The sequence below is a fragment of the Rhizobiales bacterium NRL2 genome, assembly GCA_001664005.1.
Lineage (GTDB): Bacteria > Pseudomonadota > Alphaproteobacteria > Minwuiales > Minwuiaceae > Minwuia.
Genome location: CP016093.1, coordinates 227,261 through 284,026 on the forward strand (window position 1 = coordinate 227,261; position 56,766 = coordinate 284,026).

Below are 56,766 nucleotides of genomic sequence, written 5' to 3' on the forward strand. Positions count from 1 at the left end.
TCAAGGAGGCCTACAAGGCCTATGTCGAGGCCGGCTGGGGCGGTCTGACCGCCGATCCGGAATTCGGCGGCCAGGGCCTGCCCCACGTGCTGGGCTTCGCGGTCTCCGAGATGGCGTCCTCGGCCAACATGGCCTTCTCGATGTATCCCGGCCTGACCCACGGCGCCTACGAGGCGCTGCGCCACTGGGGCTCGGACGAGCAGAAGCAGACCTATCTGCCGAAGCTGGTCTCCGGCCAGTGGACCGGCACCATGAACCTGACCGAGCCGCACTGCGGCACCGATCTCGGCATGATGCGCACGAAAGCCGAGCCGCAGGACGACGGCAGCTTCGCGATCACCGGCCAGAAGATCTTCATCTCCGCCGGCGAGCACGACATGTCGGAGAACATCATCCATCTGGTGCTGGCGAAGATTCCCGGCGGCCCGGAGGGCATCAAGGGCGTCAGCCTGTTCCTGGTGCCCAAGTTCATCCCCGACGCGAACGGCGATCCGGGAACGCGCAACGGCGTCGTCTGCGGCTCCATCGAGGAGAAGATGGGCATCCACGGCAACGCCACCTGCGTGCTGAACTATGACGGCGCGACCGGCTGGCTGATCGGGGAGCCGCACAAGGGCATGCGGGCCATGTTCACGATGATGAACGCGGCCCGCCTCGGCGTCGGCATCCAGGGCCTCAGCCAGGCCTCCGTCGCCTACCAGAACGCCGTGACCTATGCGATCGACCGCATCCAGGGCCGCTCGCTGACCGGCGCGAAGGCCAAGGACAAGCCCGCCGATCCGATCATCGTCCACCCCGACATCCGCCGCATGCTGATGAAGCAGAAGGCCTTCGTCGAAGGCGCCCGGGCGCTGGCGCTGTGGACCGGCCTGATGATCGACTTCGCCGAGAAGCACCCGGACCCGGAGGAGAAGGCGAAGGCCGACGACTTCGCCGCCTTCATCACGCCCGTCGTCAAGGCCTACCTCACCGACATGGGCTTCGAATGCGCCGTCGACGCCATGCAGGTCTATGGCGGTCACGGCTACATCCAGGAATGGGGCATGGAGCAGTTCGTGCGCGACGCCCGCATCGCCCAGATCTACGAGGGCGCCAACGGCATCCAGGCGCTCGACCTGGTCGGCCGCAAGCTGCCCGAGGGCATGGGCCGGCTGATGCGCCGCTTCTTCCATCCCGTCGACGCCTTCATCCAGGACAACGCCAGCGACGCCGCCCTGCAGCACTACGTCATGCCGCTGGCCAGGGCCTTCGCCCGGCTGCAGTCGGCGACCGCCGATCTGGGCCCGAAGATGATGGCCAACGCGGACGAGGCCGGCGCGGCGTCTTCGGACTATCTGCGCTGCGTCGCGCTGGTGGCCATCGGCTTCATGTGGGCACAGATCGCGAAGAAGGCGCAGGAGAAGCTGAACGCCGGCGAGGGCGACGCGGACTTCTACAAGTCCAAGCTGGCGACGGCGCGGTTCTTCATGGACCGCATGCTGCCCGACGTCCACGCCCACGCCGCCAAGGCGGGCGCCGGCGCGGCGACGCTGATGGCGCTGGACGAGGAAGCCTTCGCCGCCTTCTGAGGCTCACAGGACGCAGAGCACCCCGGCTCTCCCGCATCAAGGGGCGGGAAATCCGCCATCGGATGCCTGTGTCGTTCTGTCCCCGAACCTTCGTCCCGCATGCGGAACGCCCGCGACCGGCGGTTGACTCCCGGTTCGGCTCATTCACTCTGGCGTAGGGCGGGAATACCGCTGCGCCAGAGAGACCCCGATCGCCTGGCCCAGCCCGACGAGAGGGAAATCCACATGCTTCGACATCTGTTCGGCGCCGGCCTGATGGCCTGCGTCAGCGCCGCCGCCTTGCCGGCTGCGGCGCAATCGGTCTTCGATACGCTGCGCGAGGCCGAGCCGGTTTCCGGCAAGCCCGTCTACGTCATCCCGCATGGCGGGCGGGAGATTCTGGCGCTCGACCCCAACGGGCCGTCGCTGCCGGACCTGCAGCTCAGCGGTTTTTCCAGCTTCAACCTGAACTGGGTCGGCGCGCAGCATTCCAGCATCAAGCCCAGGGTCGAGCTGTCCGAGATCAACAACTGCGGTCCCGCCGGACCCTGCTTCGAGATCCATTCGGTGGCCGAGTCCGAGACCGGGCGGGCCGGCGACTGGATCCTGCGGGTGTTCCGCCCCGCGGACGGCGAACCGCTCCGCGGCGGCGCGGAGGCCCTGGAGCCGGGCACGCCGATCTGGACCCGCGGCCCCGCTCAGGGGCAGGGCGTCAACATCGACAGGGTCCATCCCCGCCTGGTGCTGGCCCCGCATCCGACGCGGACCGACGCCTGGACCATCCGCGAACTCGGCTGGATCGAAAACGACAGCATCTACGCCCTGGACCCCTCGGTGCTGGTCAACAGCGACGATCCCGACGCGACCCCCAGACCGATCTTCAACGCCGACAAGGCCGCGCAGAACAGCTACCGGGAGGATTTCTACCTGCTGGACATCGACAACGCGGGCGGCATGGCGGTCTGGACGCTGAAGGTCTATTCCGCCTGCCGGGTCTACACGGGCACCCAGTGCTACTGGATGGAAAACACCTCGGGCAACTGGTGCTACGTGCCGTCGACCATCTTCAAGGCGGAGACGCCGAAGCGCTGCTTCGAGCTGAATTCCTGCGGCGAGGGCGGCGGCCAGTCCGGCGGCGGCTGCTACAAGTGGTCGGACAGCTCGGACGGCGCGCGCATCCCCTATACGGAGAACTGACGGCGCGGAGGGCGCGTTTCAGCCGAGGCGCGCCCTCAGCTCCGCCAGCACGGCCTCGAACATCGCCGGCGTCAGGCGGCCGGTGTTCACGTTGTAGCGCGAGCAGTGATAGCTGTCGGCGAGCAGCAGGCCGCCGGGCAGGTCGTGGACCGCGCCGTGGGCGAAGGGATGGGCCGCGAGCTTCAGCCCGAAGGTCCTGAGCACCGCGTCGTGGGCGATGCGGCCCAGCGCCAGCAGCGCGCGGAGCTCTCCCATCGCCTCGATCTCGGCCTCCAGGAAGGGCCGGCAGGTACGGGTCTCCTCGGGCGTCGGCTTGTTCTGCGGCGGCACGCAGCGCACGGCGTTGGTGATGCGGCAGCCCGCCGGCCGCAGGCCGTCATCGGGCCGCGCGCCATAGTCGCCGCTGGCGAAACCGGCCCCGATCAGGGAGGGGTAGAGCAGATCCCCGGCATAGTCGCCGGTGAAGGGCCGGCCGGTGCGGTTGGCCCCCTTCAGCCCCGGCGCCAGGCCGACGATCAGCAGCCGCGCGTCCAGCGGCCCGAAGGCGGGTACGGGATCGTTGTGGAAACCGGGATGGGCGCGGCGGTTGTCGTCGCGGAACCCCGCCAGACGGGGGCAGCGCCGGCAGTCCGCGGGCGGTTCATGCGCCTCGGGCGCCGCCATCAGCGGACGAGCGGGTCGTCGAATTCGTCATCGCTGTCGTCATAGTCCGGTTCGGCGGCGTTCCCGTGACGCTGGCTGAAGTTCTCGCGGCGGTTGCTCACGGGGCGGCCGCCCTCGCGGGCGATCAGGGGCTGCAGATCGACCAGGTCGACGAACTGGTCGGCCTGGCGGCGCAGCTCGTCGGCGATCATCGGCGGCTGCGTCTTGATGGTGGAGACCACCGTGCAGCGCAGGCCCTTGCGCTGCACCGCCTCCATGACCGAACGGAAGTCGCCGTCGCCGGAGAACAGGATGGCGTGGTCGATGAATTCGGCCATCTCCAGCATGTCGACGGCCAGCTCGATATCCATGTTGCCCTTGACCTTGCGCCGGCCGTCCTGGCCGACGAACTCCTTGGCGGGCTTGGTCACCATGGTGAAGCCGTTATAGTCGAGCCAGTCCACCAGCGGCCGCAGCGGCGAATACTCCTGATCCTCCATCAGCGCGGTGTAGTAGAAGGCCCGGACCAGGGTGCCCTGGCGGGCGAACTGGGCGCGCAGCTTGCGGTAGTCGATGTCGAAGCCCAGCGTCCGCGCGGCGGCGTAGAGGTTCGCCCCATCGATGAAGATGGCGACCTTTTCCGTGGGGTATATGCCCAGATCGACCTCTGCCATTTCAAAAATCCCTTCAATGATCTATGCACTGGCCCGGCGGCCCGATCACGACATCGCGGTGCCGCGTACGAACACGCCGGGGACGATGTTCAAAGTTAGTGCTGACATAGGCTGGCGGGGGCGGGAATGCCAGTGATTTCCACCGCCGCGGAGCCGGCGTTTTTCCGCGAAAGGAGAGCCGTTTGATCATCATCGGCCTGGGGGCGAATCTGCCTCATCCGGAACACGGAGCGCCTGCGCGCACGCTGGAGGCCGCGCTGGACGAACTGGCGCTGAGGGGCGTCGGCCACAGCGCCCGCTCACGCTGGTTCGCCAGCCCGCCCTGGCCGGCGTCGCTCAGCGGCCAGCCCTGGTACGTCAACGGCGCGGCGGCGCTGGAGACCGCGCTCGGTCCGGATGAACTGCTGCGCACGCTGCACGAGGTCGAATGGGCCTTCGGGCGGGTGCGGACCGAACGCTGGGCGCCGCGGCGCATCGATCTGGACCTGATCGCCTTTCACGGCGTCAGCGCCCGGGCCTGCGGCGAGCACGGCGTCGCCGCCCTGCCCCACCCGCGCATGAGCGAGCGCGCCTTCGTGCTTCTGCCGCTCAAGGACATCGCGCCGGACTGGCGTCATCCGGTCAGCGGACGCCATATTGACGAGATGATCGCGGCCGCCGACCGCTGCGGCGTCGAGCCGCTGGAGGAGCGGGTCGAGAAACACCTTGCGAGCGGGGCCGCGGGCAGCTAAATATCCGCCCTTCTCGGGAATTCTGAATGATCCAACGGAGGCCCCATGGCCCGCGTTACCGTCGAAGACTGCATCGACAAGGTCGACAACCGCTTTGACCTCGTACTGCTTGCCGCCCAGCGCGCCCGCAGCATCTCCAATGGTGCGGAGATCAAGGTCGAACGCGACAACGACAAGAACCCTGTCGTCTCGCTGCGCGAGATCGCCGACGACAAGCTGTCGCCGGACGACCTCATGGAACAGCTCATCAGCAGCTACCAGCGCCGCATCGAGCGCGACGAGCCCGAGGAGGACGACCTCGCCCAGCGCATGCGGCGCGAACTCGCCGCCCTGGCCGCGGGCGAATCCACCGAGGGTTGAGCTGACGCCCGCCCCGGGTCATCCGGCGGCGCTGCGCCGGCCGCCGATTCAAGGGTAGACTCGCCGTCATGATGCGGCAGATGGAACTGGTGGAGACGGTCCGGGGCTATGACTCCGAGGCCGACGAGGACCTTATCAACAAGGCCTATGTCTTCGCCATGCGCGCCCACGGGGCCCAGAAGCGCGCTTCGGGTGACCCCTATATCAGCCATCCGCTCGAAGTCGCGGGCATCCTGACCCGCTACCGCGTCGACAGCCAGTCGATCGTCACCGCCCTGCTGCACGACACGCTGGAGGACACCCTCGCCACCCGCGAGGAGATCACCGGCCTGTTCGGCGATGAGGTGGCGCGGCTGGTCGACGGCGTCACCAAGCTGTCCAAGGTCGAGCTGGTTTCCGACGAGACCCAGCAGGCGGAGAACTTCCGCAAGCTGCTGCTGGCCATGTCCGACGACATCCGGGTGCTGATGGTGAAGCTGGCCGACCGGCTGCACAACATGCGCACCATCGGCTATCTGAAGCCGGACAAGCGCCGCCGCATCGCCCAGGAAACGATGGAGATCTACGCCCCGCTGGCCGAGCGGGTGGGGCTGAACGAGATCAAGGACGAGCTGCAGGACCTGTCCTTCCAGGTGCTGGAGCCGGACGCCTACGACACGGTGATGGGCCGGCTGCAGAAGCTGCGCGCCCACGCCGGCGACCTGATCCAGCGCATGAAGACCGAGCTGGCGCAGAAGCTGTTCGCCGCCGGTCTGAGCGCCGAAGTCACCGGCCGCGAGAAGCGGCCCTTCTCCATCTGGCGCAAGCTGGAGCAGAAGAAGATCAGCTTCGAGCAGCTGGCCGACGTCTTCGGCTTCCGCGTCATCGTCACTGACCCGGCGGACTGCTACCGGGCGCTGGGCGCCATCCACCGGGCCTATCCGATGGTGCCCGGGGAGTTTGACGACTACATCTCCACGCCCAAGCGCAACAATTACCAATCCATCCACACGGTGGTGATCGGCCCGGAGCGCATGCGCACGGAAATCCAGATCCGCTCCCGGGAGATGCACGAGCGCGCCGAGTACGGCCTCGCCGCGCACTGGCGCTACAAGACCGGCGGCAAGGGCCACGACCTGCAGACCCAGAAGGAGGAGCGCTGGCTCAAGGAGCTGCTGGAGATTCTCAACGACGCCGCCAGCTTCCGGGAGTTCCTGGAGCACACCAAGCTGAACATGTACGCCGACCAGGTGTTCTGCTTCACGCCCAAGGGCCGGCTGATCCAGCTGCCCCAGGGCGCGACACCGATCGACTTCGCCTATGCGGTGCACACCGATCTCGGCAATACCTGCGTCGGCGCCAAGGTGAACGGCCAGATCAAGGCGCTGCACACCATCCTGCGCAATGGTGACCAGGTGGAGATCCTGACCTCCAGCGAACAGACCCCGCCGGCCTCGTGGGAAAGCGTCGCCGTCACCGGCAAGGCCCGGGCCGCGATCCGGCGCACGCTGCGCCAGAAGACCCGCGCCGAACATTTCAGCGTCGGCAAGCGGCTGCTGCGCACGACCTTCGCCGGCGCCGGCCGCCGGTTCCGCGAGAAGGATCTCGGCAAGGCCCTGCTGACCCTCGGTTTCGCCTCGATCGACGATCTCTACACGGCGATCGGGGAGGGCGTGGTCGCACCCCGCGACGTGCTGGCCGAGATTTATCCGGCCGAGAAGAAGCGCCGCCGGCGCACGAAGCGCAAGGCGGATGCCGCACGCGAGGGCGCCCTTCCGATCCGCGGGCTGCAGCCGGGGGTCGCGGTGCACTTCTCGGACTGCTGCCACCCGTTGCCAGGGGACCGCATCGTCGGCATCGCCCATCAGGGCCGCGGCATCCACATCCACGTCATCGACTGCGGCAGCCTGGAGCTGGTGCAGGACATGCCCGAGCGTTGGCTGGACACCTCCTGGACCGGCGATACGGAAGACGAGCAGCTCTATGTCGGGCGGATCGAGGCGGAGATGGTCAACCGGCCGGGCATGCTGAGCCGCACCACCGCAGTGATCGCCCAGCACGACGGCAACATCGTCTTCCTGCGCATGACCAAGAGCCAGTCGGACTTCGCCGTGCTGACCCTCGATATCGAGGTCCGCGACGTCCGCCATCTCAACGACATCATCGCCGCGCTGCGCCACGAGCCCGGCATCGACCGGGTGGAGCGCCCGCGCTCCTGACCACGGCCGGCTTTCGATTCCACCGCCGAGTCCTGGACGGACCGGAGGTCCGGTCCGGGAACCATGCCTGAGCAGGTCCGGCCGCGCCTTGTCCGGCGGAAAGGCTCAGGCGTGGGTCCCGCGCCGCCGCTGACGCGGCGCGCAGGACGCGGGGCGCACAGGCCCAACCAACAGCGACGGGCCGGTTTCAATGCTGCCCCGTCCCGGCCCGCTGACGCGGGCTACCCTCCCCCTTCAGGAAGGGGGAGGGACGGGGTGGGGGATGCCTCTACATGAATTTCTGGTGTCGTGCCCGCCGCCCCTGGCGCGCGGGCATCGGGCCGCGGAAAGATGCCGGAGTGGACCTTCGCCCGATCCCCGAGTGGCTCATGCGGCCCATCGGGGATGACGGCATGATTGGAGCCGCCCGCCCCGCCGGCCCTTCGCCATCCCGCGCAGCGCGGTTTCCTAGGTGTTCATCGAATCGAAGAAGTCCTGGTTGGTCTTGCTGTCCTTCAGCTTGCCGAGCAGGAACTCCATGGCGTCGGTGACGCCCATGGGCTGCAGGATGCGGCGCAGCACCCACATCTTCGTCAGCGTGCTCTTGTCGACCAGCAGTTCCTCCTTGCGGGTGCCGGAGCGCGTGATGTCGATCGCCGGGAAGGTGCGCTTGTCGGCCAGCTTGCGGTCCAGGATGATCTCGGAGTTGCCGGTGCCCTTGAACTCCTCGAAGATCACCTCGTCCATGCGGCTGCCCGTGTCGATCAGCGCGGTCGAGATGATGGTGAGCGAGCCGCCTTCCTCGATATTGCGCGCGGCGCCGAAGAAGCGCTTCGGGCGCTGCAGGGCGTTGGCGTCCACGCCGCCGGTCAGCACCTTGCCCGACGACGGCACCACGGTGTTGTAGGCGCGCGCCAGGCGGGTGATGGAGTCCAGCAGGATGACCACGTCGCGCTTGTGCTCGACCAGGCGCTTGGCCTTCTCGATCACCATTTCCGCGACCTGGACGTGGCGGGCCGCCGGCTCGTCGAAGGTCGACGAGATCACCTCGCCCTGCACGGAGCGGGACATGTCGGTGACTTCCTCGGGCCGTTCGTCGATCAGCAGCACGATCAGGTAGACGTCGGGGTGATTGCTCTCGATGGCGTGCGCCATGTTCTGCATCAGCACGGTCTTGCCGGTGCGCGGCGGCGCGACGATCAGCGCACGCTGGCCCTTGCCGATCGGCGTGACCAGCTCGATCACCCGGTTGGAGAGATCCTTCTTCGTCGGGTCGGCGAATTCCAGATGCAGCCGCTCGTCGGGGTAGAGGGGCGTCAGGTTGTCGAAGGCCACCTTGTGGCGGACCGCTTCCGGGTCCTCGAAGTTGATCTTGGCGACCTTGAGCAGCGCGAAGTAGCGCTCGCCGTCCTTGGGCGAACGGATCTCGCCTTCGACCGTGTCGCCGGTCCTGAGCGAGAAGCGGCGGATCTGGTTGGGACTGACATAGATGTCGTCGGAGCCGGGCAGGTAGTTCGATTCCGCCGAGCGCAGGAACCCGAAACCGTCGGAGAGGGTTTCGAGCACGCCGACGCCGGTGATCTCCTCGCCGTCCTCGGCAAGCTGCTTCAGGATCGCGAACTGCATGTCCTGCTTGCGCATGGTGGACGCGTTCTCGATCTCCAGCTCCTCGGCCATTTCGAGGAGTTCGGTGGGCGATTTCGCCTTCAGTTCGCGTAGGTTCATGGGTACCGGTCGCAGGAATATGTGATTGAACAGGTGTCCGGACGGACGGACCGCTGAGGTTCCAGATCGTGTCGGCAGTTTCCGGATCAAGCGCCGGCCAGGGAATTGGCCGGTTCTGGAGTGAAGTCGCTTCAGCGGCTGTCCGTTGTTAATACACGGATCGGGCCGGGCCGCAAGATCGAATTCGCGGCGCGGATCAGTTTTTCAGCCAGATCGCCGCGCTGACATGGCTCTCCAGAAAGGCGGCGTGGGCCGCGAGTTCGGCCTCGGTCGGCGCATGCGGCCTGGGCGCGCGGTAGCGCCGCGCCGGGCCCGCCGCGCCTTCGCCCTGGTCCTCGCCGAAGGTCAGGCCCGCCTGCTTGACTCCCACCAGGTGGTAGTAGACGTCCGCCAGCAGCCGGGAATCGATCAGCGCGCCGTGCAGCGTGCGGTCGGTGTTGTCGACCTCGAAACGCCGGCACAGCGCGTCGAGGCTGTTCGCCGCGCCCGGAAAGCGCTTGCGGGCGATGGCCAGGGTGTCGACCACCCGGTCCATCGGCAGGGGCTCGCGGCCGATGTTGGTGAGCTCCCAGTTCAGGAACTTCATGTCGAAGGCGGCGTTATGGGCGACGATCGGGGCGCCGTCGACGAAGGCCAGGAATTCCTCGGCGATCGCGCCGAACGTCGGCTTGTCCGCCAGATCGGCGTCGGAGATGCCATGCACGCGATAGGCGTCGTCGGTCATGGCGCGTTCGGGATTGATATATTGCTGCCAGGTCCGCCCGGTCCAGACGCGGTCGACCAGTTCCAGACAGCCGATCTCGACGATGCGGTGGCCGTCATTCGGGTCCAGGCCCGTGGTTTCCGTGTCCAGGATGATTTCACGCATGACGGTACTCTAAATCTGGCAGGCGGCAGGGCCCAAGCCTACTACATCCACCCGTCCGATGCCATCATTGCGATTGCGCTTCGCGGCGCAGTTCGGCCACCAGCGCCTTCACCCGGGCCGCCGTTTCATCATGGGTGACGGCCGTGTCGATGACATGGTGGGCGCGTTCGCGCTTCTCGTGGTCGGGGGTCTGCCGGGCCAGGATCGCCTCGAACTTCGACTCGGTCATGTTCGGCCGCGCCAGCACGCGCTCGCGCTGCTGCTCCGGCCCGGCGCTGACCACGACCACCGCGTCCATGCGCGCCTCGCCGCCGGTCTCGAACAGCAGAGGCACGTCGACCACGACGATGTCGTGGCCCGCCGCCTCGCATTCGGCGAAGAAGCGCTGGCGGTGCTGGCCGACCAGCGGATGCACGATCTTTTCCAGGTCGCGGATCGCCTCGTCGTCGGCGACGACGCGGTGGCTCAGCTTCTCGCGGTCGACCGCGCCGTCGACCACGACGCCGGGAAAGCGTTCGGCGACGGGCGCCACCGCCGCGCCGCCGGGGCTGTAGAGCTCGTGCACCGCGGCGTCCGCATCCCACACCGGCACGCCCTCGTCGCGGAACATGCCGGCGACGGTGGACTTGCCCATGCCGATGGAGCCGGTGAGACCGACCACGTAGACCATTCAGAGTACCTCCAGCAGATGTCGGCGCAGCGCCGTGTCGACCTCGGGGCGCACGCCGTAGAACGCTTCGAAGGCCGGCGCCGCCTGGTGCAGCAGCATGCCCAGCCCGTCCACCGTCTTCAGCCCGCGCGCCCGTGCGGCAGCCAGCAGCGGCGTCTCAAGCGGGACGTAGACGATGTCATGGACCACGGCGGTTTCGGGCAAGGGCGACAGATCGATCTCCAGCGCCGCCTGTCCAGTCATACCCAGCGATGTGGTGTTGACCAGAAGGGCCGTATCCCTCAGAACCGCTTCCGAAACCGGGTAGGGCTTTACGGTGACAGCGGTATTGCCTGCATCATGCGCCAGTTTCCAAGCGCTTTCAGGAGTCCTGTTGACCAGACGTATGTCGGATACGCCCGCCTGAAGCAGCGCATGTAGGGCCGCCCGTGCGGCGCCGCCGGCGCCGATCACCGTCACGGGTCCTACCGCCGGATCGACACCGTGCTGGCGCAGATTGGCCATGAAGCCGGGCGCATCGGTATTGCGGCCGAGGATGCGGCCGTCGCGGAAGACCAGCGTGTTGACCGCGCCGATGGCGCGGGCCGCCGCGTCCAGTTCGTCGGCGATCTCGAAGGCGCGGCGCTTGTGGGGCACGGTGACGTTGACGCCGGACAGTCCGGCGGCCGCGAGCCCGCGGATCGCCGTCTCGAATGCGCCGGCGACGACGGGAAAGGGCGCATAGACGCCGTCGACACCGTGCCGGCGCAGCCAGAAGCCGTGCAGCCTGGGCGACAGGCTGTGCTCGACCGGCCAGCCGGTGACGCCGGCCACTTTCGCAGCGCCGGTGGGCGCGCCCTCACTCATCCGCGTTCTCCCTCAGCCAACCCAGCAGTGGAAGCAGGGGCAGACCCAGAATATCGTGCCAGCCGCCGTCGATACGCTCGAACAGGCGGATGCCGGGACCCTCGACCTGATAGCCGCCGACGGTCGCCCAGGCGCTTTCCGGCGCCGCCTCCAGATAGCTTTCGATCGCCCTCTCCGGCAAGGCCCCCATGGTCAGCGCCGGCGCGCTCGCCGTCTCGAAGACGACCGCCCCGTCGCGCGCCAGGGCCATGGCCGTTCTCAGCACATGGGTGCGGCCGGCCAGACGGCGGAGGTGGTCGGCAGCGGTGGCGCGGTTGCCCGGCTTGGAGAAGATCTCGCCGTCGAGATCGAGCACCTGGTCGGCGCCGATCACCAGCGCGTCCGGATGGCGTGCCGAAACCTCCAGCGCCTTGGCGCGGGCCAGTGCGGCGGCCAGCGCGGCCGCGTCGCCGGTCCATCCCGCCTTGATCCGGTCCTCGTCGACCCGCGGCGGATCGACCTCGAAAACGAGGCCGGCCTGTTCCAGCATGGCGCGCCGCGTCGCACTGCCCGAACCCAGCACCAGACGCAGGGTCATGAGGCGCGTTCGCCTTCGCGGCGCTGGTAGAGCGTCAATATGGCCGCCGCCGTCTCCTCGATCGACTTGCGCGTCACGTCGATGACCGGCCAGCCATGACGGGCGAAGACGCGCCGTGCGGCCAACAGTTCCTCCTTGACCCGCTCCTGATCGGCGTAGTCGCTGGAGGCCGTGTCCTTCAGGGAAAGCAGGCGGTTGCGGCGGATCTGGCTGAGCCGCTCCGGCGCCGTGGTCAGCCCGACCACCAGGGGCCGGCGCAGGTTTTCCAGTTCGGGCGGCAGGGCGACGCCCGGCACGAAGGGCACGTTGGCGACCTTCAGGCCGCGATTGGCCAGGTACATCGACGTCGGCGTCTTCGACGAGCGTGAGACGCCGACGAGTACGACATCGGCACGGTCCAGATCCGCCGCCTGCTGCCCGTCATCGTGGGAGAGCGTGTAGTGCATCGCCTCGATGCGGTCGAAATACTCCTGGTTCATCTCGTGCTGGCTGCCCGGCCGGCCGGTCGTCGCCTCGCCCAGGAACTCGTGCAGGCCCATCATCACGGTGTCGAGGGCCGAGATGTGGCGCACGCCGAGACGCCGGCAGCCTTCCTCCAGCGCCGCCCGGGCCTCCGCGTCGACCAGGGTATAGAGCACCAGGCCGGGTTCCTGCCCGATCCCCGCCAGCACGTTGGCGATCTGCGCCCGGTTGCGGATCATCGGCCAGAGATGCTTGACCGGCTGGGCGTTCTCGAACTGCACCACCGCCGCATTGACGATCGTGGTGAGGGTCTCGCCGGTCGCGTCGGAGACGAGGTGCAGATGGAAACGGGTCATGCAGGCAGGCCGGAGTCGATAAGTCGGGTCGATCTGTGGATATCACGGATGACAGCGTCATGCTGGCACGGCTGTCCCGCCAAGGTCCAGTGCCATACAGCATCGCGCCGTCCACCGGCCGCAGCCGCCCACCGACAACCCGGAGGGAGGACAACCGGCGCCGAGCCGGACCCGCAGGGGACGGCCGGCGCGGACGAGGCTGCTGTCACCGTGCCTGCGATTCAGTCCACCGCTGTGAAGAGCGGGGATGAACCGGAGCGACGACGGCGGCGCCTGTGCATGAACGGGGGACGGATTCGCTCCCCGATATCCACATGGACAACAACATCATCTTCAAGATTCTATATATAATATAAGAAAAGAGAGAGACCGGACCGGGGAGGAGTCCCAGCCATGTCGGCCAAGCCCGAACCGCCATCGACCGAGAGCCTGCCCAAACCTCCGTCGGGCCCGAGCGTCTGGACGGGACGCGAGATGCGCGACCGGACCGACTGGATCGGCCATATGGATACGGAGGCGCTATCCCGCCTGGAAGGGAAGGTGGACGCGTTTCTGTCAAGCGGGCGGCCGCTGGCGCAGATGACCGCCTCTGACATGACCGATCCGGCGCTGGAGCGGCTGGCCGGCGGCTGGCGGCAGGAGCTGCTGGAGGGCCGGGGCTTCCTGCTGGTCCGCGGGATGCCGGTCGGGGAATGGGCCCACGAGAAGACGGCCGCGGCGTATTTCGGGCTGGGGCTGCTGATGGGCGCGCCGCGCAGCCAGAACGCCGCCGGCCACCTGCTGGGCCATGTGCGCGACCTGGGCCTGTCGACGGACGATCCGCGGGTGCGCATCTATCAGACGACCGAGCGCCAGACCTTCCATACCGACAGCTGCGATGTCGTCGGGCTGTTGTGTCTCAAGACAGCCAGGACCGGTGGCGAGTCGGCGATCGTCAGCTCCATGGCGATCTACCGGGCCATGTACGAGAGCCGGCCCGACCTGCTGGCGCAGCTCTTCCACGGCTTTCCGACGGACCGCCGGGGCGAGATCCCGCCGGGCAAGGGTCCGTATTTCGAGATCCCGGTGTTCAATTTTTACCGGGGTCATCTCTCTGCGATCTATGCTCGCCGCTACATCACCTCGGCGCAGAAGTTCGACCATGCACGACGCCTGAGGCCGCTGGAAATCGAGGCCCTGGACGAATTCGACCGGCTCGCCAACGATCCGGAGATGAACCTGAAGATGGAGTTCCGCCCGGGGGACATGCAGTTCCTGCACAATCACACCATCCTGCACGACCGCCTGGCCTACGAAGACTGGCCGGAAGCGGCGCGCAAGCGCCATCTGCTGCGCCTCTGGCTGGCCGTGCCCGGCGCGCGGCCCTTGCCTCCGGTCTATGCGGAACGCTATGGCAGCGTGACGTTGGGCGACCGCGGCGGCATTGTCGTCGAGGGCGCCAGCCCCACCGTGCCGCTCCATCCATAGAACACAGGACAACGACGTCCCCCATGACTGACAAACGCTTGCTGCGGGCGCTCGCCGGCGAACCGGTGGACCGGCCGCCCTTCTGGTTCATGCGCCAGGCGGGCCGCTACCTGCCCGAATACCGCGCCACGCGCGAACAGGCCGGGGACTTCCTGGAGCTCTGCTACAACCCGGAGCTGGCCGAGGAAGTGACGCTGCAGCCGATCCGGCGGTTCGGGATGGACGCGGCGATCCTGTTCGCCGACATCCTGCTGCTGCCCCAGGCGCTGGGCCGGGAGGTGGCGTTCAGGGCCGGTGAGGGACCGGTGCTGGAGCCGCTGACCCGCAACGAGGATATCCCGGAGATGAATGCCGGCCGGCTGCACGATCATCTGGGCCCAGTCTACGAGACCGTGGGGCGGTTGTCGAATTCACTACCCGACGACGTTGCGCTGATCGGCTTCGCCGGTGCGCCCTGGACGGTGGCGACCTACATGGTCGAGGGCGGCTCGTCGAAGGACTACGCGGCGACGAAGGGCTGGGCCTTTGCCGATCGGGAGGGGTTCGGGCGGCTGATCGACGTGCTGACCCAGGCCACCGGCGCCTATCTGAAGCAGCAGATCCGCGCCGGCGCGGAAGTGGTGCAGATCTTCGACACCTGGGCCGGCGCCCTGCCCGCCGCCTGGCTGGAGCCGCTGGTTTTCGCGCCGCTCCGCCGCATCGCCGCCGACATCCACGAGAGCTTTCCCGACGTGCCGGTGATCGGCTTTCCGCGCGGTATCGGTGCGGCGGCCGAACGTGCGGCCGAAATCGAGGGACTTGCCGGTCTTTCGGTCGACTGGGCGACCGATCCCCGCTGGGCGGCGGAACGGCTGCAGCCGCACCTGACCGTGCAGGGTAATCTGGATCCCCGGCTGGTGGTTGTGGGCGGCGAGCCCATGCGGGCGGCGGCGCGCGACATTCTCCGGGCGCTTGCAAAAGGGCCGTTCATCTTCAACCTCGGCCACGGTATCGTGCCGGAGACCCCGCCCGAGCATGTCGGCGAACTCTCCGATCTGGTCCGCAACTGGAAGGCCGAATGAATGGAAGACTACTACATCTGGTTCAAGGCGCTGCACCTGCTCGCGGTAATCGCCTGGATGGCCGGCATGCTCTACCTGCCCCGGCTCTACGTCTATCACGCCGACGCCGAGCCTGGCTCCGACAAGTCCGAGACCTTCAAGGTGATGGAGCGGCGCCTGCTGCGCGGCATCATGAACCCGGCGATGATCGCCACCTGGATCTTCGGCCTGCTGATGCTCTATGTCGGCTTCACCAACGAGTTCCTGACCATGGCCGACGGCTGGCTGCACGTGAAGCTGCTGCTGGTCATCGTGATGAGTGGTCTGCACGGCATGTTCTCGGCCTGGCGCAAGGATTTCGCGGTCGACCGCAACACCCGCTCGGCCAACTTCTACCGGATCATGAACGAGATCCCGACCGTCGCCCTGATCGTCGTCGTCATCATGGCGATCGTGAAACCGTTCTGAGCGGGTGGATCGTTCCGGCAATCCACCAATCGACGCTCACTTGACATGTCACCCCCGCCTATGTGCGGGGGTCCGGAGCGGCTTCGCCGCAAGTCTATGGTCCTGACCGGATGCCCGCACGGGGGCGGGCATGACACCGAAGCGCCCTACCCCGCCCCGCGCGGTCCAGCATGGCCCGGAGCAGGACATTGCCGCCGGCGTGGATCCATTCCGGCTTCGCGTCCTCGATCTCGTTGTGGCTGATGCCGTCGATGCAGGGGATGAAGATCATCGCGGTCGGCGCCACGCGGCTGATGTTGCAGGCGTCGTGGCCGGCGCCCGAGACGATGGCGCGCAAGGAGTAGCCCAGCGCTTCCGCGCCTTTGCTCACCGCCTCGACGCAGGCCGGATCGAAGGGCAGGGGCGCCAGGTCCATGATCTGCTTGATCTTCGCCTCGACGCGGCTGCGTTCGGCGATTTCCGCCACGCCGGCCCGCATTTCCCGGTCCATGGCCGCCAGTTCGTCCGGATCCGGATGGCGGAAGTCGATGGTCATGAAGACCCGGCCGGGGATGACGTTGCGGCTGTTGGGATGGACGTTCAGCATGCCGACGGTGGCGCAGCCGGTGGGCGCGTGATCCAGGCCGATGCGGTTGACCAGGTCGACGATCCGGGCGGCGCCCAGCAGGGCGTCGCGGCGCACCGGCATGGGCGTCGGGCCGGCATGGCTTTCCTGACCCTTGATCTCCAGCTCGTACCATTTCTGGCCCTGTGCGCCGGTGACGACGCCGATGGTGACGTCCTCGGCCTCCAGGATCGGGCCCTGCTCGATATGGGTTTCGAAGAAGGCGTGGATCTCGCGCCCGCCGCAGGGCTCCTCGCCGGCATAGCCGATGCGCTCCAGTTCCTCGCCGATGGTCCGCCCGTCCTGGTCGGCGCAGGCCAGGCCGTAGTCCAGGTCAAAGACGCCGGCGAAGACGCCGGAGGCGATCATCGACGGCGCGAAGCGGCTGCCTTCCTCGTTGGTCCAGACCGCGACCTCCACCGGGCGCTCGGTCTCGATCTCCAGGTCGTTGAGCGTGCGCACCACCTCGAGCCCGGCGAGGACGCCGTAGACCCCGTCGAAGCGGCCGCCCGTCGGCTGGGTGTCGAGATGGCTGCCGGTCATCACCGGGGCCAGGCTGTCGTCCCGGCCGGGACGGCGGGCGAAGATGTTGCCCATGCGGTCGACGCGGATCGAACAGCCGGCCTCCTCGCACCAGCGCACGAACAGGTCGCGCCCCTCCCGGTCGAGATCGGTCAGCGCCAGGCGGCAGTTGCCGCCCTTCTCGGTGGCGCCGATCTTCGCCATCTCCATCAGGCTGTCCCACAGCCGGTCGCCGTCGATGCCGAGATTGTGTCCTTCGACCATGGTTTCGCGCCTCCCTGTCGCCGCCGGCCTGCGTCACGATGCCAACGCGCGGGCCCGGTCCCCGACGTTATCTAATGAAGGGCGTATTCCGGAAGGGAAACCATGGCGATACTGAAGATCGCGAAGATGGGCCATCCCGTGTTGCGGCAGGTCGCCGAGCCGGTGGAGGACCCCACGGCGCCGGGGATCCTGCGTCTGGTGGGCGACATGATGGCCACGCTGGAGGACATCGCCGGCGCCGGGCTGGCCGCGCCGCAGGTGCATGTCTCGAAGCGTGTGGTCATGTTCCACGTGCCGCCGGGCCGTGGCGATCCGGAAACCGTGCCCTTCACCGTGCTGGTCAATCCCCGGATCGAGGTGCTGACGGACGAGACCGAGGCGGGCTGGGAAGGCTGCCTTTCGGTGCCCGGCCTGCGCGGTCTGGTGTCCAGGCCAGCATACATCCGCTATTCGGGCTACGGCGTCGACGGACAGAGGATCGAGCGCGAGGCGAAGGGCTTCCACGCCCGCGTCGTCCAGCACGAATGCGACCACCTGGACGGGGTTCTCTATCCCCAGCGCATGGACGACCTGAGCCGGCTGATCTTCGAGAGCGAATTCCGCCACCACCTGGAGGAAGCGACGACATGAGCGAGACCACGGAACAGGATCCGCAGGCCGGGATCGAGGCCATGCGCGACAGGCTGCTGGAGGCCGCCCTGCCGCACGCCGCCTTCGACGGCTGGACCGAGCAGACCCTGCGCCGCGCCGCAGACGACACGGAGATGACGCCGCTGGATGTCTACCGCGCCTTTCCCGAAGGGTCGGAAGGCCTGCTGGACCATTTCATGGCGCGCGCCGACGAGCAGATGGTGCGCGACGTCCTGGAACTCGATCTCGACCAGATGCGCATCCGCGACAAGATCACGGCCGCCGTGCGGCTCCGGCTGGAGCGGGCGGCGCCGCACAGGGAGGCCGTGCGCCGCGGCCTCTCCCATCTGGGGCTGCCGCACCGCGGTCCGCGGGCGATGCGCGCGCTCTACCGGACCGTCGACCTGATGTGGCGCGCGATCGGCGACACCTCGACCGATTTCAACTTCTATTCCAAGCGCGCCCTGCTGGCCGGTGTCTACGGCTCGACGCTGCTCTACTGGCTGAACGACAGCTCCGCCGGGCACGAGCGGACCTGGGCCTTTCTCGACCGCCGCATCGGCGACGTGATGAAGTTCGAGAAGGCCAAGGCGCGGCTGAAGAACGCCGGGGTCCGCCTGCCCAGTCCGGCGCGCATCGGCCGCCGCATCGCCGAACGCCGCAACAGCCCCTTCCGGGTTTAGGGAGAAGTTCTGTTCCTGACTTTGTCGCCCTTGGACTCGATCCAGGGGCCCAGCCGACCGATGGACTGGGTCCTGGGGTCAAGCCCCAGGACGCCACATTGTTCGCTGACCTGCCTCAGATCCCGCCGATCAGCGTCTTCAGATCCTTTTCCGGCCGTGCGCCGTAGTGGCCGATGACTTCCGCCGCGGCGATGGCGCCGAGCCGGCCGCAGTCGGCCAGGTCGCGCCCCGCGGTGTAGCCGAACAGGAAGCCGGCGGCGAACAGGTCGCCCGCGCCGGTGGTGTCGACCAGCATGTCGGGCTTGCTGGCGCTGACGGTCAGAGGCTCGCCGTCCGCGACGATGACGCAGCCCTTCTCGGAGCGCGTCAGCACGGCCAGATGGGTTTCCTTCTGCACCTGCGCCAGGGCCTCGTCGAAGCTGCCGGTCTCGTAGAGCGACATGATCTCCGCTTCGTTGGCGAACAGGATGTCGACCGGGCCCTTCACCAGCTCCCGGAATTCGGCCCTGTGGCGGTCGACGCAGAAGCTGTCGGAGAGCGTCAGCGCCACCTTGCGGCCGGCGGCCTTGGCGGCGTCCATGGCCTTGCGGAAGGCGGCCTTGGCCGGCTCCGGATCCCACAGATAGCCCTCCAGATAGGTCACCTGGGCGCGGGCGATCATCGCGGGATCGATGTCGTCGGGGCCGAGCTCGGCGCTGGCGCCGAGAAAGGTGTTCATGGTGCGCTGGGCGTCCGGTGTCACCAGGATCAGGCAGCGCGCTGTGGCCGCGCCCGGCTTCGGCGCCGGCGGTTCGAAGGCCACGCCCGAAGCCCGGATGTCGTGAGTGAAGACCTCGCCCAGCTGGTCGTCCTGGACCCGGCCGATGAAGGCGGCCCTGCCGCCCAGGGCGGCGACGCCGACGACGGTATTGGCCGCCGAGCCGCCCGACATCTCGACGCCGGGGCCCATGTCGCCATAGAGCTTCTTCGCCTGGGATTCGTCGATCAGCTGCATGCCGCCCTTGGGCAGGCCGTGCAGGTCCAGGAACCGGTCGTCCGACTCCGACAGCACGTCCACGATCGCATTGCCCAGCGCCACGACGTCCAGATCGGTTCCGTTCATTTCAATCTCCTCTGCGCCTCGATACCGGGCCCCGGTTTACACGCTCGGGGCCGTGGCGCAAAATCCGCCCCGTCATGAACGAACTCATCCGGCTGTCTGCCAGCGAAGCCGTCGCCCGCCTGAAGGCCGGCGACGTCACCCCCTTGGACCTGATCGACGCGGCCGCCGGACAGATCGCCGCGGCCGATGGCGCCGTCAACGCGCTGCCGACCCGTTGCCTCGACCGCGCGCGGGACCACGCGAAGCGCCTGAAGCACCCCGACGATCCGCCGCCGGGCTATCTCTGGGGCCTGCCGGTGGCGATCAAGGACCTGACCGAGGTGGCCGGCGTCCGCACCACCTTCGGCTCGCCCATCTTCGCCGATCACGTGCCGGCACGCTCCGACGCCATGGTCGAGCGTATCGAGGCGCGCGGCGGCGTGGTCGTGGCCAAGGCCAACACGCCCGAATTCGGCGCCGGGGCCCAGACCTTCAACGAGGTCTTCGGCGTCACCCGCAATCCCTGGAACACGGCGATGACGCCGGGCGGCTCCTCGGGCGGGTCCGCGGTGGCGCTGGCGACGGGACAGGTCTGGCTGGCCCAGGGCAGCGACATGGGCGGCAGCCTGCGCATCCCCGCGGCCTTCACCGGCGTCGTCGGCCTGCGTCCCAGCCCGGGACGGGTGCCGCACGGGCCGTCGGCGCTGCCCTTCGCGCCGAACTCGGTGGAGGGGCCCATGGGCCGGACCGTGGGCGACGTGGCGCTGTTCCTCGACACCATGGCCGGACACATGGCGGTCGACCCGATCTCCCTCCCCGCGCCGGCGACATCCTTCGCCGCCGCCACGGCCAACGCGCGGCCGCCGAAGCGCATCGCCTTCTCCATGGACATGGGCATCTCGCCGATCCACCGGGACGTCCGCGCCGCGGTCGAGCCCGCGCTGGCGCATTTCCGGGCCATGGGCACGGAGATCGTGGAATCGGCCGTGGACTTCTCCTGCGCCGAGCCGGTCTTCCAGGTGATCCGCGCGGCCCAGTTCGCCGCCACCCACGGCGACAAGCTGAAGACTCACCGCGACCAGCTGAAGCCGGAGATGGTCTGGAACATCGAGAAGGGCCTGGCGCTCACCGCCGACGAGATCGGGCGGGCGGAGCGGCAGCGGGCGGACCTGTTCCAGCGCTTCCAGGCCCAGTTCGCCGATATCGACCTGTTCGTGACGCCGACGGTCAACACGCCGCCCTTCGACGCCGATACGCGCTATCTGGAAGAACTGGAAGGCGTGGCCTTCGATAGCTACATAAGCTGGCTGATCATGACCTTCGCCCTGACGCTGACCACCTGCCCGGCCATTTCCGTGCCCTGCGGCTTCACCCCCGGCGGCCTGCCCGTCGGGCTGCAGCTGGTCGGGCCGCAACGGGGCGAGGCGTCGCTGCTCTCGGGCGCGGCGATGTTCGAGCAGGCCACCGGTCTGGCCGGCGCGACGCCGGTCATGCCGCGGGAGGCGGCGGCTTGATCGGCGCCGTCGTCAACGGGGCGGCCAGGGGATTCCAGCAACTCGCCGCCGATCCGAAGCTGCGCAAGGTGCTGTGGAAGGCGCTGGGGCTGAGCCTGATCGCGGTGGCAGTCACCGCCGCCGCGGCCTGGTTCGCGATCGACTACATCCTGGTCTACTATGTCGGCTCCATCTCCTCCTGGGCGCTGAGCCTGATCGAGGGCACCGCCGTGCTCGGCCTGCTGGCGGTGATGTGGATCCTGTTCCCCGCCATCGTCACCGGCATCTGCGGCGTCTTCCTGGACGACGTCGTCACCGCGGTGGAGGCCCGGCACTACCCCGGCGACCCGCCCGGGCAGGAGCCGCCGCTCTGGCCGTCGATCTGGCGCGCGGCGAAGTTCACCGCGCTGGTGCTGTCCATCAACATCCTGATCATGCCGTTCTACCTGATCGGCCTGCTGATCCCGCCCATCCTGATCGTCATCTTCCTTGTCAACGGCTGGCTGCTGGGGCGGGAGTATTTCGAACTCGCCGCCTTCCACCATCTGAACGACGACGAGGTGGTGGCGGTGCGGCGCCGAAACAGCACGCCGGTGTTGCTCGGCGGCATCGCCATCGCGGTCGGATTCACCGTGCCCTTCCTGAATCTCATCGTTCCGGTGGTCGGCGCGGCGATGATGGTGCATATTTTCAAGGACCTCGGCAGACGGGGCAGACTTCGCGCGCCATCGGGGGGCGGCCGCGATTGACGGGAACCGTGACGCATCATGTTCAGGAAGAGGGACACGGCCGAGCCCGCGCCGCCGGTCGGGAACGTTTCCGGCCTGCCCGACCGGCCGGGTCAGCAGCAGACGATTCCGAAGGCGCCGCCGACAGGGCGGCGCGGCCGGGACGCCGAGGATAGGGAGAGACGCGCCATGGCGGCAGAAGCCAAGACGCTGGTGATCGGCAAGGAAATCCACGTGAAGGGGGAGATCGGCGACTGCGAACGGTTGCTGATCAACGGCACGGCCGAGGCCACGCTGACCAACTGCCGCAGTTTCGAGATCTCGGAGACCGGCGTCCTGAAGGGCGAGGCCGAAGTGCAGCGCGCCGAGATCATGGGCCGTTTCGAGGGCACGCTGAGGGTGCGTGGGCGGCTGACGGTCCGCGCGGGCGGCCGCGCCCAGGGCAATATCGCCTATGCCGAGCTGGAGATCGAGCCCGGCGGACGCATCGACGGCGAGATCGAGATCATCGAGCCGGAACTGGTGACCTCGGCGGCGGCGGAATAGCCGCTTGCCCCTGCTTCGATCCGTCCTGACGGCCGCCGTCGCCGCGGCCCTGCTTTCGGCCTGCGCGGAACTGGGTCTGCGCGAGAGCGCGCCCGCCGCGCCCGAAGCCAGGAAGGCCCCGATCACCCGCTCCGACGATCTGCGCGCCGCGCTGGATGCGCGCAAGCGCCGTCAGGCGGCCCTGCCGGCGGTGGTGACGGCCAGCCCCGATACCGGCGGTGACGATCTGCCCGACGTGACGCCGGCGGCGCTGCTGGGCGCGGAAGCCGGCCAGGTGCGCGGCTGGCTCGGCCGGCCCGCCCTGGACTGGCGGGAGGGCGAGCACGCCATGTGGCAGTACGTGACCGACGACTGCGTCATCCATCTGTTCGTCAACGGCCGCAACCTGATCGAGGACGTCTCGCTCGGCCGCCGCGACGGCCAGGGCGCCGAAGGCTGCGAACACGCCATCGCCGAACGGCTGATGACGGCGAAACGGCAGGGCTAGGCACGGCGTCCGCCCGTTCCGGGATAGCCGGAGTAGGGCGGACGAAGCGCTGTAGGGCCCCAGTATTCCAAGGGCTTCGGACAGTCGGTAGGGCGGGGGAATGGCGAAGTCAGCCCGCCGGGAGAGGCGATGAGGGGCCGCCCGCGCGCGGATTGTCGCTGGGCAGCAGGCAGAGACCGACCAGGACGAAAAGTCCGATCAGGGGAATGAGGACGAGATCGGCCATCTTCTTGCGTCCGGTGGCGTCGAGGCTGCGCCGCGCGACCGCCCTGTAGAAATAGTGAACCAGACAGCCGGCGATCAGGCTGCCGACGAGCATGGTGGCGAGAGCCGGCTCGAGCTCCAGGCCGCGCGCGACATGCCGTGCGCCGCGCTCGACCAGGATGGCGGCGAACCACGCCGGGAGGGCGCGGCGGATGAAATCCCCGCGGCTCATGCGCGCGTCGGTGTCTTCGGTCGCGATCGCGATCAGGGGTATGGCGACGATCAGGGCGAACAGGATCAGGTATGTGACGCCGGACAAATCCATCAACCGCTCCGCTTCGCGCTCGCGGGAGCTATTGGAGCAGAACTTCAACCGGCCGTCGAGACTGGGGGTCAATCGACCGGGTTCGGTCACTGGCCGAGCAGGTCCCGGCTCTCCCCCGGATCAAGTGTCCGGGGTCCGGCCGGGATGACACCAATGGAAGGGCCTCTCCCCCGGTGTCATCCCGGACCAGGCGCGAAGCGCCGGCGATCCGGGACCCCTGGAAACATTACCCGCTCCGCGTCCCGGACGGACCGCAGGTCCGATCCGGGAGCCACGCCTGAAGTTTTCCGGCAGCGTGGTGCGAGGCGGTGATGCTCCGGCATGGGTCCCGCGCCGCCGCCGATGCGGCGCGCAGGACTCGTGGGGGTCCGCGGTCCTTCGAGCGCGAATTCCCTCCCTCTTCGGGGAAGGGGGAGGGTCAGGAAGGGGGATGGCCGGACAATGGCGTGCTTGAGGACGGCGGGATGGCAGTCAGCAGGCGCGCGGGCCGGCCAGACCATCCCCCGCGCGCCATGTGGGGGCGCTGTTAAAGAATGAACTTCGACAGGTCGGCGTCCTCGGCCAGTTCGCTGACCTTGTCCTTCACATAGGCGGCGTCGATGTGGACGGTCTCGCCGGCGCGGTCGGAGGCGGTGAAGCTGACCTCCTCCAGCAGCTTCTCCATGATGGTGTGCAGCCGCCGGGCGCCGATGTTCTCGACCGAGTCGTTAACCTGCACGGCCAGGTCGGCCAGGGTCTCGATGGCGTCGTCGGTGAACTCCAGCGTGACCTCCTCGGTCGCCATCAGCGCCGTGTACTGGCGGATCAGGCTCGCTTCCGTCTCGGTCAGGATGCGCTGGAAGTCGTTCTTCGTCAGCGGCTTGAGCTCGACGCGGATGGGCAGGCGGCCCTGCAGTTCGGGCAGCAGGTCCGACGGCTTGGCGATGTGGAAAGCGCCCGAGGCGATGAACAGGATGTGGTCGGTCTTCACCGCGCCGTGCTTGGTGGAGACGGTGGTGCCCTCGATCAGCGGCAGCAGGTCGCGCTGCACGCCCTCGCGGCTGACGTCGGCGCCCTGGCGGTCGGAGCGGGCGGTGATCTTGTCGATCTCGTCGAGGAAGACGATGCCGTTGTTCTCGACCGACGAGATGGCCTCGGCCGTCAGCGTTTCCTCGTCGAGCAGCTTGTCGGATTCCTCGGCGATCAGGATCTCGTGGGATTCGTCGACCGTCATGCGCCGCGGCTTGGTGCGTCCGCCCATCATCTTGCCGAACATGTCGTTGAGATTGAGCATGCCCATCTGCGCGCCGGGCTGGCCGGGAATGTCGAAGGTCGGCAGGTTCATGCCGCCCTGTTCCTGGACCTGCAGCTCGATCTCCTTGTCGTCGAGCTCGCCGTTTCGCAGTTTCTGGCGGAACTTCTCGCGCGTGTCGCGGCTGGCGCTCTCGCCGACCAGGGCGTCGAGCACCCGTTCCTCGGCGGCGAGCTCTGCCCGGGCCTTGACCTCGCGGCGGCGGCGCTCGCGCACCATGACCAGCGCCATCTCGACCAGATCGCGGATCATCTGCTCCACGTCGCGGCCGACATAGCCGACCTCGGTGAACTTGGTGGCCTCGACCTTGATGAAGGGGGCCTCGGCCAGTTTCGCCAGACGGCGCGAGATCTCGGTCTTGCCGACGCCGGTGGGGCCGATCATCAGGATGTTCTTGGGCAGGACCTCCTCGCGCAGATCCTCGGGCAGCTGCTGGCGCCGCCAGCGGTTGCGCAGCGCCACCGCGACGGCCCGCTTGGCCTCGTTCTGGCCGATGATGAAGCGGTCCAGCTCGTGCACGATCTCGCGCGGGGAAAAGTTGGCCATGTCGTCCTGTACTCTCGTTTGGGTCAGGAGCGCCGGGGCGGTTCAGCCCTCCACCGTCTCCACGACGACGCTCTCGTTGGTGTAGACGCAGATGTCGGCGGCGACCTTCATGGCCCGGCGGGCGATCGCCTCGGCGTCCATGTCGTCGCGGTCGATCAGCGCCCGCGCCGCCGCCAGCGCGTAGTTGCCGCCCGAGCCGATGCCGATCAGGCCGTCCTCGGGCTCGAGGACGTCGCCGGTGCCGGTCAGCACCAGCGAGACATCGGCGTTGACCACGGCCATCATCGCCTCAAGCCGGCGCAGATAGCGGTCGGTGCGCCAGTCCTTGGCCAGCTCCACCGCGGCGCGCAGCAGCTGGCCGGGGTGCTGCTCCAGGCGCGATTCCAGCCGCTCGAACAGGGTGAAGGCGTCGGCGGTGGCGCCCGCGAAGCCGCCGACGATGTCGCCCTTGCCCAGGCGGCGCACCTTGCGCGCATTGGACTTGATCACGGTGTCGCCGAGCGTGACCTGACCGTCGCCGGCCACCACCACCTTGCCGCCCTTGCGGACCGAAAGGATCGTGGTGCCGTGCCAGAGATTGGAATTGCCGTCGTTCATGGGGTCTCCGCATAGCGCAGGGGCGCGGCCGGGTCGAGCGGTGGATGTATGTCTGCGGCCCCGCGCTTCAAGGCGTCGGCCTCCGCGTCCGCGGCCCGGTCACCCGGCGAGGCTCTCGATGATGCGGAACTTCTGCACCTTGCCCATGGGGTTGCGGGGCAGCTCGGCGGCGATCTCCACCCGACGCGGCGCCTTGTAGTGGGCCAGATTGGCGCGGCAGTGGGCGATGACGTCCTCGGCCGTCAGCGTCGCCGCGCCGCGCGGCACCACCATCGCCGTGACTATCTCGCCCCAGCGCTCGTCGGGTAGGCCGACCACGGCCGCCTCGAGGATGTCGGGATGTTCCACCAGGATGCGCTCGACCTCGGCGGTGTAGATGTTCTCGCCGCCGGAGATGATCATGTCCTTCTTGCGGTCGACGATGCAGAGCCGGCCGTCCGGCTGCCAGATGCCGATATCGCCGGACATGACATAGCCGTTCTTCCAGGCCTCGGCGGTTTCCTCGGGGCGGCCGAGATAGCCGGAGAAGTGGGTCACCGACTTCACGCCGACCTCGCCGGGCTCGCCGACGGGGGCGGGCGTGCCGTCTTCGCGGAAGACCTGGACTTCGTTGCCGGCGGTGGGCCAGCCGACCGAATGGGCCAGCAGGGTCTCCTTGTCCTTGACCTCGAAGGTGCACCAGCCGCCCTCGGTCCAGCCATAGGCCTCGGCGATGCGGGCCTTGGCGAACATCTCCATCGCCTGGGTGGTCATCGACAGCGGGCCCGGGGCGCCCGACGAGATCATGAAGCGGAAGGCGCCGACCTCCGGCTTGCCGCGGGCCTTCCATTCCTCGGCGATCATGGTGGTCATGGACGGCACCAGGAAGGCGAAGGTGCAGGTCTCGGTCAGCTCGTCCAGCGCCAGCGCCGGGTCGAAGTGCTGCATGATGCGAACCCGCGCGCCGATCATCAGCGCCCCCATGGCGAGGCCGGCATAGGACAGGTGGAAGATCGGCCCCGGCACCAGCATGACCTGGTCGGCGGTCAGCCCGTATTCCCAGCCCCAGCGCATCTGCGCCGTCAGATAGTGGTCGTTCGAATAGAGCGCGCCCTTCGGGAAGCCGGTGGTGCCGGAGGTGTAGCCGACGACGCAGTCCTTCGGCCCGAATTCGTGCTCGCCCAGCACCGGCCGGTCGACGCTGGCCGGCGTCTCTATCGTGTCGGCGTCGATCACCTTCGCGCCGGTCCGCGCGCCCGCCTTCTTCGCCGCCTCCAGCCATTCGCCGGCGGCGAGGATGGTCCGGGCGCCCGAATCGGTGATCTGGAAATCGACTTCCGGCTCGGCCAGGCGCGAATTGACCGGCACCGCGGCGTAACCCAGCCACATGCAGGCGAGATAGCCCAGCACATGGTCGGCGGCGTTGGGCAGATAGAGGGCCACCATCGTGCCCTGCGGGCCGGGCTCGGCGTCGCGGATGGCCTCGGCCAGGGCGACGATGCGCGGCAGGATCTGGCCATAGGTATAGGTCGGTCCGCCCTGCAGGACCTCGATGGCGGTCTTGTCCGGCTGGCTGATCGAACGGACGGCAATGGTCTCGGCGACCGTCAGGCGCATGGCGTTCCTCCCCTGAAACCGTGCACTTGCTTTCAACATGATGCCCCGATGCCTATCCTTGTGGCCATGAGTGATTTTGAGGCCCGTACCCTTCCCGCCGCGCGTCACCCCCGCCTCGTGCGGGGGTCTGGTGCGGCTGCGCCGCGAGTCCATGAATCGACCGGATGCCCGCACGGGGGCGGGCATGACCCCGTGTTTCAGAACATTTCCGCAGGCGCAGCGTGATGGCAGAGCGCAGCGATTCAGCGGAGGACGTCGAGCAGCAGGACGGTTTCGCCGTGCTGCAGGGGCGGCTGAAGTCCCTGCCCGAGAGTCCCGGCGTCTACCGCATGCTCAATGACAAGGGCGACGTGCTCTATGTCGGCAAGGCGCGCAACCTGAAGGCGCGGGTGACCAGCTACACGCGGGCGCGGGGCCTCTCCATCCGCATCGCCCGGATGGTGCAGATGACCGCCGAGCTGGAGATCATCACCACCCACACGGAAGTCGATGCGCTGCTGCTCGAAGCCAACCTCATCAAGCGGCTGAAGCCGCGCTTCAACATCATCCTGCGCGACGACAAGTCCTTCCCCTATATCGAGGTCAATCTGGACCACGACTATCCGATGCTGGTTAAGCACCGGGGCGCGCGGGAGAAGGACCGGGACTATTACGGCCCCTTCGCCAGCGCCACGGCGGTCAATCACACGCTGACGGCGCTGCAGCGCGCCTTTCCGTTAAGGTCCTGTTCCGACGGGGATTTCGCCACCCGCACCCGGCCCTGTCTGCAGTACCAGATCAAGCGCTGCCTGGCGCCCTGCGTCGGCTATGTCAGCCAGGAGGACTATGCCGAGCTGGTGGGCGAGGCGCGCGACTTCCTGTCGGGCCGCAGCCAGGCGGTGCGCGACGAGCTGGGCCGCAAGATGCAGCAGTCGGCGGATGCGCTGGAGTTCGAGGACGCCGCCATGTACCGCAACCGGCTCTGGGCGCTGGCGCAGATCCAGCAGAAACAGGGCGTCAACGTGGAGGGGCTGGAGGAGGCCGACGTCATGGCGGCGGCGGCGGCGGGCGGCCAGACCTGCGTGCAGGTGTTCTTCTATCGGGCCGGGCAGAACTACGGCAACCGCGCCTACTACCCCAGCCATGCCAAGGATGACGACACCGCCGACGTGCTCGCCGCCTTTGTCGGGCAGTTCTACGATTCCCGGCCCGCGCCGCGGCAGGTGCTGCTGAGCCACGAGGTGGAGAACCAGGAGCTCATCGCCGAGGCGCTGGGCGTCCGCGCGGGGCGCAGGGTGCAGCTGCTGACGCCGAAGCGCGGCGGCAAGAAGGAGCTGGTCGACCAGGCCGTCCGCAATGCCGAGGAGGCGCTGGGCCGCAAGCAGGCGGAGACCCAGGCGCAGACGAAACTGCTGAAAGGCGTCGCCGAGGCCTTCGGGCTGGATGCGCCGCCGGCGCGCATCGAGGTCTATGACAACAGCCACATCATGGGCACCAACGCAGTCGGCGGCATGATCGTTGCGGGGCCGGAAGGCTTCAGGAAAGCCGCCTATCGCAAGTTCAACATCAAGTCGACGGAGCTGACGCCCGGCGACGATTTCGCGATGATGCGGGAGGTGCTGACCCGGCGGCTGCAGCGCCTGAAGAAGGAGCATGCGAGCCGCGACGGCGACTGGCCGGACCTGCTGATCATCGACGGCGGCAAGGGCCAGCTCGGCGTTGCCGAGGCGGTGCTGGAGGAGCTGGAACTGCAGGACGCCGTCGCCGTGGTCTCGATCGCCAAGGGCGTCGACCGCAATGCCGGCCGCGAGGAGTTCCACGTCCCCGGCAAGGCGCCGTTCCGCCTGCCCGAACGCGATCCGGTGCTCTACTACCTGCAGCGCCTGCGCGACGAGGCGCACCGCTTCGCCATCGGCACGCACCGGGCGCGGCGCTCGAAGCAGATCGGCCAGTCGCCGCTGGACGAGATCGGGGGCATCGGCCCGAAGCGGAAGAAGGCGCTGCTGCTGAAGTTCGGCTCCGCGAAGGGCGTGGCCCGCGCCGGCCTTGCCGACCTGGAGCGCGTCGACGGCATCTCCGGCGCCATGGCGAAACAGATCTACGATCATTTCAACGGTTAGAGGTCGGCCCGCCGGGGATGGCATGGCCGGCCGGCGGGCCTGCTGAATCATGCTGCTGAGGTCCCGGTTCGCGCCTCGCATTGCTCGGCTTGACCGGGATGACACCAAGAGGGGAGCCGGCCCGCGCCCCTGCTGAATCGCCCTCGTTCCGAGTCCTGTGCGCCGCGTACGCGGCGACACGGGACCCACACCGGAGCCTTTCCGGCTACAAGGCGTTGCGCGGACCTGCTCAGGCATGGGCCCCGGATCGGATCTGCGGTCCGTCCAGGACCCGGGATTGGCCAGGACGCATGCGTCCGCCACTCTTCCCCCCCGGACCCCCGGCGCGCTAGGCTGCGGGCCGCATCTGGAGCCAGGGGAGGGCGCGTCATGCAGAGCTGGAAGATCGGCAAGGTCAAGGTCACCAAGATCGTGGAGATGGAGGTGCCCGGCGGCACGCGCTTCATCCTGCCCGACGCCACGAAGGAAGCCTGCCAGCCCATCGAGTGGATGAAGCCGCACTTCATGACCGAGGAGGGGCGGCTGATCATGTCGATCCACGCCCTGGTCATCGAGACGCCGGACCGCCGCATCGTCGTCGACACCTGCCTCGGCAACGACAAGAAGCGCGAAATCCCGGCCTGGTCGGACCTTTCGCTGCCCTTCCTGGAGGACATGGAGAAGGCGGGCTATCCGGCCGATTCCATCGACACGGTGATGTGCACGCACCTGCATGTGGATCATGTCGGCTGGAACACCCGGCTGGTCGACGGCAAGTGGGTGCCGACCTTCACCGGCGCGCGCTATCTGATGGCGACGCCCGAGTTCGACTACTGGCGGGCCAAGGACGACGATCCGGCGAGCCAGCAGATCTTCGCCGATTCCGTGCAGCCGGTCTTCGATGCGGGTCTGGTCGATTTCGTCGACACGACCCATCGGATCTGCCCCGAGGTGACGCTGATGCCCACCCACGGCCACACGCCGGGCCATGTCTCGGTGCTGATCGAATCGGAAGGGGAGAAGGCGATGATCACCGGCGACTTCGTCCATCATCCCTGCCAGATGGCGCGGGTCGACTGGTGCAGCACCGCCGACTACGACCAGAAGGCCGCCCAGGCGACGCGGGAGCGCGTCTTCGCCGAGTTCGCGGAGACGCCGACGCTGATCATCGGCACCCATTTCGCCGGCGCCACCGCGGGTTACCTCAGGAAGGACGGCGACGCCTACCGGCTGGACGTCTAGAACGGTCCAAAGTTGGATTGAGCCATCATATGTTGTTGCCCTTGGACTTGATCCGAGGGCCTGTGCACCCATCCGCGCCACGACACAGGTCCTCGGGTCAAGCCCGAGGACTCCGGCATTGGGCAGGTTCAGCGTCCTGCGCGGCGCGTCAGCGCCGGCGCGGGACCCATGCCTGAGCTGGTCCGGGGGAAGCGGCGTTTCCATGATTCAGAAGGCGCGCGGGCCGGCCATGCCACCTGCGCTCGGGCGGCGACCCGGGGGTCCCCGGCGCGCCGACCGGCAATGCACGCGGGCCGGCCCAACCAACCCCCGCGCGCCATGTGGAACCGCTGTCTACGGCAGCAGCACCGTCTGGCCCGTCGTCCTGCGGCCCTCGAGATCCCGGTGCGCCTGGGGCGCGTCGGCGAGCGCGTAGCGCTGGTTGATCTCGATCTTCACCTTGCCCGAGGAGACCATCTCCATCACCCGGCCGGCGGAAAGCTCCAGGTCGGCGCGGGTGGCGGTGTAGGTCATCAGCGTCGGGCGGGTCATGTAGAGCGAGCCCTTCGCCGCCAGCGTGGCCGGGGCGAAGTTCTCGATCGGGCCCGAGGCGTTGCCGAAGGTGACGTAGAGGCCGCGCGGCTGCAGGCAGTTGAGCGAGCCCTCGCAGGTCGCGGCGCCGACCGAGTCGTAGACCACCGGCACGCCCTTGCCGCCGGTCAGCTCCATCAGCTTCTCGCGGAAGTCCTCGGCGTTGTAGTCGATCACCTCGTCATAGCCGTGTTCGAGGGCGAGCTTCACTTTCTCGGGCCCGCCGGCGGTGCCGATGGCGCGCACGCCCAGCGCCTTCAGCCACTGCCCGGCGATCTGGCCGACGCCGCCGGCCGCGGCGTGGAACAGCACCGTCTCGCCCGCCTTGCACTCGTAGGTGCGGTGGACCAGGTACTCGACGGTCATGCCCTTCAGCATCATCGCGGCCGCGGTTTCGTCGTCGATGCCGTCGGGCACCTTCACCAGCTTGGAGGCGTCCATCACCCGCGCCTCCGAGTAGGAACCCGGCGGCGGGGCGGCATAGGCCACGCGGTCGCCGACGGCGATATGGTTCACGCCATCGCCCAGGGCCTCGACCACCGCCGCGCCCTCCATGCCGACGCCATAGGGCGCCGACTGCGGGTAGAGGCCCGTGCGGTGGTAGACGTCGATGTAGTTCAGCCCGATGGCCGTGTGGCGCACCCGCGCCTCGCCGGGACCGGGATCGGCCAGCTCGACATCCTCGAACAGCATCTTCTCCGGGCTGCCCGGCTCGTGCACGCGTATCGCCTTGACCATGTGGATCTCTCCTGCAACCCGTCACCGCCCGGCTCGTCCGGGCGGGTCCATGGGGGGAGGTGTGGAATGGATGGCCCGGACAAGCCGGGCCATGACGTCGGACTACGCCAGCGCCGAGCGGAACAGCTCCAGCGTGCGCTGGTTGGCGAGCTGCGCCGCCTTCTCGTCGTAATGCTCGCCGCCGACGCGGGCGAAGGCGTGGTCGTTGCCCTCGTAGTCGTAGAGGGTGACGTGCTCGTGGCTGTCGAGGCCCTCGTGCATCTTCGCCTGCGCCTCCTTGTCGACGAAGCCGTCCTCGGTGGCGACGTGCAGGATCAGCGGCCGGGTGATGTTCTTCGCCTCGCCCAGCATCTTGTCGATGTTCACGCCGTAATAGCCGGAGCCGGCGTCCGCGTCGGTGCGGGTCATGGACAGATAGGTCAGCAGCCCGCCCAGGCAGAAGCCGACCGTGCCGACCTTGCCGGTGCAGCCGTCGACGCCGCGCAGGTGGTCGATGGTGGCCTGGACGTCCTCCATGCCCTTGTCGGCGTCGAATTTCTGGAACAGTTCGAAGGCCTTGGCCCATTCCTGCTCGGTCTTGTCGGTGATCTGGATGCCCGGCTCGATGCGCCAGAACAGGTCGGGGCTGAGCGCCACGAAGCCTTCCGAGGCGAGCCAGTCGGTGATGCCGCGCATGACCTGGTTGACGCCGAAGATCTCCTGGATGACGACGACGCCCGGGCCGCTGCCCGAGGCCGGCTTCACCAGATAGCCGCCGAAGCTGCCGCCGTCCTTCGCCTTGATGCGGATGTCCTCGCCCATGTTGTCCTCCCTTGTGCCGCGCGCCGTTTCACGTGAAACGCGTGTCTTTGAAACCCGGCAGGGATGGTAGGGAGGGGAGACTATCCCGGCAAGGGCGGCGGACCGCCCGGAGGGGCGTCAGAGCAGCACGCCCTCGTGGCGCAGCAGCCAGACCTTGTCCTCGACCCCGCCGGCGGCCGAGAAGCCGCCCAGGCTGCCATTGGCCGCGACGATGCGGTGGCAGGGGATGATCACGGGGATCGGGTTCTGGCCGCAGGCCGTGCCGACCGCCCGGGCCGGGGCGCCGATCTCGCCGGCGACGTCGCCATAGGTACGGGTCGCGCCCTTCGGGATCGCCTGCATGGCGGCCCAGACCGAGCGCTGGAAGTTCGAGCCGGCGGGGCGGAGGGGGAGGTCGAATTCATCCAGTTCGCCGGCGAAATAGGCCGCGAGCTGATCCGCGGCGCGGTCGTGCAGGCCGCAGTCTTCCGGCGCATCCGGCCAGCCGCTCTTCGACCAGCGCAGCGCGGTGATGGCCGCGCCATCGCTCTCGATCCGGATGGTCCCCAGGGGACTGTCATGCAGGGTCACGGGCATGCAACGAAGATAGGGCGGGCGCGGGTTGCCGTCATCCCGGTTGTTGCGGTGAAAGCGGCGGTCCCGGCTCGGGCCTTGCGCTGCTCGGGTTGGCCGGGATGACACCGATGGGGAGGGCGACCCCCTCCCGGCCCGCTGGCGCGGCCCACCCTCCCCCTTGGCCAAGGGGGAGGGGCGGGGTGGGGGATCGGAGATGCCATGTGGGTGCGTCAGCCGCCACGCAGCTCCCGCGCCAGGGCCTCCGGGTCGGTGATCGGCAGGCCGCAGACCATCCCGCGGCAGACATAGGCCGCCGGTTTGCCGTCGACCGGGCCCTTGCCGTGGGCCGGGTGGTTGTCGGGCAGGGCGCCGGCGCCGGGGTCGACGATCTGCAACAGCCGGTCCGGTCCGGCATGGCGACCGGCGGCGGCCACCAGCGCGTCGGTGGCCGGATCGTCGCGCCCGCCGGCGATCACGATGTCGAGGGCGGCCATGTCGAAGGCCATGGCGTTCATCGCCGTGGTGACGGGGAAGAAGTTCTTCGTCATCTGGGTGGCGAAAGCCCCGGCCAGCGTGTCCAGCCGCTCCCGCCAGGCCGCGTCGCCGGTCAGCCGCCACAGCCGGCTGAGCACGCCGATCATCACGCCATTGCCGTTGGGCGCGGCGTTGTCGCCGAGATCGAGAGTGCGCACGATCAGGGCCTCGGCGTCGTCGGCGGTGAAGTAGTAAGCCCCGGACCGCTCGTCCAGGAAGTGTTCGTCCAGCACCTGCACCCAGCGGGTGGCGTGCTCGATGTAGTGGCTGGCGCCGGTCGCCTCGTGCAGGGCCAGCGCCGCGTGGGCCATGCAGGCGTGGTCGTCGCGCATGCCGGTATGGCGCGCGCGGCCTTCCCGCCAGGCGTGGAACAGCCGCCCGCTTTCGGCCTGCATGTCCTTGACCACGGCGGCGAAGGCGCGCTGGGCGGCCTCGATCCAGGCTCGCTCGCCGAAGGTCAGCCCGGCCTCGACCAGGGCGGCGATCATCATGCCGTTCCAGTCCGCCAGCACCTTGTCGTCCCAGGCGGGGCGGACCCGCTCGGCCCGCTTCGCCAGCAGTTTCGTGCGCGCCGCGGCCAGCCGCGCCTCGGTTTCCGCGTCCAGCAGATCGGGTTTCAGACGCCGGTTGGGGATGTTCTTCCCCTCGAAATTGCCGTCCGGCGTGATGTCGTAGAAGTCCTTGAACAGCGCGGCTTCCGGGCCGAGGACGGCGTCGATCTCGGACTCGTCCCAGACATAGAACTTGCCCTCGACGCCCTCCGAATCCGCGTCCAGCGAGGCGGCGAAGGCGCCATTGGCGGCAATCATCTCGCGCAGCACCCATTCCGCGGTCTCGCGCACCCGCTGTTCCAGCAGCGGCAGACCCTCCTTGCGCCAGACCTGGCTCATCAGGGTGATCAGCGCCGAATTGTCGTAGAGCATCTTCTCGAAATGCGGCACCAGCCACTCGGCGTCGACGGAATAGCGGGCGAAGCCGCCGCCCAGATGATCGTAGATGCCGCCCTGAGCCATCCGCGCGAGGGTGTTGAGCACGGCGTGGCGGGCGTTGATGTCGCCGGTGCGCAGATGCATGCGCCAGAGCAGCTCGAAGGCCGGCACCTGCGGGAACTTGGGCGCGCCGCCGATGCCGCCATGCTGGGAATCGACCTCCTGCAGCAGGCGCTGGCCCACCTGGTCGAGCACGTTCGGCGCGATCTGCGGCCGGTCGGGACGGATCTCCAGCATCGCGTTCTCGCGCAGGCCCGTGGTCAGGGCCTCGGTGTTCTTCGCGATCGTGTCCTTGTCCTCGTCGTAGACCTCGCGGATGCGCTGCAGCACGTCGGGGAAGCCCGGCCGGCCCCAGCGGCTTTCCGGCGGGAAATAGGTGCCGCCCCAGAAGGGCTTGCCGTCGGGCGTGAGGAACATGGTCAGCGGCCAGCCGCCCTGCTCGCCCAGCATGTGCAGGGCGGTCATGTAGATGGTGTCGATGTCGGGGCGTTCCTCGCGGTCGACCTTGATGTTGACGAACAGCTCGTTCATCAGCCCGGCGATCGCCTCCGATTCGAAGCTTTCATGGGCCATCACGTGGCACCAGTGGCAGGCGGCGTAGCCGACCGAGAGCAGGATCGGCTTGTCTTCCGCGGCCGCAGCCTCCAGGACTTCGGCCGACCACATCTGCCAGTGGACCGGATTGTCCCTGTGCTGCAGCAGGTATGGACTGGTGCTCTGGTCGAGATTGTTGCGCTTCAGATCGAGCGTCATGACGGCGGCGGCTCCCACGTTCTATGATGCGTCTTGCTTCGGGGCGTTCCCCCAGAGAATAGGTGCCAGCACATGAAAATCACCATCGACATCGACTGCACGCCCGAGGAAGCGCGGATCTTCTTCGGTCTGCCGGACGTCCAGCCCATGCAGCAGCGCCTGATGGCCGACCTCGAGGAGCGGCTGCGCCAGAACATCCAGGACCTGGAGCCCGAGGCGCTGTTCGCCAAGTGGCTGCCCATGGGCATGCAGGGCGTGGAGCAGATGCAGAAGGCGATGTGGGCGGCCATGTCGGGCAACGGCAAGAAGGACTGACCGGGCTGTCCGGCGCCGACACGATCTACGCTCTGTCCAGCGCGCCCGGTCCCGCCGGAGTCGCGGTGATCCGCCTGTCCGGCGCGGCCTGCGACACGGTCTGCCGGGGGCTGGCCGGGGATATGCCGGAACCGCGGCGGGCCGCGCTCCGCACCCTCCGGGATGGGCAAGGCGCGGCGATCGACCGCGGGCTGGTGCTGCGTTTTCCCGGACCGGGCAGCTTCACCGGGGAGGACGTGCTGGAGCTGCACGTCCATGGCGGCCGCGCCATTGTCGAGGATCTGCTAGGTGCGCTGGGCGGTTTCGAAGGGCTGCGCATGGCCGAGCCCGGCGAATTCACCCGCCGCGCCTTCGTCAACGGCCGCATGGATCTCACCGAGGCGGAGGGCGTCGCCGATCTGATCGCCGCCGAGACCACGGCGCAGCGACGCGCCGCGCTGGACCAGGCGGGCGGGGCGCTTTCCGGCCTCTATGACGGCTGGCGCGGGCGGCTGATCCGCCATCTCGCCCATCTGGAGGCCTGGCTGGACTTCCCCGACGAGGAACTGCCCGGCGGCGTCATGGCCGGCGTGCTGGACGACGTGGCCGCTCTCGCGGGCGAGATCGCGGCGCATCTGGCCGATGCGCGGCGCGGCGAGCGGCTGCGCCGCGGGCTGCAGGTCGCCATCGTCGGCCCGCCCAATGCCGGCAAGTCGACCCTGCTGAACACCCTGGCCGAACGCGATGTCGCCATTGTCTCGGAGACGCCGGGGACGACCCGCGACGTGCTGGAAGTCCATCTCGATCTGGGCGGCTGGCCGGTGACCCTGATCGACACGGCGGGGCTTCGGGAGACGGAGGACGCCATCGAAAGGGAGGGCGTGCGCCGCGCCGCCCAACGCATGGCCGCCGCCGACGTGGTGCTGGCGCTGCACCCGGCGGACGGGGCGGCGGGATTCTCCATGCCGTCGCATGAAACCACGGCGGCGCTGATCGAGGCGGTGAGCAAGGCCGACCGGCTGGGCCCCGGCGCGGCGGCCGGCGGGCGGCTCCGGCTGTCCGCGGCGACCGGCGAGGGCCTGCCCGAACTGCTGGAACGGCTGACGGCGCTGGCGGCGGAGCTGATGGCGTCCGGCGGCGGGGCGATGCCGACCCGGGCGCGGCACCGGGCGGGGCTGGCGGACTGCCGTTCGGCGCTGGAGCGGGCGGCCGAAGGCGGCCCCGAACGGCCGCCGGAACTGATCGCCGAGGACCTCCGCCTCGCCATGCGGGCGCTGGGCCGCATCACCGGCGCCGTCGACGTCGAGGACCTGCTCGACGTCATCTTCCGGGATTTCTGTATCGGGAAGTGATGCCGGTTGGCGCGCGGGGGATGGCTGGGCCGGCCCGCGCGCCTTCTGCACCGGCCGGTGGGTCTGCCGTTTCACGTGAAACGAGCCGTCCGCCATGCGACCGCTTGAGGGCGCGGCCCGATGCGCGTATCTAGCGGCCCATGGGCACGGCCAGCGACATCGCGGACATCACCTGGGACGTCATCGTCATCGGCGGCGGCCATGCCGGCTGCGAGGCCGCGGCGGCGGCGGCGCGCACGGGCGCGGCGACCCTGCTGCTGACCCACCGCGCCGACACCATCGGCGAGATGTCCTGCAACCCGGCGATCGGCGGCGTCGGCAAGGGCCATCTGGTCAGGGAGATCGACGCCCTGGACGGCCTGATGGGGCGGGTCGCGGATGCGGCCGGCATCCAGTTCCGTCTGCTCAACCGTTCGAAGGGTCCGGCGGTGCGCGGTCCGCGGGCCCAGAGCGACCGCGCCCTCTACAAGGCGGCGATGCAGCGCGCCCTGGCCGAACAGGCGAATCTCGCTATCCACGAAGCCGGGGCAGAGGACCTGATCCTGGAGGACCGGGGCGGGGCCGCGCCGGGCGTGGCGGGCGTGGTCACCGACCGCGGCGTGCGGCTCCGGGCGGGCCGGGTGATACTCACCACGGGCACCTTCCTGCGCGGTCTGATCCATCTGGGCGAGAAGAACTGGCCCGCCGGGCGGGCGGGGGAGGCGCCGGCCGTCGGTCTCGCCGCCACACTCGACAGGCTGGGCTTCCGTCTCGGCCGGCTGAAGACGGGCACGCCGCCCAGGCTCGACCGGCACAGCATCGACTACGCCGCGCTGGAGGCACAGCCGGGCGACGAGCCGCCCGTGCCCTTCTCCTGGATGACCGCGCGGATCGCAACGCCGCAGCTGCCCTGCCACATCACCGAGACGACGCCGGAAGCCCACGCGATCATCCGCGCCAATCTCGCGCGCTCGCCGATGTATTCGGGCCGGATCGAGTCCACCGGGCCGCGCTACTGCCCCTCGATCGAGGACAAGGTGGTCCGCTTCGCCGACCGGGACCGCCACCAGATCTTCCTGGAGCCCGAGGGCCTGGAAAGCGATCTGGTCTACCCGAACGGCATCTCGACCTCCCTGCCGGAGGACGTGCAGCGCGCCATGATCGCGGTCCTACCGGGACTGGCGAAGGCGCGCATTGTCCGTCCCGGCTACGCCATCGAATATGATTTCGTCGACCCGCGGGAGCTGCATCCGAGCCTCGAGGCCCGACGCGTGGTCGGACTCTATCTCGCCGGTCAGATCAACGGTACGACCGGCTATGAGGAGGCGGCCGGACAGGGCCTGCTGGCCGGTCTCAACGCCGCCCGCGACGCCGCCGGCCAGGCGCCGGTGATTCTCGGCCGCGCGGACGCCTATATCGGGGTGATGATCGACGATCTGGTGACCCGCGGCGCCATCGAGCCCTATCGCATGTTCACCTCGCGCGCCGAATATCGCCTGACGCTGCGCGCCGACAACGCCGACCAGCGCCTGACCGAGATCGGCATCGGGGCCGGCGTTGTCGGCGCCGAACGCGCAGCCATGTTCCGTGCGCGGATGGCGGAGCTGGACAATGCCCGCGCGATGATGGCGGAGCGCAGCCTGACCCCGCCCGAAGCGCAGCGCCACGGCCTCTCGGTCAACGCCGACGGCCAGCGGCGCAGCGCCATGGACCTGTTGCGCTATCCGTCGATCGCATTCGCCGACCTCGCGCGCATCTGGCCGGAGCTGGCCGAAGTCGCGCCTGGCATCGTCGAGCAGCTCGAGATCGACGCCGTCTACGCCGGCTATCTCGACCGGCAGCAGGCGGATATCCGGGCGTTCCGCAAGGACGAGGCCGTGGCCCTCCCGGCGGATCTCGACTATGGCGCCATCGCCGGACTGTCCAACGAGATGAAGGAAAAGCTGTCTGCGGCCCGGCCTTCGACCATCGGTCAGGCGGGCCGGATCCCGGGCGTGACCCCGGCGGCCCTGTCGCTGGTGCTGGCCCAGCTGCGCAAGGGCGCGCGCGCCGCGGCGGGCTGAGGGGCCGATGGACGCAGTTGGCTTCGCGGCCCGCACCGGTGTTTCACGTGAAACGGTCGAGCGTCTGGAGATCTACGCCGCGCAGCTGCGGCGCTGGAACCGGGCGATCAATCTCGTCGCCCCGAAAACCCTGGACGCCCTCTGGTCGCGCCACTTCCTGGACTCGTGGCAGCTTCTCGATATCGCCGGCGGGATAGGCGATGCAGGCGGGCGCTGGTACGACCTGGGCAGCGGGGGTGGATTTCCGGGCCTCGTGCTGGTCGCGTGCGGCCTCGAGGGCGTGACGCTGATCGAATCGGACCGCCGCAAGACGGCCTTCCTTCGGGAGACGGCGCGGGCGATGGGCGTCGATGCGGCGATCCACGCCGAGCGGATCGAGGATCTCGACCTGCCGCCGGCGGACACGATCACGGCCCGCGCGCTGGCGCCGCTGCCGAAACTGCTCGATCTGTCGGCGCATCTGCGCGGGCCACATACACGCTGTCTGTTCCTCAAGGGCCAAGATGTAGAGAGTGAGTTGACTGCGGCCACGAAATATTGGAAATTCACTCTCTCCAGGCACCGAAGCCTCAGCGACAAGCGCGGGACGGTGCTGGTCATGGAGGAGCTGACGCGCCGTGACGATCCAGCATGACATCAAGGCCCAGGCCTCCCGCCGCCCGCGCACGCTGGCGGTGGTGAACCAGAAGGGCGGGGTCGGCAAGACGACAACCGCCATCAATCTCGGCACCGCCCTCGCGGCGGTCGGCCGTTCGGTGCTGATCGTCGATCTCGACGCCCAGGGCAACGCCTCGACCGGGCTCGGCATCGACCGCGACCGCCGCCGTACCAGCAGCTATCACGTGCTCGTCGACGCGGCCTCTGCCAGGGACGCAATCATACCGTCGGACGTACCGCGCCTGGACATCATGCCGGCGTCGGTAGAGCTGAGTGGCTCGGAGCTGGAGCTGATCGAACTGCCGGAGCCGCAGCTCCGCCTGCGGCATGCGCTCGCCGCCCTACCGGCCAAATACGACTATGTGCTGATCGACTGCCCGCCCTCGCTCAATCTGGTGACGGTCAACGCCATGGCCGCGGCCGAGGCGGTGCTGGTGCCGCTGCAGTGCGAGTTCTTCGCCCTGGAGGGTCTGAGCCAGCTCATGTCGACGATCGACCGCGTGAAGCGTACCCTGAACCCGGAACTGGAGATCCAGGGAATCGTGCTCACCATGTTCGACCGCCGCAACAATCTCTCCGAGCAGGTCGCCGAGGATGTCCGCCGCCACATGGGGGCGAAGGTCTACGATGCGGTGATTCCGCGCAATGTCCGCATCTCGGAGGCGCCGTCCTATGGCCGCCCGGCCCTGCTCTACGATTACCGCTGCGCCGGCAGCCAGGCCTATATCCGCCTCGCCGGCGAGCTCATCCGGCGCGAACGCGCCCGCACCGCCGCGGCCTGAGGCGCGCATGTCGGACCAGAACGAGCCGCCGCGCCGGCCCGGCAACAGAGGCCTCGGGCGCGGCCTGTCCGCCTTGCTGGGCGAGGCCTCGCAGGCCGATGACGAGACCCTGCAGCGCGCCCGCAACATCCGCACCATGCCCGTCGAGCGTCTGCGGCCGGGGCGCTATCAGCCGCGTCAGAGCTTCGACGACAAGGAGATGCGCTCGCTGGTGGAATCGATCCGCCGCCAGGGCATCCTGCAGCCGATCCTGGTGCGCCGCGACCATGACGAGCCGGAGCTGTTCGAAATCGTCGCCGGCGAACGGCGCTGGCGGGCCGCCCAGGCGGCGCAGCTGCACGAGATCCCGGTGGTGGTCCGCGACCTGTCCGACGAGGACGCGCTGCGCATCGCCCTGGTCGAGAACATCCAGCGTCAGGATCTCAATCCGCTGGAGGAGGCCGAGGGCTACCGCCGCCTGATGCAGGAGTTCGGCCACGGCCAGACCGAGATCGCCGAGGCCGTGGGCAAGAGCCGCAGCCATGTCGCCAATGCCATCCGGCTGCTGGGCCTGCCGGATCAGATCAAGGCATACTTGCGCGAGGGCAAGCTGACTGCCGGTGCGGCGCGGGCCGTACTGACCGCCGAAGACCCGGTAGGTCTGGCGCAGGAGATCGTCGAACGCGGCCTCAATGTCCGCGAGGCGGAGGCCATCCGCCGCAAGGTCACGAAAGCGGCGGAGGATGCGCCGCCGCGCGTGCAGAAGGACGCCGACACGGCGGCTCTGGAGCAGAGCCTGCGCGAGGCCCTTGGCCTGGCGGTGGATGTGCGCCACAAGGGCCAGAAGGGCGGGGAAGTGCGGATTTCCTACCGGTCCCTGGAGCAGCTCGACGAGATCTGCCGGCGCCTGACGCGCCATTGATCCCAGGATCCTGCCGGCCTCGGGCCCATTCAGGGTCACACCGTCTGAACGAGCCTGATCCGCCGGCCCTTCCGGCCTTCCGGTAGGGCGGGGAAAGCGCATTTGTCAAGATCGACCGGACCGTTCCGGCGGACCTACCGCGAAGCGGGACGGTGCAGCGCGGCCGTGCCGAGGCGCAGCAGCAGGTTGCGGCAGACGATGCGGTCGTCGGCATCGCCGCCGCGCATGTCGATATCGGCCTCGATGCAGAGACGGCGGGCGAGGGCGCGTTTGCGCGACGGCCAGAGGCCGAGCTGACGGCGGAAGGCGGCCTGGCGGTCCTTCGGCCCGAGGCGGAGCGCGCCCACCGCCTGGTCGGTGGACTTGCCCTGCTCCATCTGGGCGTCGGCCTCGTCGAACTTCTCAATATGCCGCGCCAGCGAGAGCGTCACCAGCATCGCCGGCGTCTTCTCGGCCAGGCTCTTGTCCAGCAGGGCCAGCGCATCCGCCGTGCGGCCTTCGAAGGCGGCGAAGGCGATGGCGTCGAAACCGACCGCCGACTGGTCGCCCAGCACGGCGGCGACGTCCGGCTCGGTGACGGGGCTGTCGTCGCCCAGCTTGTAGGTGACCAGCGTCTCCAGCATCCCACGATTGGCCTGGCGGTCGGGGCCGAGCCGCCGCGCGATCATGGCCCGCGCCGCCGGATCGACGCGCAGGCCCGAAAGCGCCTCGCCGATCAGCCGGTCCAGATCCTGCGCGCCGTCCGGATAGCAGGGCAGGGCGACCGCGGCCTTGCTGTCCTTCGCCAGCTTGCGCAGGCGATTGGAAGGCTTGATGTCGCCGGCCTCGAAGATCACCGCGGCCGCGTCGGACGGGGTTTCGAACAGGTCCGCCGCCGCCGCGCCCACGGCCGCCTGACCGGCGTCAGCGACTCGGATCACCCGCTCTCCGCCGAACATGCCGATCTGGTTCGTCTCGTCGGACAGCCGCGATGGATCGTCGGACAGCATGTCGGCGTCCAGCCGCACGATCTGGAAGGGGTCGGGGTTGTCGCCCAGCAGCCGCTTGGCGATCCGCTCCGCGCGTTCCCGCACCAGTCCGGTATCGGGGCCATAGATCACGAAGATCCGGTGCGGCCAGTCGGACCCGCTCAGATAGCGGTCGACCTCCCAGGGCTTGACCTCCACCGGGCGCCGCTCTCAGTTGCGGGTGAAGTGGAAGAGCAGCCGCGTGCGGATGGCCTCGCCGACCAGCCGGCCGGCCTGTTCCGAGGCCTCGCGGCCCGCGATCAGGGTGGCGTATTCGTCATCGACGACGTTGTAGGACACCGTGCGGCGCTCGGAGCCGCTGTCCAGCACGCTCTCCCGGTCGGCGGCCAGCAGCCACCAGTGACCGGTCAGGCTGACATTGATGCGCGAGACGGTCTCGTCGGCCTGGATGCCGGCGCTTTCGCGATCCTCCAGCACCTCGAGACGGAGAAAATGTTCCGGGTCGGCGGGCTTGTCCGGCGCGCCGAGGGCGTCGAGCAGGGCGTTGCGGGTGGCGAAGGCGGCGTTGCCCTTCTGCTCCTGCACTTCGAGGCGGGAGAGCGGGCCGCGCACATCGCCCGCGCCGCCGGGCGCATAGACCGGCTGGAATCCGCAGCCCGCCAGCGCCAGCGCGCCCAGCGCCAGGAGGCCGAGCGCGGCGCGCCGCGCGATGCGGCGCTCAGACGACGACATTGACGATCCTGTTCGGCACCACCACCACCTTGCGCACGGTCCTGCCCTCCATGGCGCGCTGCACGTTCGGCTCGGCCAGCGCCGCGGCCTCCACCTCGGCCGGGTCGGCGTCGCGGGCCATGTTGATCACCGCGCGCTTCTTGCCCTTCACCTGAACGGCGATGGCGACGGTCTCCTGGCGCACCAGGGCCGGATCCGCCTCGGGCCAGGGCGCGTCGACGATCATGCCCGCATGACCCAGCGCCGACCAGCACTCTTCGGCCAGATGCGGGGTCATGGGCGCCATCAGCCGCACGATGGTTTCCACGGCGAAGCGCCGCGCGGCCCGGTCGGCCGGACTGTCGCCGCCGGTCTTCTCGATCTCGTTGGCCAGTTCGTGGACGCGGGCGACGCCGCGGTTGAAGTGGAACTTCTCCAGATCGCCGGTGAAGCCTTCGATGGCGCGGTGCGCGGCGCGGACCAGGTCGTGACCGGGGTCCGGCGCCCCGGCGTCGCCGGCCGCAGCGGTGCGGACCAGCCGCCAGACCCGCTGCAGGAAGCGCCAGGCGCCGTTGGCGCCCTCGTCCGACCATTCCAGATCGCGGTCGGGCGGGCTGTCGGAGAGCATGAACCAGCGTGCGGTATCGGCACCGAAGCGGTCGATGATCGCGCCCGGGTCGACGGTGTTGTTGCGCGACTTGCTCATCTTCTCGAGCGCGCCCTCGGTCACCGGCTCGCCGGTCTCCACATGCCGCCAGGCGCCGTCGGCGCCCTTCTCCACCTCGGAGGGATAGAGCCAGCGCCCGTCCGCCGCGCGGTAGGTCCGGTGCACGACCATGCCCTGCGTGAACAGCCCCGCAAAGGGCTCCGAAAGGTCGGTATGGCCGGTCGCGGTCATGCCGCGCATGAAGAAGCGCGAATAGAGCAGGTGCAGGATCGCGTGCTCGATGCCGCCGATATACTGATCGACCGGCAGCCAGTAGTCGGCGTCGGCGCGACGCACGGGCTCGGTCCCGGCGTCGGCGCTGGCGAAGCGCGCGAAGTACCACGACGAATCGACAAAGGTGTCCATCGTGTCGGTTTCGCGTTCGGCGTCCGCGCCGCAGTCGGGGCAGGCGACGTGCTTCCAGGTGGGGTGCCGGTCAAGCGCGTTGCCCGGCTTGTCGAAGGTCACGTCCATCGGCAGCTCGATGGGAAGCTGCTCCGCCGGCGCCGGCACGACGCCGCAGGACGGGCAGTGGATCACCGGAATCGGGCAGCCCCAGTAGCGCTGGCGGCTGAGGCCCCAGTCGCGCAGGCGGAAGTTGACCGTGCGCTCCCCGCGGCCGGCCTGTTCCATCCGGCCCGCGACGGCGTCCTTGCCTTCCTCGATGCTCAGCCCGTCCAGGAAATCCGAATTGATCAGCCGCCCTTCGCCGGTGAAGGCCGTGTTGCCGACCTCGAAACTCGCCGGATCGGCGTCAGGCGGGCAGACGACAGGCACAACGGGCAGGCCGTACTTGCGCGCGAAATCCAGGTCGCGCTGGTCATGGGCCGGGCAGCCGAAGATCGCGCCGGTCCCGTACTCCATCAGGATGAAGTTGGCGATGTAGACCGGCAGGGTCTCGCCCTCGACGAAGGGGTGCCTGACCCGCAGGCCCGTGTCGAAGCCGCGCTTCTCGGCGCGCTCCAGCTCCTCCTCGGAGGTGCCCATGCGCCGGCATTCCTCGACGAAGGCGGCCGCTTCGGCGCTCTCCGCCGCTGCCTGCTGCGCCAGCGGATGCTCGGCGGCGACCGCCATGAAGCTGGCGCCGAAGATGGTGTCGGGGCGGGTGGTGTAGACCGTGAGACCTTCCGCCGGGCCGCCGCCCGCGAAATCGAAGGTCATCCGCAGGCCCTCCGACCGGCCGATCCACTGGGTCTGCATGGCGCGGACCCGGTCCGGCCAGCGCTCCAGGTTCGACAGTTCGGCCAGCAGATCCTCGGCATAGCGGGTGATGCGGAAGAACCACTGGGTGAGCCGGCGCTTCTCCACCGGGGCGCCCGAGCGCCAGCCCTTGCCGTCGATCACCTGCTCGTTGGCCAGCACCGTGTGGTCGACCGGATCCCAGTTGACCCAGCTTTCCCGGCGATAGACCAGATCCTGCTTCAGGAAGTCCAGGAACAGCTTCTGCTGGTGGCGGTAGTAGTCCGCGTCGCAGGTGGCGAATTCCCTGGACCAGTCCAGGCTGAGGCCCATGGACTTCAGCTCCGCCTTCATGTTGGCGATGTTCTGATAGGTCCATTCCGCCGGATGCACCTTCTGGTCGCGCGCGGCGTTCTCCGCCGGCAGGCCGAAGGCGTCCCAGCCCATGGGGTGCAGCACGTTGAAGCCGCGGGCCCGCTTGTAGCGCGCGACCACATCGCCCAGCGTGTAGTTGCGCACATGGCCCATGTGGATGCGCCCCGAGGGATAGGGGAACATCTCCAGCACGTAATACTTCTCGCGCGACGTGTCGGTCGCGGCGCGGAAGCACTGGCCGCTGTCCCACGCGGCCTGCCAGCGCGGCTCGACCTCGGCGGGATTGTATCTCTCGTTGATCTCGGTCATGCGTTCGGGAACTGAAGAAGCGGAAGGGATGGGCGCCCCGGACGGGGCTTCAGAGACTGCCGGACTCCTGGCGCAGCACCAGGGCGCGGGCCAGGATCGAATCCACCAGATTGGTCGGGACCGCCGGGGAGACCGGCACCTCGCGCCAGTTGCCGGCGTCGTCCAGTTCCTGGCGCTCCATCGTCAGTTCCATGGATTCGGCCCGCAGCGCGCGTGATGAAAATGCCACGTTGGCGCGGAATCTTTCGGTCGGCGCGCCGGGCGGAATGTACCATCCGGTCTCGATCACGCCGGTCAGATCGTCGAGCTCGAGGATCGGCATGAAGCCGATGGTTTCCAGCGTCGCCTGCCACATGAACGGATTGGCCGGCACCGCTTCCGAACCCGCGGCTCCGCCGCCGCTCGAAGGCTGCGGGATAACCGTCTGATTCAAAACAGGCTGAGCCGGCGGTTCGTCGTCGCCGCCGAAGACGCCGCAGGCAGACGCAACCATGGCGAGCGCGGCGGCGAACGCCGCCCGGCGCAGGCCGGCGACCGCGCGACGCGGCCGAAGGGATGTCACGAACGGGATCATGGCGCCTTCATATCCGAGCCCCGCGCCGCGCACAACTGCGCCGCGACGCCGTCCCGCCACGGAATTGTCAATTGATTCACGCCCCGCTCAGCCATAATAACCTGCTGTTAACACGCAACGCGGAATCCTCGATACGCCATGCCGCTTTCAAACCGCCATATCCTCGCCATCGGCCTGGGCCTGTCGTGCGCCGCCGGCGCCGCCGTCCAGGCGCAGGAAGGCACGCTGCGACTGAACCTTCAGGCGCCGGCGAAGGGCGAGTCCGTGCAGAATGCGCCGGCCGCGGCGACGCTGGACGAACTGCTGTCGATGACGCCGCGCGCCAGCGGTCTCAACCTCAATCTCGACGCCGACCGGGCTCATGCCGAGGATATGCCCGACGTCCGCCTCGACTTCGGCGATCAGGCCGCGGGCGTCGGCTATCAGATCTTCGGCAGTGTCGGCGACGCGCGCGGCGACCGGGTCGGCATTTCCGGCCTGCAGGCGCAGGGCCTGTCGCTCGGCGCACCGGCGTCCGGGCCGCTGGCCCTGGCCGCGCCGGACGACGGCCGCGGCGGCGAATGGCGCGTCGGCGGCCGCATCGACTATGCCGGTTTCAGCTTCGGCGCCGACATGGCCCGCGAATGGCGGCTGGCCGAGGGCGCAGGTGTCCGCGACTACCGGCTGGGCATGAGCTATGGCGGCGAGGACTGGCGTGTCGGCATGCAGTACATGCGCTCGCTTTCCGGCGACCAGCAGCGCCTGACCGCGATCTCCGACGCGGTGGAGCTGGGCGGCGTGTGGAACGTCTCGCGCTCGGTCAACCTCGTCGGCGGCGTCCAGCTCTGGGACCAGGAGGACATCTCCAGCCTGGATAGCGACAGCCAGCGCGCGGCGCTGATCTTCCTGGGCACCCGCATCCAGTTCTGAGGCGGCCGTCGGCTCCGCCGCACGGCACGGGATTCAGTCCTGCAGCACGTAGCGCCGGTTGAGCGGCTGCAGCGGCCGGGCGTTCATGGCGTGGATATCCCGGAATTTCGCGATCGCCCCGTCGGACACCGCGACCGATCCTTCCATGACCGACCAGAGCACGATCTCCGAGCAGGGCGGCGTCGTCAGCGAACCCTGATAGCGGAAGAAATCGTCGTCGCCGGGCATCAGCGCCCGCGCGTCCGCCGCGCCCAGCGCCGCCTCGCCCTTGGCCGCCGGGGCAGCGTCCATCACCCGCTCGAACAGGCCGTTGGCGCCGCCGCCCGACATCATCACCCCGATCACGGCCAGCCGGCCGTCCTCGGCGGCATGGACGAAATGGACCTCCATGGGCCAGCGCTCGCCATCGATGGCATGCTCGGAAGGGCTGTGGAAGTGGAACTGCAGCAGATCGAAGCGCTCCCCGTCGATCACGGCGTGGCCCGCGTCCGGCGCCTGGACCTGGATCGTGTGGCCGTTGTTCAGCACAGTCCAGGCCGCGCCGGCGTTCCACGCGAGCTCGATTTCCTCCAGTTCCGCCTCGACGGAATCCGGTTCGACGATGTCGACCGGCGACTGCTGCACGCCGCCGCCGCAGGCTGCGAAACTCTCCGACAGCGCCGCCCATTGCGCCGGGCCGTCCGCGCCAGCGTAGCTCCAGTGCGTGTCCGCCGCCCATGCTGCGGCGGCGCCCATCGCGGCGGCGAAGCCGATCGCCGCGAGCGGTTTTCCGATGATCATCGGCGTGTCCCCCTCTGTCACGGGCCCGCAAACGGGCCGAACGGCGCCATGATAGCCTATTTCACAGTTGAAATGGAGGTATTCAAAAGGCTTCCCACAGAAAAAATGGCTTCTATGTGACGCAGACAGCACCCCGGCGCTTGACACGCTCCTTGCACTCGTCTCTGTCTTCCGCGCCGCAACACGGAACCCGACCACGGAGCCGCCCGAATGGACCATCTCGACCAGCTGGAGAGCCAGAGCATCTATATCTTCCGCGAGGCCTTCAACCGGCTCGACCGGGTCGGCATGCTCTGGTCGCTCGGCAAGGACTCCAACGTCATGATCTGGCTGGCGCGCAAGGCCTTCTTCGGCCGCGTGCCCTTCCCCGTCATGCACGTGGACACGGGCAAGAAGTTCCCGGAGATGTACGACTTCCGCGACCGCTACGCCAAGGAGTGGGACCTGACCTTCCTGCGCGGCGAGTGCCCGCCGATCGAGGAGATGGACCCGAGCCTGCCGCCGGCGGCGCGCTCGGCGGCGCGCAAGACCGAGGGACTGAAGCGCTTCCTGGCCGAGAACCCCTTCGACGGCATTTTCGCCGGCATCCGCCGCGACGAGGAGGCGACCCGCGCCAAGGAGCGCGTCTTCAGCCCCCGCGGCGAAGGCGGGCAGTGGAACTTCCGCGACCAGCCGCCGGAGTTCTGGGACCAGTTCAACACCGAATTCCCGCCGGGCACGCACATCCGCATCCATCCCCTGCTGCACTGGACCGAGGTCGATATCTGGCTCTACACCCAGCGCGAGAAGATCCCGGTCATCGACCTGTACTTCGCGAAGGACGGCAAGCGTTACCGCAGTCTGGGCGACAAGGACATCACCAGTCCCGTCGCCTCGAACGCCACGACCATCGAGGAGATCATCGAGGAGCTCAGGACCACGAAGATCCCCGAGCGCGCCGGGCGCGCCATGGACCACGAGGCCGAGGACGCCTTCGAGCGCCTGCGCGCCGACGGGTACATGTAGGCGCCGGCGAGAGGGGAACAGTCAGATGACCAACGGCAATATCCGCGATTTCCTGAAGATCGTCTTCGTCGGCCATGTCGACCACGGCAAGTCGACGCTGGTCGGGCGCATCTTCCACGACACCGACAGCCTGCCCGAGGGCAAGGTCGAATCCATCCGCCGCATGTGCGAGCGCCGCGGCATGCCGATGGAGTACGCCTTCCTGCTGGACGCGCTGCAGGCCGAGCGCGACCAGGGCATCACCATCGACACCACCCAGATCTGGTTCAAGTCGGCCAGGCGCGACTACGTCATCATCGACGCGCCGGGCCACAAGGAATTCCTCAAGAACATGATCACCGGCGCGGCCTCGGCCGACGCCGCCATCCTGGTGATCGACGCCAATGAAGGCGTGCAGGAACAGTCGCGCCGCCACGGCTACCTGCTGCACCTGATGGGCGTGCCGCAGGTCACGGTCTGCGTCAACAAGATGGACCTGGTGGGCTATTCCCGGGACCGCTTCGACGCCATCGAGCGCGAGATCCGCGGCTATCTGCAGAGCATCGGCGTCAGCCCCGACCACGTCATTCCGGTCTCGGGCCGGGAGGGCGACCTGATCGTCGGGCCGTCGGACAACATGCCATGGTACCCCGGCCCATCGGTGGTGGACGCCCTGGACGGCTTCCGCGTGCCGGCGCCGGCGACGGACCAGCCGCTGCGCTTTCCCGTGCAGGACGTCTACAAGTTCGACGACCGCCGCATCGTCGCCGGCCGTATCGAGAGCGGCACGCTGCGGGTCGGCGACACGCTGCTGTTCAGCCCCACCAACAAGACCGTGCGGGTCAAGTCCATCGAGGCCTGGAACGCGCCGGCGCCGCCGATGAAGGCCTCGGCCGGCCAGTCCATCGGCATCACCCTGGACGAGCAGATCTTCGTCGAGCGCGGCCATGTCGCCAGCCACGAGGCCCACCCGCCGATAGAGACGGACGTCTTCCGCGCCCATGTCTTCTGGCTGGGCCGCGAGCCGCTGAAGACCGGCAAGACCTACCGCATGAAGCTGGCCAACACCGAGGCGCCGGTGACCGTGCAGTCCATCGACAACGTCATCGACACCGGCGACCTCAGCCAGCGCGCCGGCGAGACGGTGGAACGCAACGCCGTCGCCGAGATCACCGTGCGCTCGCGCAAGATGCTGGCGCTCGACGAGTTCCGCGACAACCAGAAGACCGGCCGTTTCGTGCTGATTGACGGCTACGACATCTCCGGCGGCGGCATCGTCTCCATGGAGGGCTATGCCGACCAGCGCCAGATGATCACGAAGCGCGCCTCCAACATCACCCAGGTGATGCACGATATCACCGACGCCGACCGCGCCCGGCGCAACGGCCACAAGGGCGGCGTGCTCTGGTTCACCGGCCTGTCGGGCGCGGGCAAGTCGACGCTGGCGGTCGCCACCGAGCGGCGGCTCTTCGATCTTGGCTACCAGGTCTACGTACTGGACGGCGACAATGTCCGTTTCGGCCTCAACGCCGATCTGGGCTTCAGTCCCGAAGACCGCGCGGAGAACATCCGCCGCGTCGGCGAGGTCGCCGCCCTGATGGCCCGGGCGGGGCTGATCGTCATCACTGCCTTCATCTCGCCCTACCGCTCCGACCGCGACCGGGCGCGCCAGGCGGCCGGCCACGATTTCCACGAGATCTTCATCGAGGCCGATGTCGCCACCTGCGAGGCGCGCGATCCCAAGGGCCTCTACCAGAAGGCGCGCTCCGGCGAGATCAAGGAGTTCACCGGCGTCTCCGCGCCCTACGAGGCGCCGGAGGCGGCGGAGCTGTCGGTCGACACCGCGGCGCTGCCGGTGGACGCTTGCCTCGACAAGCTGATGGCCTATGTCGAGGAGACCTTCACGCGGACCAGGTGACATCATGGAATTCGCCCGCGCCGGCTTCGATATCGGCCTGTTCTCCAACGCCCGCGAGCCCCAGCTCGACTTCTGGGGGAAGACCGTCGGGCTGGCATATGACCACATGGGCAAGCTGGGCGGCGGCGTGCAGCAGCACCGCCACCATCTCCACGACGCGATCCTGAAGATGAACCATGCCCGCGACCCCCTGCCGGCGATGCCGCCGACGGGCTATGCGGAGCTGATCGTCGCGGTCGCGGGACGCCCGGGCACCCATTCGGAAACCGACCCGGACGGCAACCGGGTGACGCTCGCCCCGGCGGGCAAGGACGGCATCGACGGCTATGCGCTCAAGCTCTCGGCCAACGACCCGGAAGCGACCATGCGCTTCTACCGCGATGTGATCGGTCTGGAGCAGCTCGGCGATCCGAAGGTCTTCCGCCACGGCAAGGGCCGCATCCTGATCCAGCCGGGGGAGGTCCGGGTCATCGACGACGCCGACTGGCGCGGGCCGGGCTTCCGCTACATCACCTTCCAGGTCACGGACGCGAAGACGGCCTTCCAGGAGGCGGAAGCCAAGGGCGCGGCGATCGGCGCGCCGCTGCGCGAACTGGGCGACGTTGTCCGCTTCGGCTTCCTGCGCGACCCGGACGGCAACATGATCGAGATCAGCGAACGCACCACCTTCACCGGCAAGGCGCTCTGAAACCGCGTTGCGCGCGTTCCGGGAAGACCCGGATGCAGATGACGTCCCGGGGCTTGACCCCGGGACCCACAACGGCGCTGCTGCCGAAAAGGTGAAGTTCGGGCCGGAGACAAGCACCATCGCATCCCGCTGGACCCCGGGATCAAGTCCCGGGGCGGGTGACGCGATGGAATGCCGGCGCGGCCTCAGCCGTGCAGCGCGGTCCAGACCTTCATCGGCGTCAGGGGCATCTCGAGGCCCTCGAGATTGCCCTTGCCGTCGACGGCGTCGCGCACCGCGTTGACGAAGGCCGGCGGCGCGCCGATCGCGCCCGCCTCGCCCGCGCCCTTCACGCCCAGCGGATTGGTCGTGCAGCGGACATTGCGCGTGCGGAAGCGGATCGCCGGGAAATCCTCGGCCCGGGGCATCTGGTAGTCCATGAAGCTGCCCGAGAGCAGCTGGCCGTTCTCCTCGTCATAGACCGTGTGCTCGTGCCAGGCTTGGCCGATGCCCTGGACGATGCCGCCATGCACCTGGCCCTCCAGCAGGATCGGGTTCAGGGTGACGCCGAAATCGTCGACCACGGTGTAGTCCAGAAGTTCCACCTGCCCGGTCTGCGGATCGACCTCGACCTCGCAGATGTGGCAGCCGTTGGGGAAGGTCGGCTTCTCGTTGTTGTGGTTCTGCTCGTTGTCCAGGCCCGGCTCCACGCCCTCGGGCAGGTTGGCCGGGTCCTTCGCCGCCTCGGCGACCTCGTAGAGGGACATGCCCCGGTCCGTGCCGGCGACCGAGAAGCGGCCGTCGGCGAATTCGATGTCGACCTCGGCCGTCTCCAGCATCTTCGCGGCGACCTTGCGGCCCTTCTCCAGGGCGTTCTCGGCCGCGTCCAGCACCGAGGCGCCGCCCACGGGGATCGACTTGGAGCCGCCGGTGAAGCCGGGCGGCGAACGGTCGGTGTCGCCCTGGATCAGCTCGATGTCCTCGGCGTCGATGCCCAGCTTCTGCGACAGGATCTGGGCGTAGGAGACGGCGTGGCCCTGGCCGGAATCGAGGCCGCCGGAATAGATCCGGACCTTGCCCTTCTCCTCGAAGCTGAGGCGCGCCGGGACCCCGGCGCCGCCGCCGCAACGCTCGACATAGGTCGCCATGCCGATGCCGCGCAGCCGCCCGCGGGCTTCCGACTGCTTGCGGCGCTCCGCGAAACCGGCCCAGCCGGCGTCCTTCATGGCGTCTTCCATCAGGCCGGTGAAGTCGCCGGAATCGATGACGTCGCCCAGCCCCATGGTGTGGGGCATCTCGTCGGCGTTGGGGAAGTTGATGCGCCGGATCTCGTCGGAGCTGACGCCGGCGTCCTTCGCCGCCTGCTCCACCAGCCGCTCGATCATGTAGGCGGCTTCCGGCCGGCCCGCGCCGCGATAGGCGTCGGTCGGCACGGTGTTGGTCATGACGCCCTTCACGTTCAGGTACATCTTCGGGATCTTGTAGAGTCCGGTGTACATGCCGGCGCATGCGTCGGTCGGGATGAAGGGCGCGAAGTTCGCCAGATAGGCGCCCAGCGCCGCATAGGTGGTCGCCCTGAGCGCCTGGAAGCGGTTCTGTTCGTCCATCGCCACCTCCACGAAGGTGACGTGGTCGCGGCCCTGGCTGTCGGAGACGAACATCTCGCCCCGGTCGCCGGTCCAGCGCACGGAGCGGCCCAGCCGCTTCGCCGCCCACAGCGTCAGGCAGGCCTCCGGATAGAGGAACGCCTTGGTGCCGAAGCCGCCGCCGACATGGCCGGTGACCAGCCGGAGATTCTTCATGTCGATGCCCAGCATGGCCGAGAGCTGCTGCATCTGCATGGCCGGGCCCTGGCTGGGCACGTAGAGGGTGATCTTCCCGTCGCCCGGCTTCACCTCGGCCACCGCGGCGCGCGGCTCCATGGCGTTGCAGACCAGACGGTTGTTGATGATGCGGACCTTGGAGACCTTTGCGGCCTTGTCGAAGATGCCGGCGACTTCCTCCTTGTCGCCCTTCTCGTAGTCCAGGATGACGTTGTTCGGCGCCTCCTCCCAGACCTGCGGCGCGCCGTCCAGCGTGGCCTCGTAGGTGCCGGTGGCCACGGGCAGTTCGTCGAAGTCGAACTCGATCAGGTCGGCGGCGTCGCGCGCCTGCGCCAGCGTTTCGGCGATGATGAAGGCGACCGGTTCGCCGACATGGCGCACCTTGTCCTTCGCCAGGATGTGGCGCGGCGGCTTGGGATGCTTCGAGCCGTCGCCATTGCGGATATCGGTGAGACAGGCCAGCGGCTTGACGTCGTCCTGCGTCAGTTCCTCGCCGGTGAGCACCGCGACCACGCCGGGCGCGCTGCGGGCCGCTTCGACGTCCAGCTTCGTGATCGTCGCGTGCGCCACGGGCGAGCGGAAGACATGGCCCTTCAGCGCGCCCTCCACGTGCACGTCGTCGGTGTAGCGTCCCTGGCCGCGCACCAGGACCGGATCCTCGACCCGCCGCGGGCCGTCGCCAATGCCGAATTTCATGTTTCCGCCTCCCCGATGCGAACTGCTGCCTCTTGGCCCTGATTATGGAGCACGCGGCCGCCGGCGAACAGGGGGCGGGGCGATGTTCATGCCGCGGGGGCAGTCATTTCGGCCGGCCATGGGGGTCCACGGGGACGTTGCAGACCAGCAGCCGGCGCACCTCGGCGCCCTCCCCCAGCGGCAGCATCAGGCGGTGCCAGCTGCCGATCATGATGTCGTCCGGGGCTTGGTGGACGGTGTAGATCGGTGCGTGGTGGCGCTGGACGGCGATGTAGCAGGCGACGAAGAACAGCCGCGTCGGCAGGGTTGTCGGGACCTCGGTCACCAGCCGGCCGGTCATGTCGAAGCCCGCCACGCTGGCGATGCGCGAGCCGTAGAGCGCATAGCGGAACCCCTCCCCGCCCTCCAGCGCATCGACCAGCATGACATAGCCCAGCGCGCCGACGATCCGCTCCGGTTCGATGCGGAGCTGCTGGGCCACGCCGTCGATCCGGGTCATGTCCTTCCAGTATTCGTGGACCACGGCCAGGGGCCGGTAGGGCAGCTCCGCGGTGTCGGGAAAGACCGTCGCCGACGGGCCGTGCAGGGCGTCCCAGATTTCCGGCGCGCTCTCCCGCGTCAGCCGCCCGCGCGCCAGATCCTGGATCAGTCGTTCCGGCGGCTGCGTCATCGGGGTCTCTCCGGCGGTTCGGGCGCCGCCGCTTTGCGCTGCCTCGGGGCGTCGGAGGATCGTGGCGGCCCGCGCGGGGGTTGTCAAACCGCCCCGGCCGCAACTCCCGGCAGGTCCGCCATGCGCATGGCGGGTGGACAGTGATCGCCCTTCGCAGTGCGGGCCGGCTGCACTAATCTCCTCCGCTGATTGGGATCAGGGGAGACTGGCATGGACGCGAAGCACGATCTGGTCATCCGCGGCGGCACGGTCGTCGACGGCTCGGGCGTGAAGCCCTTCGAGGCCGATGTGGCGATCGACGGCGGCGTGATCGCGGCGGTCGGCGATGTCGCCGGCCGGGGCGCGGAGGAAATCGACGCGAAGGGCCGCATCGTCACGCCCGGCTTCGTCGACATCCACACCCACTATGACGGCCAGGCGAGCTGGGACCGGCATCTCACGCCGTCGTCCATGCACGGCGTCACCACCGCCGTGATGGGCAATTGCGGGGTCGGCTCCGCGCCCTGCCGGGCCGAGGACCATGACCGGCTGATCCGCCTGATGGAGGGCGTCGAGGATATCCCCGGCGCGGTGCTGGACGAGGGCCTGCCCTGGAACTGGGAAAGCCTGCCGGAATATCTGGATGCGGTCGCATCCATCCCCCACGACATCGACTTCGCCGCTCAGGTGCCGCACGGGGCGCTGCGCGTCTACGTCATGGGCCAGCGCGGCGCCGACCGGGAGCCGGCGACGGCGGAAGACATCGCCGAAATGGCGCGGCTGGCGCGCGAGGGTGTGGAGGCCGGGGCGCTCGGCTTCTCCACCTCCCGGACGCTCAACCACCGCACCAGCGATGGCCAGCCGACGCCGACGCTGACGGCGGAAGCGGACGAACTCGTCGGCATCGCCAACAGCCTCGGCGCCGCCGGCAGGGGCGTGCTGCAGGTGGTTTCCGACCTCAAGGACCGGGAGGAGGAGTTCTCGATCTTCCGCCGTATGGTCACCGAGTCCGGCCGCCCGCTCTCGGTCTCGCTGGCGCAGAACGCCCGCGCGCCGGAGGCCTGGCGGACGACGCTGGACATGATCGGGCAGGCGGCGGCCGACGGCCTGCCCATCCGGGCGCAGGTCTGCGGCCGGCCCGTGGGCATCATCTTCGGCTTCGAGCTGACCATGAACCCGTTCTGCGACTTCCCGGCCTGGGACCGGGCGGCGGCCCTGCCGGTGGCGGAGCGGCTGAAGCTGGTGCAGACGGACGATTTCCGCCGCGAGCTGCTGGCCGGCGCGCCGGAGAAGCGCTCCGGCTTCGCCCGCCACACGCTGGCCGACTACGACAACATGTTCCCGCTGGGCGACCCGCCGGACTACGAACCGGCGCCGGACCGCTCCATCGGCGCGATGGCGGCGCGTCAGGGCGTCGACCCGGCGGCGCTGGCCTATGAGATGATGGCCGCCGATCACGGCCGGGGCATGCTCTACGTGCCGTTCCTCAACTTCGCCGGCCGCGACCTGCAGCCCAGCTTCGATATGCTGACCGATCCCAATACCGTGCCGGGCCTGGGCGACGGCGGGGCGCATGTCGGCCTGATCTGCGACGGCAGCTTTCCCACCACCATGCTGACCCACTGGACCCGCGACCGGAAACGCGGACCGAAGCTGGACCTGGAATGGGTGATCAAGGCGCAGTGCCGCGACACCGCCGAGGCGGTGGGCCTGCTGGACCGTGGTCTGCTGCGGCCCGGTTACCGCGCCGACCTCAACGTCATCGACCATGCGCGGCTGACCCTGCACCGCCCGGAAGTGCTCTACGACCTGCCGGCCGGCGGGCG

Annotated in this window: 51 protein-coding genes and 1 pseudogene (2 of these 52 only partly in view); 27 read left to right on the top strand and 25 right to left on the bottom strand. The window is 68.8% G+C overall.

Going from position 1 to position 56,766, the window contains the following annotated elements:
• Positions 1–1,568 carry the 3' portion of an acyl-CoA dehydrogenase gene (locus tag TEF_00985; protein ID ANK79522.1) on the top strand. 235 nt of this gene lie to the left of the window's left edge, so only the last 1,568 of its 1,803 coding nucleotides appear in the window; the start codon falls outside the window, past its left edge; it ends in the stop codon at positions 1,566–1,568.
• Between the two features lie 225 nt (positions 1,569–1,793).
• Entirely contained in the window at positions 1,794–2,744 is a 951-nt protein-coding gene (locus TEF_00990; protein ID ANK79523.1) for a hypothetical protein, read from the top strand.
• A gap of 18 nt (positions 2,745–2,762) precedes the next feature.
• On the opposite strand, the gene TEF_00995 is transcribed toward TEF_00990, so the two are convergent.
• Complete coding sequence (locus TEF_00995) at positions 2,763–3,407, bottom strand: uracil-DNA glycosylase (GenBank protein ID ANK79524.1); 645 nt, start codon at positions 3,405–3,407, stop codon at positions 2,763–2,765.
• Positions 3,407–4,060, bottom strand: a complete 654-nt coding sequence (locus tag TEF_01000; GenBank protein ID ANK79525.1) for an NYN domain-containing protein — start codon at positions 4,058–4,060, stop codon at positions 3,407–3,409. The genes TEF_00995 and TEF_01000 overlap by 1 nt, the downstream gene beginning before the upstream one ends.
• Positions 4,061–4,242: 182 nt before the next feature.
• Here TEF_01000 and TEF_01005 point away from each other — a divergent pair, with 182 nt between their 5' ends.
• From TEF_01005 to TEF_01015, 3 genes are all read left to right on the top strand, one after another.
• Positions 4,243–4,791: a 2-amino-4-hydroxy-6-hydroxymethyldihydropteridine diphosphokinase gene (locus TEF_01005; protein ID ANK79526.1), complete on the top strand. Its 549-nt coding sequence runs from the start codon at positions 4,243–4,245 to the stop codon at positions 4,789–4,791.
• Between the two features lie 45 nt (positions 4,792–4,836).
• A complete protein-coding gene (locus TEF_01010; protein ANK79527.1) occupies positions 4,837–5,151 on the top strand; it encodes a DNA-directed RNA polymerase subunit omega in 315 nt (104 codons plus the stop codon).
• 68 nt (positions 5,152–5,219) lie between these two features.
• A complete protein-coding gene (locus TEF_01015) occupies positions 5,220–7,349 on the top strand; it encodes a GTP pyrophosphokinase (GenBank protein ID ANK79528.1) in 2,130 nt (709 codons plus the stop codon).
• Positions 7,350–7,796: 447 nt separating this feature from the next.
• On the opposite strand, the gene TEF_01020 is transcribed toward TEF_01015, so the two are convergent.
• The 6 genes from TEF_01020 to TEF_01045 form a co-directional block, all read right to left on the bottom strand.
• The gene (locus TEF_01020; protein ID ANK79529.1) at positions 7,797–9,053 is read right to left on the bottom strand and encodes a transcription termination factor Rho; all 1,257 of its coding nucleotides are present in this window, start codon (positions 9,051–9,053) and stop codon (positions 7,797–7,799) included.
• Between the two features lie 196 nt (positions 9,054–9,249).
• Positions 9,250–9,921: a DNA polymerase III subunit epsilon gene (locus tag TEF_01025; GenBank protein ANK79530.1), complete on the bottom strand. Its 672-nt coding sequence runs from the start codon at positions 9,919–9,921 to the stop codon at positions 9,250–9,252.
• 64 nt (positions 9,922–9,985) lie between these two features.
• Positions 9,986–10,591 carry a dephospho-CoA kinase gene (locus TEF_01030; GenBank protein ID ANK79531.1) on the bottom strand — a complete coding sequence of 202 codons (606 nt, stop codon included), beginning with the start codon at positions 10,589–10,591 and terminating at the stop codon, positions 9,986–9,988.
• Entirely contained in the window at positions 10,592–11,437 is an 846-nt protein-coding gene (locus tag TEF_01035) for a shikimate dehydrogenase (GenBank protein ANK79532.1), read from the bottom strand.
• Positions 11,430–12,014: a hypothetical protein gene (locus TEF_01040; GenBank protein ID ANK79533.1), complete on the bottom strand. Its 585-nt coding sequence runs from the start codon at positions 12,012–12,014 to the stop codon at positions 11,430–11,432. The genes TEF_01035 and TEF_01040 overlap by 8 nt, the downstream gene beginning before the upstream one ends.
• Positions 12,011–12,832 carry a phosphoenolpyruvate synthase regulatory protein gene (locus TEF_01045; protein ID ANK79534.1) on the bottom strand — a complete coding sequence of 274 codons (822 nt, stop codon included), beginning with the start codon at positions 12,830–12,832 and terminating at the stop codon, positions 12,011–12,013. Before TEF_01045 ends, TEF_01040 begins: the two co-directional genes overlap by 4 nt.
• Positions 12,833–13,225: 393 nt before the next feature.
• Here TEF_01045 and TEF_01050 point away from each other — a divergent pair, with 393 nt between their 5' ends.
• From TEF_01050 to TEF_01060, 3 genes are read left to right on the top strand one after another with little or no spacing between them, the layout of a single operon-like run.
• On the top strand, positions 13,226–14,299 hold the full coding sequence (locus tag TEF_01050; GenBank protein ANK79535.1) for a taurine catabolism dioxygenase TauD: 1,074 nt from the start codon (positions 13,226–13,228) through the stop codon (positions 14,297–14,299).
• Between the two features lie 23 nt (positions 14,300–14,322).
• The gene (locus tag TEF_01055; protein ANK79536.1) at positions 14,323–15,360 is read left to right on the top strand and encodes a uroporphyrinogen decarboxylase; all 1,038 of its coding nucleotides are present in this window, start codon (positions 14,323–14,325) and stop codon (positions 15,358–15,360) included.
• A complete protein-coding gene (locus tag TEF_01060) occupies positions 15,361–15,807 on the top strand; it encodes a TIGR00701 family protein (GenBank protein ID ANK79537.1) in 447 nt (148 codons plus the stop codon).
• Positions 15,808–15,964: 157 nt separating this feature from the next.
• Here TEF_01060 and TEF_01065 read toward each other — a convergent pair.
• Positions 15,965–17,197: pseudogene (locus TEF_01065) on the bottom strand (Zn-dependent hydrolase).
• A 102-nt stretch (positions 17,198–17,299) separates the two neighbouring features.
• On the opposite strand from TEF_01065, the gene TEF_01070 reads away from it, so the two are divergent.
• The gene (locus tag TEF_01070; protein ANK79538.1) at positions 17,300–17,827 is read left to right on the top strand and encodes a peptide deformylase; all 528 of its coding nucleotides are present in this window, start codon (positions 17,300–17,302) and stop codon (positions 17,825–17,827) included.
• Positions 17,824–18,510 (top strand): hypothetical protein, encoded by a 687-nt coding sequence (locus TEF_01075; protein ANK79539.1) that lies wholly within the window; start codon positions 17,824–17,826, stop codon positions 18,508–18,510. Before TEF_01070 ends, TEF_01075 begins: the two co-directional genes overlap by 4 nt.
• 115 nt (positions 18,511–18,625) lie before the next feature.
• On the opposite strand, the gene TEF_01080 is transcribed toward TEF_01075, so the two are convergent.
• Positions 18,626–19,612, bottom strand: coding sequence for a carbohydrate kinase (locus TEF_01080; protein ID ANK79540.1), 987 nt, complete (start codon positions 19,610–19,612; stop codon positions 18,626–18,628).
• 74 nt (positions 19,613–19,686) lie between these two features.
• Between TEF_01080 and TEF_01085 the strand changes: the two genes are divergently transcribed.
• From TEF_01085 to TEF_01100, 4 genes are read left to right on the top strand one after another with little or no spacing between them, the layout of a single operon-like run.
• Complete coding sequence (locus TEF_01085) at positions 19,687–21,105, top strand: amidase (protein ANK79541.1); 1,419 nt, start codon at positions 19,687–19,689, stop codon at positions 21,103–21,105.
• Positions 21,105–21,833: a hypothetical protein gene (locus TEF_01090; protein ID ANK83198.1), complete on the top strand. Its 729-nt coding sequence runs from the start codon at positions 21,105–21,107 to the stop codon at positions 21,831–21,833. Before TEF_01085 ends, TEF_01090 begins: the two co-directional genes overlap by 1 nt.
• An 18-nt stretch (positions 21,834–21,851) precedes the next feature.
• Positions 21,852–22,358 (top strand): hypothetical protein, encoded by a 507-nt coding sequence (locus TEF_01095; GenBank protein ID ANK79542.1) that lies wholly within the window; start codon positions 21,852–21,854, stop codon positions 22,356–22,358.
• Positions 22,359–22,362: 4 nt separating this feature from the next.
• Positions 22,363–22,845, top strand: a complete 483-nt coding sequence (locus TEF_01100; GenBank protein ANK79543.1) for a hypothetical protein — start codon at positions 22,363–22,365, stop codon at positions 22,843–22,845.
• A gap of 109 nt (positions 22,846–22,954) precedes the next feature.
• Here the strand turns inward: TEF_01100 and TEF_01105 are convergent, their stop codons facing one another.
• From TEF_01105 to TEF_01120, 4 genes are all read right to left on the bottom strand, one after another.
• Positions 22,955–23,422 carry a hypothetical protein gene (locus TEF_01105; protein ANK79544.1) on the bottom strand — a complete coding sequence of 156 codons (468 nt, stop codon included), beginning with the start codon at positions 23,420–23,422 and terminating at the stop codon, positions 22,955–22,957.
• Between the two features lie 478 nt (positions 23,423–23,900).
• The gene (locus tag TEF_01110) at positions 23,901–25,211 is read right to left on the bottom strand and encodes an HslU--HslV peptidase ATPase subunit (protein ANK79545.1); all 1,311 of its coding nucleotides are present in this window, start codon (positions 25,209–25,211) and stop codon (positions 23,901–23,903) included.
• 42 nt (positions 25,212–25,253) lie between these two features.
• Complete coding sequence (locus tag TEF_01115) at positions 25,254–25,808, bottom strand: HslU--HslV peptidase proteolytic subunit (GenBank protein ANK79546.1); 555 nt, start codon at positions 25,806–25,808, stop codon at positions 25,254–25,256.
• Between the two features lie 99 nt (positions 25,809–25,907).
• Positions 25,908–27,404, bottom strand: coding sequence for a hypothetical protein (locus TEF_01120; protein ANK79547.1), 1,497 nt, complete (start codon positions 27,402–27,404; stop codon positions 25,908–25,910).
• 224 nt (positions 27,405–27,628) lie between these two features.
• Between TEF_01120 and TEF_01125 the strand changes: the two genes are divergently transcribed.
• Positions 27,629–29,503, top strand: a complete 1,875-nt coding sequence (locus TEF_01125) for an excinuclease ABC subunit C (protein ANK79548.1) — start codon at positions 27,629–27,631, stop codon at positions 29,501–29,503.
• 369 nt (positions 29,504–29,872) lie between these two features.
• Positions 29,873–30,724, top strand: a complete 852-nt coding sequence (locus TEF_01130; protein ID ANK79549.1) for an MBL fold metallo-hydrolase — start codon at positions 29,873–29,875, stop codon at positions 30,722–30,724.
• Positions 30,725–31,057: 333 nt separating this feature from the next.
• Here the strand turns inward: TEF_01130 and TEF_01135 are convergent, their stop codons facing one another.
• The 4 genes from TEF_01135 to TEF_01150 all read right to left on the bottom strand — a co-directional run bounded on the left by TEF_01135 (position 31,058) and on the right by TEF_01150 (position 35,664).
• Positions 31,058–32,032 carry a quinone oxidoreductase gene (locus TEF_01135; GenBank protein ANK79550.1) on the bottom strand — a complete coding sequence of 325 codons (975 nt, stop codon included), beginning with the start codon at positions 32,030–32,032 and terminating at the stop codon, positions 31,058–31,060.
• Positions 32,033–32,134: 102 nt separating this feature from the next.
• Positions 32,135–32,833, bottom strand: coding sequence for a carboxymethylenebutenolidase (locus tag TEF_01140; protein ID ANK79551.1), 699 nt, complete (start codon positions 32,831–32,833; stop codon positions 32,135–32,137).
• A gap of 117 nt (positions 32,834–32,950) precedes the next feature.
• On the bottom strand, positions 32,951–33,409 hold the full coding sequence (locus tag TEF_01145; GenBank protein ANK79552.1) for a cysteine methyltransferase: 459 nt from the start codon (positions 33,407–33,409) through the stop codon (positions 32,951–32,953).
• 209 nt (positions 33,410–33,618) lie between these two features.
• Positions 33,619–35,664, bottom strand: coding sequence for a thymidylate kinase (locus TEF_01150; protein ID ANK79553.1), 2,046 nt, complete (start codon positions 35,662–35,664; stop codon positions 33,619–33,621).
• 72 nt (positions 35,665–35,736) lie between these two features.
• On the opposite strand from TEF_01150, the gene TEF_01155 reads away from it, so the two are divergent.
• From TEF_01155 to TEF_01180, 6 genes are all read left to right on the top strand, one after another.
• Positions 35,737–35,979 carry a hypothetical protein gene (locus TEF_01155; protein ANK79554.1) on the top strand — a complete coding sequence of 81 codons (243 nt, stop codon included), beginning with the start codon at positions 35,737–35,739 and terminating at the stop codon, positions 35,977–35,979.
• A 5-nt stretch (positions 35,980–35,984) separates the two neighbouring features.
• Positions 35,985–37,310 carry a tRNA uridine(34) 5-carboxymethylaminomethyl synthesis GTPase MnmE gene (locus tag TEF_01160; GenBank protein ID ANK83199.1) on the top strand — a complete coding sequence of 442 codons (1,326 nt, stop codon included), beginning with the start codon at positions 35,985–35,987 and terminating at the stop codon, positions 37,308–37,310.
• A 140-nt stretch (positions 37,311–37,450) separates the two neighbouring features.
• The gene (locus tag TEF_01165; protein ANK79555.1) at positions 37,451–39,352 is read left to right on the top strand and encodes a tRNA uridine(34) 5-carboxymethylaminomethyl synthesis enzyme MnmG; all 1,902 of its coding nucleotides are present in this window, start codon (positions 37,451–37,453) and stop codon (positions 39,350–39,352) included.
• A 7-nt stretch (positions 39,353–39,359) separates the two neighbouring features.
• On the top strand, positions 39,360–39,986 hold the full coding sequence (locus TEF_01170) for a 16S rRNA (guanine(527)-N(7))-methyltransferase RsmG (GenBank protein ID ANK79556.1): 627 nt from the start codon (positions 39,360–39,362) through the stop codon (positions 39,984–39,986).
• Positions 39,970–40,791: a chromosome partitioning protein ParA gene (locus TEF_01175; GenBank protein ID ANK79557.1), complete on the top strand. Its 822-nt coding sequence runs from the start codon at positions 39,970–39,972 to the stop codon at positions 40,789–40,791. Before TEF_01170 ends, TEF_01175 begins: the two co-directional genes overlap by 17 nt.
• 7 nt (positions 40,792–40,798) lie before the next feature.
• Positions 40,799–41,692: a chromosome partitioning protein ParB gene (locus TEF_01180; GenBank protein ID ANK79558.1), complete on the top strand. Its 894-nt coding sequence runs from the start codon at positions 40,799–40,801 to the stop codon at positions 41,690–41,692.
• A 134-nt stretch (positions 41,693–41,826) separates the two neighbouring features.
• Here TEF_01180 and TEF_01185 read toward each other — a convergent pair whose 3' ends face one another.
• Genes TEF_01185 through TEF_01200 form a run of 4 tightly spaced genes read right to left on the bottom strand, consistent with a single transcriptional unit; the run spans position 41,827 to position 46,547 of the window.
• Entirely contained in the window at positions 41,827–42,858 is a 1,032-nt protein-coding gene (locus tag TEF_01185) for a DNA polymerase III subunit delta (GenBank protein ANK79559.1), read from the bottom strand.
• A 12-nt stretch (positions 42,859–42,870) separates the two neighbouring features.
• Positions 42,871–43,392, bottom strand: a complete 522-nt coding sequence (locus TEF_01190; GenBank protein ANK79560.1) for a hypothetical protein — start codon at positions 43,390–43,392, stop codon at positions 42,871–42,873.
• The gene (locus TEF_01195; GenBank protein ANK79561.1) at positions 43,379–45,940 is read right to left on the bottom strand and encodes a leucine--tRNA ligase; all 2,562 of its coding nucleotides are present in this window, start codon (positions 45,938–45,940) and stop codon (positions 43,379–43,381) included. Before TEF_01195 ends, TEF_01190 begins: the two co-directional genes overlap by 14 nt.
• Before the next feature lie 49 nt (positions 45,941–45,989).
• Complete coding sequence (locus TEF_01200; protein ID ANK79562.1) at positions 45,990–46,547, bottom strand: hypothetical protein; 558 nt, start codon at positions 46,545–46,547, stop codon at positions 45,990–45,992.
• 105 nt (positions 46,548–46,652) lie between these two features.
• Here TEF_01200 and TEF_01205 point away from each other — a divergent pair, with 105 nt between their 5' ends.
• On the top strand, positions 46,653–47,423 hold the full coding sequence (locus tag TEF_01205) for a hypothetical protein (GenBank protein ANK79563.1): 771 nt from the start codon (positions 46,653–46,655) through the stop codon (positions 47,421–47,423).
• Positions 47,424–47,456: 33 nt separating this feature from the next.
• Here TEF_01205 and TEF_01210 read toward each other — a convergent pair whose 3' ends face one another.
• Positions 47,457–48,203, bottom strand: a complete 747-nt coding sequence (locus TEF_01210) for a hypothetical protein (protein ANK79564.1) — start codon at positions 48,201–48,203, stop codon at positions 47,457–47,459.
• Between the two features lie 210 nt (positions 48,204–48,413).
• On the opposite strand from TEF_01210, the gene TEF_01215 reads away from it, so the two are divergent.
• From TEF_01215 to TEF_01225, 3 genes are read left to right on the top strand one after another with little or no spacing between them, the layout of a single operon-like run.
• Positions 48,414–49,208 carry a sulfate adenylyltransferase gene (locus TEF_01215; protein ANK79565.1) on the top strand — a complete coding sequence of 265 codons (795 nt, stop codon included), beginning with the start codon at positions 48,414–48,416 and terminating at the stop codon, positions 49,206–49,208.
• 25 nt (positions 49,209–49,233) lie between these two features.
• Positions 49,234–51,105: an adenylyl-sulfate kinase gene (locus TEF_01220; GenBank protein ID ANK79566.1), complete on the top strand. Its 1,872-nt coding sequence runs from the start codon at positions 49,234–49,236 to the stop codon at positions 51,103–51,105.
• A gap of 4 nt (positions 51,106–51,109) precedes the next feature.
• Entirely contained in the window at positions 51,110–51,793 is a 684-nt protein-coding gene (locus TEF_01225; protein ID ANK79567.1) for a hypothetical protein, read from the top strand.
• Positions 51,794–51,978: 185 nt separating this feature from the next.
• Here the strand turns inward: TEF_01225 and TEF_01230 are convergent, their stop codons facing one another.
• Positions 51,979–54,291 carry a carbon monoxide dehydrogenase gene (locus tag TEF_01230; protein ANK79568.1) on the bottom strand — a complete coding sequence of 771 codons (2,313 nt, stop codon included), beginning with the start codon at positions 54,289–54,291 and terminating at the stop codon, positions 51,979–51,981.
• A gap of 103 nt (positions 54,292–54,394) precedes the next feature.
• A complete protein-coding gene (locus TEF_01235; GenBank protein ID ANK79569.1) occupies positions 54,395–54,961 on the bottom strand; it encodes a hypothetical protein in 567 nt (188 codons plus the stop codon).
• Between the two features lie 210 nt (positions 54,962–55,171).
• Between TEF_01235 and TEF_01240 the strand changes: the two genes are divergently transcribed.
• Positions 55,172–56,766 carry the 5' portion of an amidohydrolase gene (locus tag TEF_01240; protein ID ANK79570.1) on the top strand. The gene runs 145 nt beyond the window's last position, so 1,595 of the gene's 1,740 nt are visible here — the first part of the coding sequence; its start codon is at positions 55,172–55,174; its stop codon lies off the right edge, out of view.

What these genes read in the sequence shown, in the direction of transcription:
- TEF_01120 (ANK79547.1), bottom strand. Translation starts at nt 27,404, where the DNA reads ATGCGCCTGACGGTCGCCGAGACCATTGCCGTCCGTTCGATCAGCCAG.
- TEF_01075 (ANK79539.1), top strand. Translation starts at nt 17,824, where the DNA reads ATGAGCGAGACCACGGAACAGGATCCGCAGGCCGGGATCGAGGCCATG.
- TEF_01060 (ANK79537.1), top strand. Translation starts at nt 15,361, where the DNA reads ATGGAAGACTACTACATCTGGTTCAAGGCGCTGCACCTGCTCGCGGTA.
- TEF_01085 (ANK79541.1), top strand. Translation starts at nt 19,687, where the DNA reads ATGAACGAACTCATCCGGCTGTCTGCCAGCGAAGCCGTCGCCCGCCTG.
- TEF_01190 (ANK79560.1), bottom strand. Translation starts at nt 43,392, where the DNA reads ATGTCGTCGTCTGAGCGCCGCATCGCGCGGCGCGCCGCGCTCGGCCTC.
- TEF_01170 (ANK79556.1), top strand. Translation starts at nt 39,360, where the DNA reads ATGGACGCAGTTGGCTTCGCGGCCCGCACCGGTGTTTCACGTGAAACG.
- TEF_01195 (ANK79561.1), bottom strand. Translation starts at nt 45,940, where the DNA reads ATGACCGAGATCAACGAGAGATACAATCCCGCCGAGGTCGAGCCGCGC.
- TEF_01110 (ANK79545.1), bottom strand. Translation starts at nt 25,211, where the DNA reads ATGGCCAACTTTTCCCCGCGCGAGATCGTGCACGAGCTGGACCGCTTC.
- TEF_01145 (ANK79552.1), bottom strand. Translation starts at nt 33,409, where the DNA reads ATGCCCGTGACCCTGCATGACAGTCCCCTGGGGACCATCCGGATCGAG.
- TEF_01015 (ANK79528.1), top strand. Translation starts at nt 5,220, where the DNA reads ATGATGCGGCAGATGGAACTGGTGGAGACGGTCCGGGGCTATGACTCC.
- TEF_01055 (ANK79536.1), top strand. Translation starts at nt 14,323, where the DNA reads ATGACTGACAAACGCTTGCTGCGGGCGCTCGCCGGCGAACCGGTGGAC.
- TEF_00990 (ANK79523.1), top strand. Translation starts at nt 1,794, where the DNA reads ATGCTTCGACATCTGTTCGGCGCCGGCCTGATGGCCTGCGTCAGCGCC.
- TEF_01140 (ANK79551.1), bottom strand. Translation starts at nt 32,833, where the DNA reads ATGGGCGAGGACATCCGCATCAAGGCGAAGGACGGCGGCAGCTTCGGC.
- TEF_01225 (ANK79567.1), top strand. Translation starts at nt 51,110, where the DNA reads ATGGAATTCGCCCGCGCCGGCTTCGATATCGGCCTGTTCTCCAACGCC.
- TEF_01165 (ANK79555.1), top strand. Translation starts at nt 37,451, where the DNA reads ATGGGCACGGCCAGCGACATCGCGGACATCACCTGGGACGTCATCGTC.
- TEF_01150 (ANK79553.1), bottom strand. Translation starts at nt 35,664, where the DNA reads ATGACGCTCGATCTGAAGCGCAACAATCTCGACCAGAGCACCAGTCCA.
- TEF_01095 (ANK79542.1), top strand. Translation starts at nt 21,852, where the DNA reads ATGTTCAGGAAGAGGGACACGGCCGAGCCCGCGCCGCCGGTCGGGAAC.
- TEF_01220 (ANK79566.1), top strand. Translation starts at nt 49,234, where the DNA reads ATGACCAACGGCAATATCCGCGATTTCCTGAAGATCGTCTTCGTCGGC.
- TEF_01010 (ANK79527.1), top strand. Translation starts at nt 4,837, where the DNA reads ATGGCCCGCGTTACCGTCGAAGACTGCATCGACAAGGTCGACAACCGC.
- TEF_01070 (ANK79538.1), top strand. Translation starts at nt 17,300, where the DNA reads ATGGCGATACTGAAGATCGCGAAGATGGGCCATCCCGTGTTGCGGCAG.
- TEF_01125 (ANK79548.1), top strand. Translation starts at nt 27,629, where the DNA reads ATGGCAGAGCGCAGCGATTCAGCGGAGGACGTCGAGCAGCAGGACGGT.
- TEF_01050 (ANK79535.1), top strand. Translation starts at nt 13,226, where the DNA reads ATGTCGGCCAAGCCCGAACCGCCATCGACCGAGAGCCTGCCCAAACCT.
- TEF_01135 (ANK79550.1), bottom strand. Translation starts at nt 32,032, where the DNA reads ATGGTCAAGGCGATACGCGTGCACGAGCCGGGCAGCCCGGAGAAGATG.
- TEF_01215 (ANK79565.1), top strand. Translation starts at nt 48,414, where the DNA reads ATGGACCATCTCGACCAGCTGGAGAGCCAGAGCATCTATATCTTCCGC.
- TEF_01180 (ANK79558.1), top strand. Translation starts at nt 40,799, where the DNA reads ATGTCGGACCAGAACGAGCCGCCGCGCCGGCCCGGCAACAGAGGCCTC.
- TEF_01040 (ANK79533.1), bottom strand. Translation starts at nt 12,014, where the DNA reads ATGACCCTGCGTCTGGTGCTGGGTTCGGGCAGTGCGACGCGGCGCGCC.
- TEF_01210 (ANK79564.1), bottom strand. Translation starts at nt 48,203, where the DNA reads ATGATCATCGGAAAACCGCTCGCGGCGATCGGCTTCGCCGCCGCGATG.
- TEF_00995 (ANK79524.1), bottom strand. Translation starts at nt 3,407, where the DNA reads ATGGCGGCGCCCGAGGCGCATGAACCGCCCGCGGACTGCCGGCGCTGC.
- TEF_01130 (ANK79549.1), top strand. Translation starts at nt 29,873, where the DNA reads ATGCAGAGCTGGAAGATCGGCAAGGTCAAGGTCACCAAGATCGTGGAG.
- TEF_01025 (ANK79530.1), bottom strand. Translation starts at nt 9,921, where the DNA reads ATGCGTGAAATCATCCTGGACACGGAAACCACGGGCCTGGACCCGAAT.
- TEF_01080 (ANK79540.1), bottom strand. Translation starts at nt 19,612, where the DNA reads ATGAACGGAACCGATCTGGACGTCGTGGCGCTGGGCAATGCGATCGTG.
- TEF_01205 (ANK79563.1), top strand. Translation starts at nt 46,653, where the DNA reads ATGCCGCTTTCAAACCGCCATATCCTCGCCATCGGCCTGGGCCTGTCG.
- TEF_01000 (ANK79525.1), bottom strand. Translation starts at nt 4,060, where the DNA reads ATGGCAGAGGTCGATCTGGGCATATACCCCACGGAAAAGGTCGCCATC.
- TEF_01235 (ANK79569.1), bottom strand. Translation starts at nt 54,961, where the DNA reads ATGACGCAGCCGCCGGAACGACTGATCCAGGATCTGGCGCGCGGGCGG.
- TEF_01155 (ANK79554.1), top strand. Translation starts at nt 35,737, where the DNA reads ATGAAAATCACCATCGACATCGACTGCACGCCCGAGGAAGCGCGGATC.
- TEF_01035 (ANK79532.1), bottom strand. Translation starts at nt 11,437, where the DNA reads ATGAGTGAGGGCGCGCCCACCGGCGCTGCGAAAGTGGCCGGCGTCACC.
- TEF_01045 (ANK79534.1), bottom strand. Translation starts at nt 12,832, where the DNA reads ATGACCCGTTTCCATCTGCACCTCGTCTCCGACGCGACCGGCGAGACC.
- TEF_01115 (ANK79546.1), bottom strand. Translation starts at nt 25,808, where the DNA reads ATGAACGACGGCAATTCCAATCTCTGGCACGGCACCACGATCCTTTCG.
- TEF_01020 (ANK79529.1), bottom strand. Translation starts at nt 9,053, where the DNA reads ATGAACCTACGCGAACTGAAGGCGAAATCGCCCACCGAACTCCTCGAA.
- TEF_01030 (ANK79531.1), bottom strand. Translation starts at nt 10,591, where the DNA reads ATGGTCTACGTGGTCGGTCTCACCGGCTCCATCGGCATGGGCAAGTCC.
- TEF_01230 (ANK79568.1), bottom strand. Translation starts at nt 54,291, where the DNA reads ATGAAATTCGGCATTGGCGACGGCCCGCGGCGGGTCGAGGATCCGGTC.